We start from the raw sequence: 57,671 nt of genomic DNA, 5'->3' as shown, positions 1-57,671 counted from the left end.
TTAAACGTAAACCCTGACATTTTTTCACCTTTTCATTCACCAACTGGCGTATAGCGCGTATAATTGCAGGTAATTGTCCCTTATTTTAGACACTCTATGCAATTTTCTGAATTTGATCTTGATACTAAACTACTCAACGCCATTGATAAAATGGGCTACGAGACACCAACCAGCATTCAACAACAAGCTATTCCTGAAGCGCTGCAAGGTCGCGATATTTTAGCATCAGCACCTACTGGCACAGGTAAAACGGCGGCATTTTTAATTCCGGCTATTCAATACTTAATGGATTTTCCGCGTCGCGACCCAGGTTTTGCACGTGTGTTAATAATGACCCCAACCCGTGAACTGGCTTATCAAATTCATGAGCAATGTGAACTGCTTGCTAAAGGCACTCACCTTAAAATTGGTGTAGTAACAGGTGGTATAAACTACGGCACCCATAAAGAAATTTTTGAAAACAATAACGATATTTTAATCGCCACACCAGGGCGTTTAATGGAATACCTTGAAACCGAAAATTTCCATGCTGAAAACGTAGAAATGCTTATTCTTGATGAAGCCGACCGCATGTTAGACATGGGCTTTAGAAAAGAAATGCTGCGCATATGTGACGAAGCTAAAAACCGTCGTCAGTGCTTTTTATTCTCTGCGACTCTAGAAGGCGATAGCGTTGAGTTATTTGCAGAGCGTATTTTAAACGACCCAGCTTTACTTGAAGCCGAATCGTCACGCAAAGAAAAAGCTAAAATTCATCAATGGGTTCACCTTGCTGATGATTACCACCACAAGCTTGAGCTGTTGGTTAATACCCTAAACGGCCCAGATGTAAGTAAAGCCATTGTGTTTGTAAAAACCCGTGAGCGCCTAGAAACGCTAATTGGTGAGCTAACTAACAATGGCGTAAAAGCCGCGTGGCTACGTGGCGAAATGCCGCAAGATAAGCGCATGAAAGCGATGGAAAATTTCCACAGTGGCAAAACGCGCATATTAATAGCAACCGATGTTGCGGCCCGCGGTATTGATGTTTCTGACATTAGCCACGTAATTAATTTTGATATGCCGCGCACTGCCGATGTCTATGTGCACCGTATAGGCCGTACTGGCCGTGCGGGTAAAAAAGGGATCGCTATATCATTAGTTGAAGCGCACGACATTGGCATTTTATACAAGGTTGAGCGATACACAGAGCAAAAACTTAAGCGCCGTATAATTAAAGGGCTTGAGCCACAACATAAAGAAGCTAAGCCACCCGCTAAAAAGCGTAAAGATCCGGTAAAAATGAAAGCTAAGAAAAAAGCCAAAGCTAAAATTAAAAAGAAATAGCACACCATAAATAAACAAGCCGGCAGTTGCCGGCTTTTTTGTACCCGTTACAAATGTAACCCAAGCATGTAACTCATTCCCATTAAAATGTAATTATTGCCCACCTGAATTCTCACTTAATAAAATAACCTTATATTTCAACAAATTAAAACTGGCATCGAAATTGTAACTGAGAAAGTAACTCAGCTAAGAATAGCTGCACGATTAACCGTAATGTAAGGATGAAGTTATGAACCGCTTTAAGTTAACTATCGCTTTAGTATCATTTTGTTGTTTATTTTTATTAGCTTGCGCTACAAAAGTAAGTGCAGCAACTAACTTAGCCGTAGTAAGCAGTGTGGCTACTCAACCTAACTTACAACAAACAATCACCAATACGTTACGTACTAACCCAAACTTAGCATTAAGCGATATTCGCGTGCAGGTTGAAGACGGCGAAGTTGACCTATACGGTGAAGCGCAAACAGGTTTTCAGCGTGCACTTGCGCAAAAGTTTTTAGAAAATATGGATGGCGTTAAAATTATCCGTAATAAAATTAGTGTTATCTGATACCGCATTACAATATTTGTTTATATAACTTATTCCTCTGCGTGGCTTGTTTCTCCAACACAAGCCGCGCTTTTTTATACTTAATAGCACACTTTAGTATCTAAACTTCTAGCTTTAGCTCCCCTATGAAAAGCAGAGCAAACACTTAGCCGTCCTTTCCCACTCTTTTAAATTAGTGACTTACTACAGCTTTGATAAAAGAATGCTATAACAAGGCTGTAAAGTTCATATAATCAGCGCATTTTTAATACCGTTGGCAACCTATTACTACTCACTAATTAACCACACCATAAATAACAGATAATATATGACTTAATGCATGCAAATGCCCCATAACTTACACAAGGAAGCTAATACATGAAACGGTTTATTTACTACTGCTAATCCCTCTTATTGGCCATGCAGAGGAAGCTACTTTTGGCTTTGCTGCAGATGTGTCTGTATCCGGCTTTTTAGCCCAGAAATTAGTGAACGAGATATTATAAAAGTCTTTGCTGATTTGGCAGAATTAAAAGTAGGCGACAAGGTAATAGAGTTAGATAGCTGCGCTATTCCAGATTGCCCTGCTAAAGTTGCAAAAACTTGATGACAGGGAAAAACACATAAGTATTAATTTAAAATAAATTTATTAAAAGTATAGTTTAATTTAACCCGACTTAGCGCTTTGAAATTACTAGCAGCGCACTTTTTATGTAAAAATGCGCTGCTAGTGGGTAACTATTACTGGGCTAGTTTAAAGCAGTATTAGTCGCTCATTCGCTTTGATTTGAACCCGTATTACTGTCACCTTGTTGTTTGGGTGACTGTTGGTTTATTTTATCGCTTATCATGGCATCGAGCTTTTCACCGCCTTTAATGCCAAAATCTAACGTACGTATTGGGAATGGAATACTTATATCTGCAGCATCAAGCGCTTGTTTAACAGCGACTACGCCTTTATGGCGTACTGTCATAAAGTCTGGCTCGCCTGGGTATTTTATCCAAAACCACACCAGTAAATTAATACTACTGTCGCCAAAACCTTCTGCGTATACAGCGGTTTCATCTTTACGTATTACAAAGTCAAACTCGTTAATTTTATCAACGATAACTTCTTTGGCTTTTTCAATGTCGTCGCCGTATGAAATACCCACCGGTACTTCTATTCGTCTAACGCCTAACGTGGTGTAGTTTTTTAACACATTTCTAAATAATACCTTGTTAGGTACCAGTATTAACTGCCCGTAAAAGCTCTCTATTAGCGTGTTACGCAGGTTTATAGAATGTACAGAGCCAAATACATCGTCGGTTTCAATTACATCACCCGCTTTAAATGGCTTGCGTATTCCCATAGCAATACCGGCAATTAAGTTCTCGGTCATGTCTTGAAAAGCAAAGCCAATGGCTAAACCTACAATACCCGCACCCGCTAGTAACGATGTGACTGTGCCTTTTAACCCCATAAAATCTAAAGCGATAAATAGGCCCACACATAACACAATAACCTTAAAAATAGACGCCATTAAATCAGCAATTTGCTTAGAGTCGAGTGAGCGCCTTAATAGGTTTTTCATTAGCTGGCCGGCAAAGCGCGCTATTATTGAAAATACAATGGCTATTACCACTGCCACAATAAAGTTTGGGATGTGGCTTATTACTACATCAAACCACCCTCCGAGTTTTTCTTCGATGAGTTTTTCGGCTTCGGCTACTGAAGGTATGCTGATCATATTTTTACACCTATCTATTTTTTATCTCATTAATAGTAGGTGAAGTTAGCAAGTTTAGCGCCAGCATAAAAAAAGCCATGCAATGCATGGCTTTTTAACTCATTGTTTGCTGAGTATAAATGCTTAGTTTTGCTCGTCGCGCATAAATACTGGCTCAAGCTCTTTTGCTGTTGCTTCAGGGCTAAAGTAATAACCCGCCACAGTAAACTCTTTTAATTGGCTAAGCTGTGTTACCTGGTTTTCTATAATGTAACGGGCCATCATGCCGCGCGCTTTTTTAGCGTAAAAGCTAATTACCTTATATTGACCATTTTTGCAGTCTTTAAAATGCGGGGTAATAATTTGCGCATTGAGTGCTTTCTTATCTACTGCTTTAAAGTACTCGTTTGAAGCAAGATTAACGAGGTATTGTGCGTCTTGCGCTTTTAATTCCTCGTTTAATTTATTAGCAATAATGCTGCCCCAAAATTCATACAAATTTTTCCCGCGAGGGTTATCAAGCTTAGTGCCCATTTCTAGGCGGTAAGCTTGCATTAAATCAAGCGGCTTTAATAAGCCGTATAAACCCGAAAGTATTCGTAAATGGCTTTGCGCATAATCGAGGTTAGCGGCAGTGAGTGTTGCGGCATCTAAACCACCGTACACATCGCCGTTAAAGGCTAGTACCGCTTGTTTAGCATTACTTTGCGTAAATGGTTGCGACCATTCGCTAAAGCGCGCAGCGTTAAGCCCTGCAAGCTTATCGCTAATTTTCATTAGACTGCCAATTTGCGCTGGAGTTAGTTCACGGCATACTTTCATGAGCTCTTCGCTGTGCTCTAGTAATTCAGGTTGAGTGAACTTATCTGTTGCGGGTGGCGTTTCGTAATCAAGATTTTTTGCTGGTGAAATAACAGTGATCATAGTTAGCTATTGACTTGTAATTTATTTAATGTCAATTTCAACATTAAATGAGACGAAAAGCACGTTTTGTTTATAAAATACCATTGAAAATTAATCGCAATGGCCTAAATCCTACCTTAATAAATCATGCATCGTCGTTTTTCTATTGATAAGGACATAAGACCTATCAAGCATTGTCACACTGTTGCAGTATTGAATACTTATATTAAGGTAGTTTAGATTTTCTTTTAACTTGCTTGGAATGAGGAAGGCAAATGACTAGCGCTCTACAAAGGCTAAAACAACATTCATCTATCGTAGCCGACACTGGCGATATTGAAGCGATCAAAAAGCATCAACCAGAAGATGCAACCACAAACCCGTCGCTTTTATTAAAAGCGAGCGAGATTGAAGCTTACAAGCCTTATTTAGATAAAGCTTGGAGCTATGCAAAAGAAACAGAACAAGATGCAGCTAAACAGCTTGAACTTGCATGTGACTACTTTGCCGTATTAATTGGTAAAGAAATTAGCGAAATTGTACCTGGTTATATTTCTACTGAAGTAGATGCTCGTTTATCATTCGACACCCAAGCAACTATTGATAAAGCACATACCCTGCTTAGCCTTTATGAAAAAGAAGGTGTAAGCAAAGACAAAATTTTAATTAAAGTTGCGTCTACATGGGAAGGCATTAAAGCGGCCGAACAGCTAGAAAAAGAAGGGACTAAATGTAACCTAACTTTATTATTTAGCGATGCTCAAGCACGTGCATGTGCCGATGCAAATGTATTTTTAATCTCACCATTTGTTGGCCGTATTTTAGATTGGCACGTAGCAAATGGTATGGAAAAACCAACCGATCCGCTACAAGATCCAGGTGTTCAATCTGTACGTAGCATTTTTGAGTTTTATAAACGCCATGATTACAAAACCGTTGTTATGGGCGCAAGCTTCCGTAACACTGGCGAAATTATTGCGCTTACAGGTTGTGACAAGCTAACGATTAGCCCTAACCTATTAGAAGACTTAGGCAATTTAGAAGGCGCAGAAGAATACTTACTACAAAGTGATATTCCTAAAGAGCCAAAGCCTGCTCCACTTACTGAGTCGCAGTTCCGTTGGTTACATAACCAAGATGCAATGGCAACTGAAAAACTCGCTGAAGGTATCCGCTCATTCGCAGATGCACAAGAGCAGCTAGAAGCACGTTTTAAAGCAATGTAATACGCGCTAGTTATGTATTAAACGCCGCACCTGCGGCGTTTTTTTATGCCCTTAATATAATCCGCACCGCTTTATACTAACCTGCCACAGCAAGCACAGCTAAATAGCTCACTTTTAATATTTTTTTCTTTATTTTTTCTATCTAAAAATAGCGCGGCTCAATAAAGCTAGTTAGTATTAAACTTCATCAATGAATCACATACTTGTAACAAATTCGTCACTTTTTTATTCTATTTTAGCTAGGCCTGTGGTATAGGTATTCTCGAGGTTCACTAAAATCAATAGGAGATAGTCATGGATAGCCTAAACGATATATTAGAGATATTAGAAGGTCCTGATACAACAAGAAAAACCTCTCAAAAGAATAAAAAAAGAAAGTGGCGCGAGATTGAGGCCATAAAAGACAAACAACGGTTACGTAAAGAACTACAGGAGTTAGACTTTTTTACAGACAGCATTGAAATTGATGAGCTAGATTTTTAATTTCAAACAAATTGCGCTCAATTAGGCAATTTATTTTGCGGCAGGAAAACCGTATCGATAGTAAAGCTAACGCCAGGTTTTACCCCTTCAAAATAATTGATAATTATTGCGCATGGGCATTAATACTCAATAACTAAGCAAAAGGCTTTCATAATACGAAAGCCTTTTTTAATATATCAATTAAACCTGCCAGTTAATGGGCGTATCGCCTTGGGCTTGTAACAATTCATTTGTTTGTGAAAAGTGCTTACAGCCAAAAAAACCACGATGCGCAGAAAGCGGCGATGGGTGCGGCCCTTTTAAAATATGATGGCGAGCGCTGTTAATATTTTTACCTTTTTTTTGCGCATGAGCGCCCCATAAAATAAACACCACTCCTTTGCAGTGTGCATTTATATGGGCTATCACGTTATCGGTAAATTGCTCCCACCCTAAATGTTTATGCGAGTGCGCTTGGCCTTGCTCAACCGTGAGTACTGTATTGAGTAAAAACACGCCCTGCTCTGCCCAGCTTTGTAAGTAGCCATGGTCTGGTATTTCAAAACCGGGAATATCCGTTGCCAATTCTTTGTACATATTTTTTAACGACGGCGGTAACTTTTTAACCTCTGGCAACACAGAAAAACATAAGCCATGGGCTTGGCCTTCTCCGTGGTATGGGTCTTGGCCTAAAATAACCACGCGAATATTGTTAAGGGCTGTCGCTTCAAAGGCGCTAAATACTTGCTCTTTGGGTGGGTACACAGCAACACCTTCGACACGGCGTTTTGCTACATAATCTAATGTTTGCTGCATATAAGGTTGCTGTAATTCATACTCTAAAAAGGCTGGCCAATCGCTCATTGTATACTCTTAATTTGTTTGCGTGATGCATCTATTTTATCACACATATTTGCCAGTCCATCTAGCATGCGCGGTGTAAAACGATGTAATAAATCGGCATTTACACGTATAAATTGGTTATGTTTTACAGCGGGGACTTCTGGCCATTTTTGCCAATTAATTTTCGGTTGCGGCTTATCGGCCTGTTCATCAGGAATAATAATAATCTGTGGTTTTTTAATCACCACGTTTTCAATACTTATTTGCGGGTAGTCGGTTGGGCTATGTGCAAATACATTGCTTACATGACATGTTTCAATAAGCTGGTTTATCCATGTATTTTCACTTACCGTCATCATTGGCTCTGGCCATAATTGATAAAAACCAGTTAATATTTTTTTGCTTTGCTGCTGCTTTTTAATATTTTTGAGCTTTGTAATAAATGCGTTTGCTACTTGCTTACTTTGCTCAATACGCCCTGTAAATTTTCCAAAAGCAATCAGCTCGTTTGCAACTTCTTCTATTTTTTTGGGAGCACTTAAATGTATTTTTATACCAAGGCGTTTAATTTGTTCTAAATCTTCACTTTGGTTACCGCTTTTCCAACCAATCACTAAATCGGGTTTTAGCGCTAATAATTTTTCAAGGGAAATACCATAGTAACCACCAATGCGTTCAATACTTTTAGCTTCATTTGGGTAATCAGCGTAATCAACAGTGCCAACAATATTACTTCCCGCACCTATAGCAAATAGGTTTTCTACTATATGCGGTGCAAGTGCTACAACGCGCAGTTTATCTGGCGCAGCTGTATCACGGGCCACGGCACTGCCCCCTGAACTCAATAACAGCAGTGCAGTAAAAAACGCTTTATACATTAGTAATCAAACCCTTCTAGTGCTTTTATACCCGAGTCGAAGGCGTGTTTAACATTGCGCACTTCGCTTACTGTATCGGCAAGGTCTGTTAACGTGCGGTGCGCTGCGCGACCTGTAATAATAACCGATTGCATGGGAGGGCGATTATTTAGCGCGTTTACTACCTCATCTAAATTAATATAACCGTAAGTCACCATGTAGGTAAGCTCATCAAGTAATACTAAATCAATACTGCTATCTGCAAGCATACGCTTTGACTCTTGCCATGTTGCTTGCGCGGCTGCGGTGTCGGCTTCTTTGTTTTGCGTATCCCATGTGAAACCGGTATTCATAACGGCAAATTCAACCCCTGCGCCTTGTAATAAGTTACGCTCTCCACACTCCCATGTGCCTTTAATGAACTGACAAACAGCGGCTTTTTTACCATGCCCTACGCAGCGAGCAACCACACCAAAGCCTGAGGTGGATTTACCTTTACCATTACCCGTAATTACCTGAAATATCCCTTTAACATCTTGTGCAGCAGCCACGCGTGCATCTACCTGCTCTTTTACTTTTTGTTGGCGCTGCTGGTGCTTATCGTTATTTGTATCCGTCATTATTATCTCCTTCATAAATCGATATAATGTGTTGTATGTTCAAATGCGCCTCGCACATAGTGGCCAAGCGCTCAAGTTGTTGCTCGCGGTGCGCTACAATACTCACAGGTTGTATGGTTGCATCGCTTTTTACCCACTTTAAAATTTGCAGTGTGGCAGCGGGTTCATCAAACAAGCCATGCAAATAAGTACCAGCAATGGCATTATCATCACTAATAAAGCCATCGTTTTCAAACCCATAAGGGTGCGCGTTAAACGTTAAAAATGGCTTATCAAGTGCTGCGCCTTCACTAATGCCGGCATGAATTTCGTAGCCGCTACACGGTGTTTGCAAATCATTTAACTGCATAGCCGCCGTTACTTTAGTGAGTACTTTTTGGGTGCTTAGAGTGGTATCAAAGTCACTTAATGCAAGGCCTTTAACACGATTTAATGACGATTCAACCCCCATCGGATCAGCAATGCTATTTCCCAACATTTGCATACCACCACAGATACCCAATACTTTGCCACCATAGCGTAAGTGCCGCTTTATTTGCGTATCCCAGCCTTCATTTTTTACAAAACTTAAATCACCCAGCACGTTTTTACTGCCGGGAATAATAATCAGATCAACCGGTGGGATCGCGTGTGTGTGGCGTACATAATTTATATTAATATTTGGGTGCAGCCGCAATGCATCAAAATCGGTATGGTTACTAATATGCGGCAATAAAAGCACGGCTATATTAATGGTGGCAGTCGTCACCGTGTTATCTATTGCTACAGCATCTTCGGCATCAAGTGCTAAATCATGCAAATAAGGCAGCACTCCAAGCACTGGTTTTTTTGTGTAGCGCTCAAGCCAATCTAGCCCACTTTGTAGCAAGCTTATATCGCCTCTAAAGCGGTTTATAACAAAGCCTTTTACGCGCGCTTGCTCGGATTCGCTTAATAGCGCAAGTGTGCCCACTAAATGCGCAAACACACCGCCTTTGTCTATATCGGCAATAATAATGACGGGGCAATCTACCGCTTCTGCGTAACCCATATTGGCAATGTCGTTCTCGCGTAGGTTTATTTCTGCGGGGCTGCCTGCGCCCTCAACCAATAATAAATCAAACTGCTTTGCTAGGCGTTTATGCGAGGCAAGCACTGCATCCATCGCAACCTGTTTATAGTTATGATACGCCCCTGCCTCCATATTACTAATGGCTTTTCCATGTATAATGACTTGTGCGCCCGTATCACTATTTGGTTTGAGCAATATGGGGTTAAAGTCGTTTTGAGGCTCTACTTTAGCGGCTATGGATTGCAAAGCTTGCGCACGGCCTATTTCGCCCCCCTCTTTTGTAACCGCGCTATTAAGCGCCATATTTTGCGGTTTAAAAGGCGCGACCTTTATACCTCGCTTTGCAAACACTCTGCAAAGCGCAGCGACTAAGGTGCTTTTTCCGGCATCCGACGTAGTGCCCTGAATCATTAAGGTTTTCATCAGCACTATGCCTTTGTTTTTCTAAAAAAGAGTAAGCTTAAAAAAAATACGCTACCCATAGCTGCTGTGATCACCCCTACAGGGAGCTCTTGATTTTTAAGTAATGAGCGCGAAAGCACGTCAACCCACACCATAAACGTGCCGCCCACTAAGCTGGTAATTAGTAAGCCAGCAGTACTGCCCTGAGATATAAAAAAGCGCACTATGTGCGGCACCATTAAACCTACAAAACCAATACCGCCACATAGGGCCACCAGCACGGCCGTTATTAACGAGCTCAATACCAGCATTAAAATTCTAAAACGGTGCACACGGACCCCAAGCGTTATCGCGCTTTCATCGCCAAGAAGCAGCGCATTTAACTGCCTTTTAAAGCTCAGCATAAAGCTAATACACACCACTATAACCACGCATGGCAACCATAACGTGGCCCATTGTGCGCGGGCAAAGCTGCCTAACGTCCAAAACAAAATACCAGCCACTGCTTGCGGGTCACTCCAATACAGCAATAAACTTGTAAATGCGCTAAATAAAAATGACAGCGCTACCCCCGCTAGCAACATAGACTCTACTTGCGACCTTTTTTGCCGCCCAGCAATAAGTATCAATAAGCCCATTGCTAAAAAGCTCCCTAATAAGGCAGCAGCCGATAACATAAACCCTGCACTAATACTCGCAACGGCCATAAGCAGTACTACCCCAAACGACGCGCCTGACGATATGCCAAATAAATACGGATCAGCGAGCGGGTTACGAGTAACCGTTTGTAAAATAAGCCCTGCAATAGCCAAACCTGCGCCCGCCATAAAGGCAAGTAAGGTACGAGGTAACCTAAGCTCATAAATAATACGCGCGTTAAACGAGCCCTCTCCTGCAGATAAAACCCCTGTGAGCACATCACTTAACGGCGTATCTGCGGCGCCAAAACTCAGTGCGCTAAAAAGGCTGCTCAGTGCAATTAACACGGCTGCTATAAATATTGTCCACTGGTTTATTTTTGTTATATCCATTTAATTAATAGCCATAAAAGTAAGTAATATGAGGAATAGTTTGGCCATTATCTGTGCGCTGAGGGTGGCTAGTTACGCGCGCACATACCCCAAAAACATCCGCTAGCATGTCCTCACTAAGTACCTGCTCAGGCGAACCTGTATGTGTTATTTTACCTTTATTAATAACCACCAGCTCATCGCACATAGCGGCTGCTAAATTTAAATCATGAAATGAGGCAAACACAGTGACCCCTAGCGATTTTGCCAGTTCCATCACTTGTATTTGATATTTAACATCTAAATGGCTAGTTGGCTCATCCATGATGAGTAATTGCGGTTGCTGCACTATAGCGCGGGCAATCAATGCACGTTGCTTTTCGCCCCCCGAAAGCGATTCAAAACTTTGCTTACACTGTTGCTCAAGCCCTACGGTTTTTATTGCCTGTGTAATTTTTTGTTTGTCGCTGTGGGTGGTGGCGCTAAATAATGACTTATGAGGTGTAAGCCCAAGGGCAACCACATCAAATAATGTTAGGTTAAATTGCGCAGGCGTTTCTTGTAGAACTACAGCAACATATTTTGCGTAGTCTTCACTTTTAAGCTGCCAAATATCCTGCTGATTAAAGGTAACGTTACCAGCGGTCGGTTTATTAAAGCGATACAAACAGCGCAGTAAGCTCGACTTACCCGCCCCATTTGGGCCAATTAACCCAATAAACTTACCCTTAGCTATGTGTAAATTAATATTGTTTAAAATGGCGTGATCATCGACTTCCCACGACACATTTTGAACGTTTAATAAGGGTGTATTTGGCGCTAATGTAGTTTGCAAAAGTGAGTCCTTGGAAAGCGTGCACTCACTAACACACAGCTAAAAGACTAGTGCATCAATAAAAATGAGTTTACCCGCTCGTTAAAAAAGTATACCAATCTAGAACTTCTCATGCTGATTGATATGTCTCATTTGTATCTGACTTAAAGCGTGGTGCTAATTACAGTTACGGGAATAGTTGAGGAATTTCACCCCATTCCAAATGAGGGTCTATTATGGGCGGGTAAGTAAATAATTTAAAGCAAAAAAAACCGCGCTCATTAGAGCGCGGTTAATAAAGGGAGTGTTTAAGCAACGCTTAAAACTTGTATTCCATACCTAGGCCAACGTAGTCTTGGTCAACATTGTTGTCCATATCAAAGCTTGAGTAAAAACCAAATACTTTAATGTTTTTATTAAACTTATGATCAACACCTACAGAAACTGCCGTTTTGTCGTCGCTGTCATCAAAGTCCATTGCTTGGTATTGCACTTTAAACGTGTTTTTGCCCATGCTGTAGGCTGCGTTTAATAAATAGCCGTCAGCTTCTGCGCTACCGTCTACTTTTTCTTGAGTTTGGTACATAGCGCCTAATTTAAAGCTCTCTACTTTACCTTGAATTGACGCACGCACTACATCGTAGCCATTTACTTCGCTATCGGCTGCAACCGAGGCGTATACCGCACTCTTTTTAAGTGCAGAGTCACCGTAGGTAACCGCCATTGAATAGCCGTTATCTGCATCTACGTCATCTTCGGCAACAAATGTAGCAAGTACTTTAAAGCCTTCGTAGCTTTTAGATGTATAAGTGATTGAATCACCTAGGCGGTTTTCACCTTTAAAGACATTTTTAATATCGCCTTCAAGGTCATTAAATAAATCTAACTTACCTTGCGATTGTTTAAGCGCTGTATCGTTACGACCCACAACAACTTGACCATATGCACCTTTTAAACCTACATACTGGTTACGTGCAGAAATATTGTCGTCGTTATCACCTTTAGAGTCAGCATCAGATACATCAACTTGAAACTCAAACTTATAAACCGCTTCTAATCCATCAGTAATCTTTTCAGACCCTTTTAGTCCAAAGCGAGATGCATTACTTTTAATTTCAGTGAAAGACCCTTCGCCATCATCAGACGATTGCACAGTAACATTCGCTTTACCGTATACATCAACCTCTGCAAACGCGCTAAAAGATAAACCACTTACTAGTGCAACACATAAGCTCGATTTTACAAAATTCATGTTATTTCCTCGATAATCACAAGACTAATTTTTAAAACAGCTGCAGTTTGTCACCGTTAAATGACAGATATATTACAAAGGAAACATTTTTGTCTTTTTATTTTAATAAAAGTGTCTAAATTCTGAAAACAAACCGACATGAATATTTAATAAACAAAATTGTACCTATTCAACCTCATTAAAAATCATAGTCGGTATTTAGTGTTCATCAACAGGCTGATAAGCATTTATTTTAGGTAATAAGTTAATCAGGGTTTCTATTAGCTCTTTTTGTTCGTTGTCTCTGTGGTAGGCCACAAAAATATCACGCGAAGTATGTTCTACGTCTTTTACATGAAACAGCTCACCCTTTTCTAGGTGAGATTCAACAAGTACCTCGGGGATAAACGCACTGCCGCCACACTGAAGAATTAAATCAAGGGCAATACGTCCCGTACTGGTTCTAAAATAAGGCGGCGTTTTACCGGTAAATTGGCGCGCATGCCATAGTGAAAACGTAGTACCCCAATCAACATATACATATTGGTTATCAAAAAAGTTCTCGTTAGTGGCCGTGTCATAGCCACTAACCGGAATAATTGGCAGCTCGCAAATTCGCTCAACCACAAGCTCGTCTACTTTAGGGGGGTCAAATAAAATGGCTAAATCAAGCGTACGCTCTAATAATAACCGCGTGCTTTCTTGTTGGGCTTTAACCTCTGCGACCAACGAGACCCCAGGCATAGCCGACACAATATTAGTAATGCCAAATTGTAAAAACGCATCCCATATATTAGGTGTACCCGCTAAACTTATTTGCTTGTGCATGTTATCGGCAAGTGCTACATCGACTTTGGCACGCTGCATGCCGGTGATGATCATTTTAGCGTGCGGAAGCAATCGCTCTCCTGGCGCCGTTAATTGAATATTGTTACGCTGGCGAATAAACAAGTTTACACCCAACCCCTGCTCTAATTGGCGAATTCGAAAGCTTACTGCCGATTGAGTGATATACAGGTTTTCGGCCGCTTTACCAAAGTGACGCGTGCGCACAACCTCTACAAATGTTTTTAATAAATCTATATCCAATTTTTTATCCTCACGATAAAAATAACTTGTTTAATAAATTGTCAAACTTGCATCATACTCCAGCAATAAACAGGGTATGAGGATACAGTTATGAGCAACGATATTTCACTACTTCGCCAAGCGTTTGTTAGCCAACGTCAATTTTATGATGATCAAAACTTTCCTCGCGGGTTTAGCCGCAGCGGAAACTTCACCTTATTAGAAGCCAGCATATTAGAGCAACACGGCGTTGTACTAAAAGGGCTTTATAATAAAACTTTAGCACCCCAAAATACGCTACAAGAGCAATTTGTTGACGTAGTTTGTGGCAGTAAAGAACCTACAAACCCAATCGAAAAAGCCTGGGTTAAATATTTAAAACTAACAACCTGTAAAACCAAGTTTCATACACTTTTTGGCCGTTCAAAAATGTCAGGGCCGGTACCAATAAGCCAAGACGATTATAGCGAATCAGATAGCGTATAAGCCTCTAAGATATTTGCTTTTTTGCGTTTTAACAGTTACAACTTGTATAAGCAAATACTTTTGCAAAATATCAAACAAGGTTGTTACGTGACGCGAAAAATACTCATAGTTGAAGATACGCCTACTATAGCGCGTGTGCAAAAGCATATCGCGCTTAAAGCAGGTTACGAAGTAGATATAGCCGAGTCTTTAGCGGCAACAAAAGAGCTAATAAAACACAATAGCTACTTTTGCGCTGTTGTTGATTTTATCCTTCCCGATGCTCCTGCCGGTGAGGCGATTCCGTATACTATTAATGCCGACATTCCCACCATAGTAATGACAGGCAACATAGATAAACAAACTCGCGACACGGTAGAAAAATACCCAATAATTGATTACATAATCAAAGAAAACAAACAGGCTTACCAATACCTAGAAAAACAACTAAGCCGTTTACCACGTAACGAGAACGTAAAAGTGTTGGTCGTCGACGACTCAACCTCTACCCGTAGATACATTTGCAGTTTACTAAAGCGCCATAAGTATCAAATACTCGAAGCAAAGGACGGCAAAGATGCGCTAGAGGTACTTGAAAGCCAAAAAGACGTGTCTGTTATTATTACCGATAACGAAATGCCAAACATGAATGGTGATGAGCTATGCGCCGAAATTCGCCGGCTTTACAGTAATGATGAAAAAGCCATTATCGGTATTTCAGGTGCTGACTCGTCAGCATTATCGAGCCTATTTTTAAAAAATGGTGCCAACGACTACCTCCATAAACCCTTTAACAGCGAAGAGTTTTACTGCCGACTAAGTCAAAACGTCGACATGCTTGAGCAAATCGCAACAATTAGACGCCAAGCAAATACTGACTACTTAACGAATCTGCCTAATCGACGCTACTTTTTTGAAGAGTCGAGCAAATCACTCAAGTATTTAAAAAAATCGAATCAAGATGGTGCACTCGCCATGCTTGATATAGACCATTTTAAATCGATTAACGATACATACGGTCACGATTCAGGCGATGAGGTTCTCAAAGGGTTGGCGGTGTGTTTTAAAAAGTACTTTGAAAAGCAGCTAGTCGCTCGCTTAGGCGGTGAAGAATTTGCCGTTTACTTTACTGATGCAACCACAGCGCAAGCGCTAAAACGCCTTGAAGGGTTTAGGCAATTTATAGAGCTTAATAGCCAAGAGTTTAGCCAAGAAAAAATTAAATTTACAATTTCTATTGGTTTTGCAAGCGGCCCTATTTACCAAATAGATGAGTTACTTAAACAGGCCGATTTAAAGCTGTATGATGCAAAAGAAACCGGCCGTAATAAAGTAATAAGCTAAACCTTAACGCTGCTTTATAGCAACTTGCTTAAACTATTATTGCGCATAGGTATTAAACTTCGGCGGCGGTAACAGCCGCTTTTTTACGCTTACGCGATTGATGATAAGAGTCCCAGGTAAATATAGCCAGCGCACTCCAAATACAGGCAAAGGTAATCACCCGCTCTGCATCAAATACTTCATCGTAAAACACCACAGCAAGCATAAACATTAAACTTGGCCCTATGTACTGAAAAAAGCCCAATGTTGTGTACTGCAAACGCTTGGCCGCTCCGGTAAAGCAAAGCAGCGGCAACGTAGTAATAATACCGGCACTAATTAACAGCGCATTGGTATGCCAATCGTTTAGGGCTAAATCGGAAGTAGGCGTTGGTGCCATTACCCACCAGTAAATTAATGCAACAGGCAGTAAAATTAGGGCTTCGAGTAAAATGCCTGGCAGCGCTTCAACTGGTAACTTTTTACGCAGTAAGCCATAAATAGCAAAAGACGTGGCAAGCGAAAACGCCACCACCGGAAACGAGCCAAAACTGACCAATTGCAATACTACGCCCGCAAAGGCTAAAAATACTGCAAACCCTTGTAACTTTCGCAGCCGCTCGCCTAAAAATAGCATGCCCAACAGTACATTAAGTAATGGGTTTATGTAATACCCTAAACTGGCATCGAGCATATGGTTATTATTAACCGCCCAAATAAACAGCCCCCAATTAAAGCCCAATATAGAAGAGGTAAGTACTAACATTAAAATAATTTTTGGCTGGGCAACTATGCGCTTAACCTTATCCCAGTATTTAAGCACACTGACCACAAGCACTAAAAAAACCACAGACCAGACAACACGGTGAGTTAAAATTTCAAAAGCAGAAACATGCTGTATTTGTTTGAAATAAATAGGCGCTAAGCCCCACATTAAAAAAGCTAAACAGGCAAAAATACCGCCTTTACGCTGCTCGTTTGCAATCGACATACATACTACTTATTCATACTAAAAGGCCGACAGTTTATACCAATTCGCGCTATTAAGTGATTTATTTTGCGGTAACTAAAGCTCAGCGCAAGGCAAAGCTTTTTATTTTAGCCGTACGTAATTAGCAGCTTTAACCTACTAAATACGTACCTGTACCAAAGGCGATTTGGATTGCCTTTTCATTGTGTAGCTCCATTCTACATACACACACTTTATTACCAGAGCGGATCAAAGTAGCACTGGCTGTAAATGCTTCCCCTTTGCCAGGGCGCAAATAATCTGTGCGCAAATCAATAGTGCCTAAGGTAGCCAGCTTTTGCTGTACGCTAGGGATATCGAGGTCGGTTAATTTATCAATAACACTGGCTGCTGCAAGCATGCCGCCCACATTATCGAGCACCGCCGATATAATACCGCCATGAAGAATTTTTTGTGCAGGATTGCCTATAAATACATCCTGCCAAGGAAAGGTAATTTTAGCTTGCTCAGGGCTGAGCGACTCTACCGAGATATTTAAAAACTGATTAAATGGCATGCCATTTACAAACAATGCGCCAACTTGTTCAATTAACATTTCTTTATTCATTATTATTCTCTATGTTTAAATTAACACTGGTACGATGAGTTAAGCATACCTGAAGCAAAACCACGAGGCACTAATTAAATCATTTACCTCTAAGCTAAAGACATCCTATTAAAAAAACACTAAAATAGCCGCCGATGAATACTCTACCCCCTACACCTAGCACATTGGTCCGCAAGCCCGACACGGTTCTTAAACAAGTGTTTGGCTACAGCGAGTTTCGTGATGGCCAAAAAGCGGTGATCGACGCGGCCATTAATGGCCAAGACTCTTTGGTACTTCTGCCTACAGGCGGCGGTAAATCAGTGTGTTACCAAGTACCAGCGTTAGTGCTCGAAGGGGTTACTGTGGTAATTTCACCGCTTATCTCGCTCATGCAAGACCAAGTAACGCAACTGCAAGCATTAGGTGTTAAAGCCGCTTACATTAATAATAGCCTGGCTCGCGAAGAGCAACAATTAGTGTACCAACAATTGCACCAAGGGCTAATAAAATTACTGTATGTTGCCCCTGAAAAAGTGCTTCAGCATGAATTTACTGAGCGACTCAGCCACTTAAATATCAGCTTATTTGCAATTGACGAAGCACATTGTGTATCGCATTGGGGGCATGACTTTAGACCTCATTACTTTAGATTAAATGAGCTTAAGCAGCGCTTTTCCCATGTACCTATGATGGCACTGACCGCCACGGCCGATAAAGCGACCCGCTTTGATATAGTTGAGCAATTAAAATTACAACAGCCCTATATACATACCGGCAGCTTCGACAGACCGAATATTCGTTACACCATCGAAGAAAAGTTCAAGCCCATGGCGCAACTACTGCGCTATTTAAAAGAGCAAAAAAATCAAAGTGGCATTATTTACTGCACTAGCCGTAAACGCGTTGATGACATTGCCGAAAAACTCGCTGATGCAGGTTTAAATGCCGCCGCGTACCATGCCGGCATGAGCAACGAGCAACGCCAATTTGTGCAAACCGGATTTGCCCGTGACGACATTCAAATAGTCGTTGCGACCGTTGCCTTTGGTATGGGCATAAATAAACCAAATGTGCGTTTTGTTCTGCATTACGATATTCCAAAAAGTATTGAAGCCTACTATCAAGAAACTGGCCGCGCTGGGCGTGATGGCTTAGCCGCAGAAGCCATTATGTATTTTGATCCCGCCGATATAGGCCGCGTTAGGCGCTTTTTTGAAGACATAGACGATGAACAACGCCGCCGCGTAGAAGAACAACGCTTTAATGCCATGGCCAGCTTTGCCGAGGCGCAAACATGCCGCCGGCAAATACTATTAAACTACTTTAGCGAGTATAAACGCGAGCAATGTGGCAACTGTGATATTTGCATTAACCCACCAAAAAGCTTTGATGGCACATTAGTAGCGCAACAAGCGCTTTCGTGTGTGTACCGAGCTGGGCAGCGTTTTGGCTTAGGCTATATTGTAGAATTATTACGCGGTGCTAATACCAGCCGCATACGCGACAACAACCACCACGAACTCAGCACCTATGGCATAGGCAAAGACAAAAGCAGTGAATTTTGGCTCAGTATATTACGCCAACTTATACACCAAGGCTTGTTAAGCCAAGATATTACCCAAGGTGCCTCGCTGCGCTTAACCGAAGCAGCACGCGCAGTGCTTAAAAGTGAATACGCTCTACAGCTTGCCGAGCCGCGCTTACAAGCTAAACACGTATACCAAGATAAACTGGCGCAGTTTAACTACGATAAAAAACTATTTGCCCGCTTACGGGCTCTGCGTAAAGAACTCGCTGATGCCGACGATGTACCGCCGTACGTTGTATTTAACGATAAAACCTTAGCCGAAATGGCGCAATTAATGCCCACCAACGACAGCGAATTTTTAAAGGTGTCGGGCGTTGGCTTTACCAAACTCAATAAATATGGCGGCGAATTTTTAACGGCCATTCGTAATTACCTTGCTAGCAATTAAGTAAACTATGACCCAAATTGAATACAATCACGCCCATAAATGCATTGTTATAAGCCCGGTAGAAGCCCCACACGATGAAGACTTTGAGCTGTGGAGCACGCTGTTTTTACACGCCGATGAAATAACAATTATTGACTACGCAGGGGGTGCTGACCGTCATCAATTGCGCTTTAGCTATCAACAGCAAACCTTTAATTTAAATTTTGAACACTACAGCGAAAGTATTTGGATTAATGGCGAAGGCCAAGAAGCCGAGCATTTATTAGCAGCCCTTGCTTTTTACTTAGGCTAAAACGCCTCGCATATGCACTAATTAACAAAGGTGCATAACGGTAACAATTAATTAGTTTCAAAATCCATACCTTTTACTTACATTGTAATAACAATGATGTAAGCTGATATTACGACTCATATTTGCAGTAGTATTGAAGAGGTTGAATGGTGAATAGAAAATGGATTGCACACTGTTGTATAAGCTTAGCCCTTGTAAGCTTTAGTGCGCCTAAGGCCTTTGCACAACAACCACCCAATAAAACTAACACCTGCTCCGCTGTGCAAACTCACTCAGACAAAAGCAATAATTTACGCCGTGAGGTTGAAGATAAAACCACACTGATTAATAGTCGCAGCGACGCCCAAATAACCTCAATTACCCTTAAACAACTTAACGTTTTTAATACCGAGCTGGAGGAGGAAAATAACGCGCTTTTTCGTTTTGCCAACCGCGCGCATATTCAAACCGAGCCAGACGTTATTAGTAATATTTTGTTATTTAAACAAGGCGATAATTACAATGCCAGAAAACTCGCTGAGTCAGAGCGTTTATTACGCCAACAAAACTATTTATATGATGCGCAAATAAGCGCGGTTGAAAACTGCGACGGCAACGTAGATGTAACGGTGGTAACTCGCGATTTATGGACTTTACTACCCGAAATAAGCTTTAGCCGCAGCGGTGGCGAAAATAAATCGAGTATTGGCTTTCGCGAATCCAATTTACTGGGTTGGGGCAAGCGCTTGTCGTTTTCACGCACCACCGACAGCGATCGTAATGGTTATTTATTTGTTTATGACGATCCTAATATATTATCTAGCCGGTATCGCGGGCGCTTAGAGTATGCCGACAACAGTGACGGAAAACGCCACTTATTAGAGCTAACCTATCCGTTTTACGCCATAGATACACCTTATAGCTATGGTATTAAAAGCTTTTCTGAACAGCGAGAAGAGTCGTTGTATCGCCGTGGTGATGAATACAGTGAGTTTGATCAAACAACCGATTTTTTTAGCGCTTTTTTAGGCCACTCTAAAGCATTATCTGATAGCTGGACACAGCGCTTAACGCTTGGCTATGTAAACCAAGAAGACAGCTTTGCAGAAATAGAAACAACCTTTGCTCCCTTGGCCAGAAACAGGCAACTAAGTTACCCCTATGTGAGTGGTCATTGGTTTGAAGACAGTTATATAAAAGTGCGTAATTTTGACAGTATTTCGCGCACCGAAGATTTAAATTTAGGGTGGAATATTAAAGCCCTATTAGGCTACTCAGATGAATCACTAAGTAATGATGACAGCAGAGCCGTGTATTCGTTAAAAGCTAAAAAAGCACACTTTACTACCGACAGAACGCTGTGGCGTTTTAGTGCTCAAGTGGATGGTTATTGGAATAAAGAGCAAAAACAACTAGAAAACTTTTTAGCCACCAGCGAAGTGCAGTACTACTTAAATACCAGCGAAAACCAATCCTGGTTTGTTAAAGCCCGTGCTCAGTATGCTAAAAACCTAACCGCCGATAAGCAGCTAACACTTGGCGGCGAAACGGGCCTTCGTGGCTATCCTATGGATTACCAGCACGGCGACCGTAGCTTTTTAGTCAGCCTAGAAAAACGCTATTACTGGGAGTACGATTTACTGCAGCTATTTAAAGTCGGTGCAGCGGGCTTTGTTGATGTTGGCCGCGCTTGGTTTAACGATGAAGACAACGGCGAAAACGATCATGTTTTAAAAAATGTTGGTGTGGGTTTGCGTTTAGCACCTAGCAGAGCAAACTCTGGCACCATGATCCACCTTGATATTGCCGCCCCGCTTGATAGCTACGACGATGTTGATTCGGTGCAGTGGCTCGTGAGTGTTAAAAACACCTTTTAAATAGCGAGCAATAAACGAAAGCGTTACACTAGCGCTTTAAATTTTCCTAAAAACAGTACGGGATCACACTTTGGAGTTGTTTGCGCTTTTAGAGCTAATGGGTACGCAATATAAATTGATTGTTACCCTTATGGCCATTTTACTTTTTCCTCTTTTATTAAAAGTCACTAAAAAGTTGCTCGAAAAAGCCATAAAAGGAAAAGTAGATGTTCATCGTAAATTTAGAGCTGAGCTGTTATTAAAAATAATACTCGCGTTTGTAGTGCTGTGCTTAGTGCTTATATTTTGGGGTATAGAGCTGCGCGGGCTATTAGTTTTGGGCTCATCATTATTTGCTATGCTCGGGGTCGCTTTATTTGCCGCTTGGTCGCTGCTTAGTAACCTTACCGCTTTTTTACTCATGTTTATTCAAAATGGTTTTCATGTGGGAAATTGGGTGCGTATTGTTGATGGCGCAAACCATATAGAAGGGCGCATTGTCGAATTAGGTTTAATGAACGTGCTACTTGAGCATGTGGATGGGCACCGAGTTGTTTACCCTAATAACCTGTTTGTGACACGCCCGGTTATGGTATTAAATAAAGAACCTAAGCCTACAAAGGCACCGGTAATAAAACGGATTATTGGCCCTAAAAAGACATAGTTTTAAAAGTCATATCCGCAAAAAAGCCGCAGTAAGGCAAACCTCACTGCGGCTTTTTACTAGCTAACATAATGCTAATTATTTAGCTCAGCTGTTTTAAGCTCTTCATCTAAATCATTTATTTCGTCAATAAAATGCTCTAATTGCTGCTCTACTAAGCTGTTATCATTTGCAAAGTAAGCAAGGTGGAATACCGCATCCCCTTCGTTTACTAGTGGCATAGTTTGCTGGCCTATCACAATACCGCCCTTAGGCGCTAAAAGCTCAAGCTCGGCATCACCTAATGGGCTACTTATGTACGCCAGCACTTGGCCTTTTTCTACGTGTTCACCTAGCGATACTTGCGCACGCACAATGCCATCTACCTCAGCGCGTATCCAACTTGTAGACCCTGCAATAATAGGATCGGGCAGTTTTTTAGGACGCTTGCCGCGGATCATTTTTAAATGCCGCATCACATAATCCACACCCTGCACACCTGCTGCAATGGCAATAGGGTCAAAGCGTAGGGCTTCACCGGCTTCGTAAGTAATAACCGGTATACCTAAATTGGCGGCTTCACTACGTAATGAGCCATTACGAAGGGATGCATTTATGACCGCTGGCGTACCAAATGCTTTGGCCATATCAGCGGTTGCTTCATCATCTAAGTTAGCACGTATTTGCGGTAAGTTAGTTCGGTGAATAGCCCCCGTATGTAAATCAATAATGTGGGTACAATGTACCGCCACCTGATTAAAAAACATATGTGCCATACGCCCCGCTAGCGATCCACGCTCAGAGCCCGGAAAGCTGCGGTTCATATCACGTCTATCGGGTAAATAACGTGATTTATGAATAAAGCCAAACACATTAACAATCGGCACAGCAATTATGGTTCCGCGCAGTTGGCTTGCATCTATTTTAGAGAGCAGCTGGCGAACAACTTCTACACCATTTAGCTCATCACCATGAATAGCGGCACACACCATCAGCACTGGGCCTTCCATTACACCATTAACCACCTCAATAGGAATATTGAGCGGTGAATGGGTGTAAAGTTTAGCAGCCTCTAAGGCAAGGGTTTTACGCTCGCCCACGCCTACACTTTCACCTAGTAAGGTAAAAGGACGATTAATTTTAACCTTTGCCACGGGTTGCGGTTCCTTTAATAGCAGCATTTTTTTCGATGAAATCAATCACCATACCGGCAATATCTTTACCTGTTGCCACTTCAATCCCTTCAAGGCCTGGAGAAGAGTTTACTTCCATTACCAACGGCCCACGAGATGAGCGAAGTAAATCAACGCCCGCTACATTTAAGCCCATTGCTTTTGCTGCAGCAACGGCGGTTTTACGCTCTTCTGGGGTAATGCGTACCAATGTAGCGCTACCACCACGGTGAAGGTTTGAGCGAAACTCGCCTTCTTGCGCTTGGCGCTTCATGGCCGCTATTACTTTATCGCCAAGTACAAAACAACGAATGTCGGCTCCGCCGGCTTCTTTAATGTATTCTTGAACCATAATATTGGCTTTTAAACCCATAAACGCTTCAATAACACTTTCAGCCGCTTTACGTGTTTCAGCAAGTACAACACCAATGCCTTGTGTGCCTTCAAGTAATTTAATAACAACCGGAGCACCGCCTACCATTTCTAGTAAATCTTTAACGTCATCTGGTTTGCTGGCAAAACCGGTTACCGGCATGCCTACCCCTTTACGTGATAACAGCTGAAGTGAGCGTAATTTATCGCGCGAACGAGAAATAGCCACCGATTCGTTAACAGGATAAACCCCCATCATTTCGAACTGACGTAAAACAGAGCAACCATAAAACGTCACCGATGCACCAATACGCGGAACAATGGCGTCAAAATCTTTTAAATTTTCACCACGGTAGTGAATTTCTGGCTGCTCTGAGTTTATATTCATATAGCAACGAAGCGCATCAATCACCTTTACCTCATGACCGCGTGCCTCTGCCGCTTCAATTAAGCGACGCGTTGAATATAAATTTCTGTTGCGAGATAAAATACCAATTTTCATAGTTAAAACCTTAACTATCTAATAAATGAGATAAAGCCGGATCAACGACTATACGATTTTCCATGGCTGTACGCCCTAGTAACATTCTAAACTTCATTGTTGCTCTACTCGTTAAAGTAACTTCTATTGGCCAGCTGTGCTGCCCTGCATGCAATGTTGTTTCTATAAAGTAGCGCAACTCTTTTTGCCCACTAGAGCTGGTTACGGCCTTAATTTTTTTAACCTTTGCTTTGCAAGTAATGCGTGTTTGCTCATCGTCTTGCAAAGGCTGGGCTATAAATTTCACCCACTTTTCACCGTCTTCTTCGTACTCTTCAATGTTAATTGCATGAATACATGAAGTGCGGGCGCCAGTATCAACTTTTGCTTTTATCTTTTCGATGCCAAGCTCGGGTAAACTTAACCACTCACGCCAACCAACAGTTAACTTTGCTGTCATAAATGTGCCCTTAATAAAAAAGTGACTTATACGCTACGGCGCAAAAAACACCAGCGAAATAAATTTATCTAGTCGATGAGTAAATTAAATTGATCTTTTATAGGAACTAATCACACAATGCGCGCCTTGCTGTTTAGTGCCTTATTTAGCAATTAAAGCCTGCATATAGGTTTTACCTTAACGCTAACTTATTAAAAGTTAAGGTAAGTTTGTAAAGCACTATGCAGATACACTATAGTTAACTGTATTAAAAATACACTATTATATGAGTTTAAAATATGATTAATGGTTTACTGCATGCACTGGTGCTTGATGAAAAAGGCGGCGCGCACGCCATAGAAAACACCCGCGATTTAAATAACTGGCACCCTAGCCAAGGTAAACTGTGGATACATATGGACTACAGCCAAAGCGAGGCAGTAACGTGGCTTAAAAGCCAGGCTCACCTTACCGACTTTGAGCTTGATTCGCTTATTGCTGATGAAACTCGCCCTCGCTTAACACCTAGTACCAATGGCCATATGCTGTTTTTGCGTGGTGTAAATTTAAACCCAGCGCAAAGCCCTGAGGACATGGTGTCAATTCGTTTATTTATTAGCGAATCTGTGGTTATCACAACGCGCAAACGTCGCTTACTTTCGATTCAAGATATATTAGCAGAGCTTAATGCTGGCCACGGCCCATGCTCAATATCAGAGTTGGTCGGCTCTATTACGCAAAAACTGACATCACGCATGCAAAGTGTCATTGATACGCTTGATGAAACCCTGGATGAATTTGAAGAAGAAATAGACGAGCCAAGTAAAAAGTTTGATAACCAAGGTTTATCTCAACTACGCCGTCAAACTATTGCCTTAAAGCGTTACTTAAAACCGCAAAAAGAAGCGTTGAGTTTAATGGTAAATAACCATTACCCCTGGCTTTTAGATGAAGATAAAGCAAAGCTAAACGAAACCACTAACTTACTTATTCGTTATTTAGAAGAGCTAGATAGCGCCATAGAGCGTGCGCAAATTATTCAGCAAACCATTACTAACCAGGTGTCTGAGCAATTAAATCAACGCATGTATGTAATGTCGGTTGTGGCTGCGCTTTTTTTACCACTGGGCTTTTTAACGGGCCTTTTAGGGGTAAATGTAGGTGGCATACCTGGTACCGAAAACCCTTATGCATTTAGTGCATTTGTGATTTTTTTAATTGTGCTTACTGGCGGTATTGGCGTGTACTTTAAAAATAAAAAATGGTTATAAAATAAAGTTTTTTTATTATGGCCACTCAATTGAGTGGCCATAATAAGTCACTAATTAATTAGTTTCGCGCGTATAACTCACATTGGTCATCGTCACTTTTGACTCTGTAATGCCTAAATCCTCAAAACAGTTTTTAAACGAGTTAGAGTTTCCGGCCTCACCACATTTATCTAATGTGTATGGGTCTTGCGATTGCAGGTAGTTACCAAACTTAAAGTATGACTGCGAATCATCCTCTACCGGTATACCGAACGAGTTACCGAATGCCGTAACCTCTACATCGCCGTAGTTATTAACTACCCGCAAGTTAAATGTCTCACCGCTGGTCATTGTACCCAAAGCAAATTTTTCTTCATTACCGCTGGTATTACGTAAACGTACGTACACATCAAAAATTCCGTTGTTCGCTACGCTATCATTAAAGCCCGATTCATCAGTATCCGACACATACACTTTAGATATAGTCCCGGTATCGCTAGCATGGTGCTGCGATATAATTGTTTTTCCGCCATCAGACATCTCAACTTTTACCGTAGCTTCGAACACTTCATAGGTTTGAGTCATAGCAACGCGTAAACTTTCTTTAACCTTATACTCATGACGCCAGCCATTACCATTAGGCGTAATATGTTGTGCCTCTAACGGCACAAACACTAAGGTGCTATCGTCAACGAGAGGATTTGGGTTATCACCTTCTAAATCAAAAATGCTACCACTGGTTATGCTGCTAGGAATTGTTGAACCATTTGAGTTATCGCTGCCGCTATCTGAGCCACCATCATTACTGCCGCTGCCCTCAACCAAGGCAAAATTATCAAACCTTACATCGCTGGTGTTGTTGTAATGTTTAGCAAAAACCTGAAGTGAATTGGTGTTTGCTGAGGTAAATGTTTTTGTTACTTTAGTCCACGAAGAAACATTAAAGGTTTGGTTTTTAAATAAACCATTTAAATCGTTTACACCAATTTGCCCTTTACCCAGCACATAAGCACTTAGGGTGTATTCAGTGTTAGGCTGTATATCTACCACTTGATAAACCCGTGCTGGACTGCCCTGAATTTTTAACGATTTTGAGCCACTGTAAGCATCTGAAGAAATAGCGGCTGGGTCGGTTTCGTTCCAGTTACTAAAGCCACTTTCAAAGCCTGCATTATTAATTGTTGCAGCATGAGATAGCGCTGAACTTGTCGCAATTGCGCTGTAAAAAAACAGTTTTTTATGGTTAATCATTATCTTTATTCCTTTAAACCTGAATATAAAAATAACCTAACTACCTAGTTTTGTGTCAGTCACTAAAACTTAGATCACCCTGTGTAAACAGGTTTCTATTTTTGTGTATGAATAGATTTGGCAAGAACACTCGGGTTACAAAAATCAATCTAAAACCCTTAAATTGGCCTTACCAATATTAATGCCATATGGCGAGATAAAGGCTATATTTTTTGTTACCAATATGTCAACAGAGGATGTAATAGCAAATAAGTATTAGTTTTATTAAATATTGCATTTACAACTTGTAAATAGTTATAACTATTCAACAGGTTATATATTAGGGACAGGTTAGCAATAAATAAAAATATTTTTTCAATTTAATGAATAAGTAGTACGTCGAAATAAGCCCTATTACCAATAGAAATATGAACAAGCTTAACTTTTAATGAATAAATTAAGGAGAATTAAGTTTTTTATATGAAAGATAATAATTGGTTATAACAAAAATAAAATTGGTAACACGAAAAGTATTAAATTTTTGCCGTTAAATAAGGCAAAATAAAGGGGGTATTAATGCGCCACTACACTAAAAATGAATTAATATCTGAAAATAGGCTGCGATTTAAAGAGTCATGTTTACTCTGTGCACAAAAAAAGCGAGCATATATAAATGCTCGCCTTTATCAACTAGCTAACGCCTTACTCTTGAAAGTAAGTGCCCCAACCGTCGTATTCAACGTCACACTCAACAGCTAGCGCTGCAAGTTTATCAACGTCTTCCATTATAACTTCAACGTCTAGCTCAGCTTCGACTACAATATCAAAGCTCCAAATTTTGCTGCCATCTTCTAGCTCAAGCTCTGCCGGTTCTTCAACATCGTAGCCTAATTTAAAGGCAGCCAGTGCCGCTTGCTCTAATTTGCTAAAATCTTCGCATACAAAATGATGCTCAACTTCATAAAGTATTTCAGGATCAGAGCCATCTTCAAGTAGTGAACTTACGATGTCTTCACTTATTTCACGCCAGTTTTCCATTATTTATCTCTCGCTTGAGCATCTAATTCAGTTATTTTAGCAGCCATAATACTATGCACTTGGGTGGCCTGTTCACGGGCACTCACTTTTTTATCAAGTGATATAGGCGCTAACATTTCAATGTAAATTGTACCATTATCCCAGCGGTTTAGCTTAATAGTTTTATCAGTTGTGCTCATACATACCGGCACTATGGGTACATCTGCGCTTAAAGCGGTGTGAAATGCACCGGTTTTAAATGGCAGTAAACCTCGGCCATAGCTTCTTGTACCTTCGGGAAATACCCAAATAGATAGGCCTTTTTGTTTAATTTTTTCAGCGGCTTTTGAAATTGTACCTGCCGCTTTTGAGCGATTAGCTCTATCAATCAATATGTTGCCCGACAACCAGTAAAGTTGTCCAAAAAATGGGATCCACTTTAAGCTTTTTTTGCCTAAGCTAACGCAGTTTTTAGGCACCATAGCCGATACAGTAAATAAATCGTAATTGTTTTGATGGTTTGATAGGTAAACCGCAGGGCCAGTATTGAGCGCATCAGGGTGGCGTTTAAGGACAAGTTTAACCCCTAACATTTTAGCCATTGAGCCAAACCAGCCGGCTATCACATGCACATTATTAGGGTGAAACGGTCTCACAATCGACAATAACAACCCAAACACGCAGCTGAAAAATATAAACAGCACCATAATTAAAATACGTATAACAGCTAACAAACTTCTCTCCAAAATGTGTGTGCAATGCGCTATAAGCCGCGCATATTTCACTATTATAACGTGATTTTATGACGATCACGAGACAATAGCGAACAGCTGTAAGCTGAAAAATACAGGATAAACAAAAACGGCCTGCAAAAGCAGGCCGTTAGAGGTTTATATTTCGGGTTTATTCTTCGGCTAATGTGTCATCATTTTGCTCATCTGCCGGCGTAAACTCCACCACTGCTTCATCAACACGCTGTAGGCCTCGCGGTAACTTATTACCTCTACGCCCGCGCTCACCATGATAATGCTCCAGGTCACTCGGTTTAAGCGTTAGCTTTCGTTTACCAGCATGAAGGGTAACGCTACTGCCTTGTGGTACCACCGCAAGCACTTTGACAAACTCTTCACGTGCTTGCACTTTAGCCCCTGGTATAGAGATAATTTTATTGCCTTTACCTTTACCCAGTTTTGGTAAGTCGCGCAGTGGGAACAACAGCATGCGTCCTTCGTTCGAAATGGCCATGCAGTAATCGGTTGCTACATCATTTACTCTGATTGGTGAGAGTAAAATTCCGCCCTTAGGCACGCTCACCAAGGCTTTACCGTTTTTATTTTTACTTACTAGGTCTTTAAAGTCAGTAATAAAACCATAACCCGCGTCAGAGGCCATAAGTAGCACTTGATTATCTTCACCCATTACCACGTGCTCAAAATTAGCCCCTGTGGTGAGGTTAAAGCGCCCAGTCATTGGCTCGCCTTGGCTACGTGCCGATGGCAAGCTGTGTGCATCGGTTGCAAATGCACGCCCTGCTGAGTCTAAAAATACCGCAGGCTGATTACTCTTACCCTTAGCGGAGGCTTTGTATTCATCGCCAGCACGGTAATTAAGCCCTTCTACGTCAATGTCATGGCCTTTACCAACACGTGCCCAGCCTTTATCAGAAAGCACGACTGTTACCGACTCTGAAGGAATTAAATCTTTTTCACTCAGTGCTTTAGCTTCTACGCGCTCAATAACAGGTGAGCGGCGATCGTCGCCATACATGTCGGCCGCTTCTTGAATTTCTTTTTTAAGAAGCGTTGACATACGACGGTCTGAGCCAAGCGTTTGCTCTAACTTGTCACGTTCTTTGGCCAGCTCATCTTGCTCGCCACGTATTTTAAATTCTTCTAGTTTTGCTAAATGACGAAGTTTTAATTCTAAAATGGCTTCGGCTTGAGTATCGGTTAAATCAAAGCGCTCCATCAACACAGGTTTTGGTTTATCTTCTGTGCGAATAATTTCAATTACTTCATCAATATTTAAAAAGGCAGCAAGTAAACCTTCTAAAATATGCAATCGTGCCAGTACTTTATCTAAACGGTGCTGTAAGCGCCTACGTACTGTTTCGCGTCTAAACGTTAGCCACTCAGATAAAATACTGCGTAGGTCTTTTACTTGCGGGCGGCCATCAAGGCCTAGCATGTTTAAGTTTACACGGTAGTTTTTTTCAAGGTCGGTGGTGGCAAATAAGTGCGCCATTAACGGCTCAGCTTTAATGCGGTTTGAACGCGGTACAATCACAATACGGGTTGGATTTTCGTGATCAGACTCATCTCGTAAATCAGCGACCATTGGCAGCTTTTTAGCATTCATTTGCGCCGCGATTTGCTCAAGTACCTTAGCCCCTGAACACTGATGCGGTAGCGCCGTAATAACAATATCGCCATGCTCTTCAGTATACACCGCGCGCATTTTAATTGAGCCTCGGCCGGTTTTGTATATTTTATGAATATCGGCTTTTGGGGTAATTATTTCAGCGTCGGTTGGATAATCAGGTGCGTGTACAAGCTCAAGTAACTCATCAAGCTCGGTTTTAGGCTTATCAAGTAATAAACAACAGGCACTGGCTACTTCACGCACATTATGTGGTGGAATATCGGTTGCCATACCTACTGCAATACCCGTTACGCCATTTAACAAAATATGCGGTAAGCGCGCCGGTAACACTAATGGCTCGTCCATGGTGCCGTCAAAGTTTGGCGTCCAATCAACGGTGCCTTGCCCTAGCTCTTTAAGTAATACCTCAGAGAACTTTGATAAGCGTGCTTCGGTATAACGCATTGCTGCAAACGATTTAGGGTCATCTGCTGCCCCCCAGTTACCTTGCCCATCGACTAATGGGTAACGGTAAGAAAACGGCTGTGCCATTAATACCATAGCCTCGTAACAGGCACTGTCGCCATGCGGGTGGTATTTACCTAATACATCACCTACCGTACGAGCCGATTTTTTATATTTAGCAGCGGCCGATAAACCCAGCTCGCTCATAGCATAAATAATACGACGTTGAACCGGTTTTAAACCATCACCAACATGCGGTAATGCACGGTCCATAATTACGTACATAGAGTAATTTAAGTAGGCGTCTTCAGTAAAACGCCCCATTGTTTGTTGTTCAATTCCTTGCATTAGCAAGGTATCTGTATCACTCATTAAAGCTTACCTAGTTTTTCTTATAGCTTACGCGGTAGATCACGTTTGCGTAATCGTCGCTTATTAGCAGACTGCCGTCATTTAATTGTGCAAATGCAACTGGGCGTCCAAAGGTTGTTTCGTTATGCATAAAGCCGGTAATAAATGGCGTGTATTTAGTAATACGCCCTTGCTCTACATTGGCTACAGCCACTTTATAACCTGATTTTTTAGTACGATTCCACGAGCCATGTTCAGCAACAAATAGCTGCTCTTTGTAAGAGCCCGGGAACTGTTTACCGGTATAAAAATGAATGCCAAGTGGCGCAACGTGAGCTCCTAGCGCAAGCGCTGGCGGGCTGTAGTCGCTAATGTTTTTACCTTTACCAAACTCAGGATCTACAATGGCACCGGCGTGAACATAAGGAAAACCAAAATGCTCGTTTTCTTTACTTACGCGGTTAATTTCATCAGGTGGAATATCATCACCCATCATGTCGCGGCCATTATCACTAAACCATAATGCTTGCGTGCTTGGATGAAAGTCAAACCCCACTGAGTTGCGTACCCCTTGGGCTATTGTTTTAATTTGTTTGGTTTCTACATCAAGTGCAAAAATACGCCCGTAACGCTCATCTTCGGCGCATATATTACACGGAACACCAACCGGAATAATAAGCTCTCCGGTGGGTGCAAAGCGTAAAAACTTCCACCCGTGGTGACGATCCGATGGCAACGCGTTGTAAACCACGTCAAATTTAGGGTCTTTTAACTGCGTGTCTACGTTTTTAAAGCGAATAATACGGTGTACTTCACCTACGTATAAGTCGCCATCTTTAATTGCTAAACCAGAGGGCATGTTTAGCCCCTCAGCAATCACCATTTTTTTATCTGCTACGCCATCACTGTTATGATCGATTAACGCATACACATTTCCTGCTTTGCGCGAACCTGCGTAAACAATGCCTTTTTTTGATACTGCTATTTGGCGTGCATTTTCAACATCATCAGCAAATAAGCTTACCTCAAACCCAGGTGCTACGGTGAGTTTGTCTAGTATGTCTTTTGCCATTGCTGGGGCTGTTGTTAAGCCAAGCAATAATAAACTTCCTAGTATTTTATTCATTTGCCTCTCCAAGTGTTAAACACAAGCCTATTATACCTGTGCTTTATTACCGTGATCTTCTAGCCACTGGCGTCTGTCTGACGAGCGCTTTTTAGCAAGTAGCATATCCATCATTTCTAATGTTTGCTCTTCTTCATCTAGCGTAAGTTGCACTAAGCGGCGAGTATTTGGGTCCATTGTCGTTTCGCGCAGCTGCAGCGGGTTCATTTCGCCCAGCCCTTTAAATCGTTGCACGTTTACTTTACCGCGCTTTTTCTCTGCTTCTATGCGGGCCAAAATACCTGTTTTTTCATCTTCATCGAGGGCGTAATACACCTCTTTACCAATGTCGATTCTAAACAGCGGTGGCATAGCTACGTATACATGTCCTGTTTTAACCAGTTGCGGAAAATGACGCACAAACAAAGCACACAATAAGGTGGCAATGTGTAGTCCATCCGAGTCAGCATCGGCCAATATACAAATTTTATTATAACGCAGGCCGGTTAAATCAGTTGAGTCTGGGTCAATACCCAGCGCCACCGAAATATCATGCACCTCTTGCGAGGCTAATATTTGCCCTGATTCAACTTCCCACGTATTCAAAATTTTACCGCGCAGTGGCATTATTGCCTGAAACTCACGATCGCGTGCCTGCTTAGCCGAGCCACCTGCTGAGTCACCCTCTACCAAAAATAGTTCTGTACGGTCGTTATCGGCTGCACTGCAGTCGGTTAGTTTACCGGGTAACGCAGGGCCTGAGGTAACGCGTTTACGCACTACTTTTTTAGCCGCTCGCAATCGGCGCTGTGCATTTGAAATACACAGTTCAGCAAGCAATTCTGCAGTGTCTGTGTGCTCGTTTAACCATAAGCTAAATGAGTCTTTAACCACACCCGATACAAACGCTGCACATGAGCGAGAAGAAAGCTTTTCTTTAGTTTGACCAGCAAATTGTGGGTCTTGCATTTTTACCGATAACACATAGCTACAGCGCTCCCAAATATCATCTGGGGTAAGCTTTACGCCACGCGGTAATAAGTTTCTAAATTCACAAAATTCGCGCATTGCTTCAAGTAAGCCTTGGCGCAAACCATTTACGTGTGTACCACCTTGTGCGGTAGGAATAAGGTTTACATAGCTCTCAGCAATCGACTCACCGCCCTCAGGTTGCCATACAACAGCCCAATCAGCCCCTTCAATCGAGCTTGAAAACTCGCCTACAAATGGGTCTTTTGGCAGTACTTCAAAGCCTTTAACAGCTTCAATTAAGTAATCCTTTAAGCCTGTTTCGTAAAACCATTCTTGAGTTTCTTTAGTTTGCTTATTAACAAACTTAATGCGCAAGCCTGGGCATAAAACCGCTTTAGCTTTTAATAGGTGGTTTAATTTAGTAATTGAAAAGTTAGCTGAGTCAAAGTAACTCGCGTCGGGCCAAAATCGAACGGTTGTACCAGTGTTGCGCTTACCAACAGTGCCAATGACATTTAAGTCTTCAACTTTATCGCCATTTTCAAAGGCCATTCTAAATTGTTGAGCGTCGCGCCTTACCGTTACTTCAACACGGTGCGATAACGCATTTACAACCGAAATACCTACCCCGTGTAAACCGCCCGAAAACTGATAGTTTTTGTTAGAGAATTTACCACCTGCATGCAGCTTGGTAAAAATCAGCTCCACCCCAGGAATACCTTCCTCAGGGTGAATATCTATAGGCATACCACGGCCATCGTCTATAACTTCAAGAGAGTTATCTTCGTGTAAGATCACATCAATTTTAGTGGCATGGCCCGCCATGGCTTCATCGACACTGTTATCGATAACCTCTTGGCCTAAATGGTTTGGACGTACCGTGTCGGTATACATACCAGGGCGGCGTTTTACCGGCTCTAATCCATTGAGAACCTCAATGGCTTCGGCGTTATAATTTTGCTGACTCATAATTTTTATCTTTATATGCGCTTAGGCTAATTTGTTTTAGGTAATTTAAGAAACTCTACAATACTATCTAAGGTGCGTTCAAAACCAACAAAGCTGTGATCGCCACCAAACTCAACTAACTGTTTGCATTGTGAAAAATAATTTACTGCGTGTTGATAATTTAACACTTCATCTCCCGTTTGCTGCAACAAATAGAGCAATTCGGGGGATGTTAATTTAGGCACATACAATGCTTTTAAAGCATCCATGTGGCTGGTATTTAACTCATAATGATAATCTTGATACGGATTATAATTGTGGCCAATAAGCGGCGCTAATAAGTTAAACGGTGCTACTGCTGGGTTTATTAATGCTGCTCGCAGGTTATAACGCTGCGACAAGTAGGTGGCATAAAACCCACCTAGTGAGCTCCCAAGTAACGCGGTATCTGGCGTTAATAAATGCTCAAGCTGTAAAATAGCTTGTAAGGGCTCGTGATTTAAACGCGGTACGCAATAGTCAACGTCATAGTTTGCCATAAGCTCGCCAAAGCGCACAGCTTTATATGATTTTTCAGAACTATTAAAGCCATGAATATAAATTACGCGTTTAACCATACAACATCCGTTTTAACTGTTAAAGCATTGTCCTGTGTAGTTAAATGCAACATTCGATAAGCGGGGCCGTGGTTTTCTTGCTGCCATTGCGGGCAATTTTTTGTAAATTGCACCGAACTGGCGGGCGTTGCATAAATACTCAGCTCTCTAAAAGTTTGCGTATAGTGATTATGCACATGACCGTGCAGCAACGCCGCTACATTAGCACTATTAACTAACACGTTTAATAATTGCGGGCCGTTTTCAAGCATGTGTTTATCAAGATAGCCATTAATAGCAAGCGGGTTGTGATGACAAAACACCACATGCTGCGATTGCGAACTTGCTAAACAATCCGCGATTTCATTTAAGTGCTCGCTAGACACCCACCCTGCAGGTGTAGGGCCTTTTGAGTTTATAAGTAGCAGCTCAAATCCTTGTGCGATTATGCGTTTAGCTGACACTATTTGCCCACCACTGATGCGATTAAGCATGGCAATCTCATCATGATTGCCTGGTACCCAAAATACTGGGCAGGTCAAATCAGCGTTATTAAGAAGCTCGGCAAATAATAAATAAGAGTCAAAACTATGATCTTGTGTTAAATCACCACCAAATATAACCGCATCTAATGACTGCGTGGCCATGTGCGCTAATGCGTGTGCAAAATGCGCGGCGGTGTTTACGTTAAAGTACTCTGCGTTAGGGTCGGCAAATAAATGGCTATCGGTTATATGCGCAACACGCAGCGATGAGCGGTTAAAGTGATAATGCTCATCAAACCAAGCCATTGTTTATATCCCAGTTTAGTACTGCTCGGCCATGCTCTACACAGGCTACTAACCAGTCATATAAAAATGCATTAAGTTGATACTTTTCATCTTTTTGGTGCATTTTAGGATTTGGATAACCATAAGATGGCTTTATCCGTTGATGGTAATCGTGGTGAATAATTTCAGCCACTTTTGCATCTTGATAAAGCCTTACTGTTAAATACAAAGGAGAAACGCCTTTAACCATCCCTGTTAGCTGTTTGATAGAAATATCCAGTGTGTACTTAGCACTATCGTCAATGATAATGGCAAATTCACTATGACCTAATTTAACTTTACGCACACTATTAGCGCTGCGCTCTTTAGGTAATAGTTTTGAAAGACGTACGTAATTATGCTCGCAAAGCGTCATGTACTTTGGGAGGCTCTGAATATATCGTTGGGTTGCTAAAAGTGCTGTCAAAGTACCGCCGTATTAAAAAGTTAAAATTATGTCCACTTACTGCTTATTTTTTCACGATTTAACGCCAACCACTGTAAACAGATTACCGTTGCCGCGTTATCTATTTCACCGTTATTGAGGCGCGAAAGCGCATCATCAAGGCTTAAAATATGGGTTTTAATGTCTTCACCTTCGCTTTCAAGGCCATATACACCACTTTGTACTTGGCTTAAATCTGCCCGTGCTAAGTATAAATGTAAGCGCTCAGTGGTACCGCCCGGACTTGAAAGGTAAGAGAGCATAAATTCAAGGTCAGTAAGCTCAAGCCCAGCCTCTTCATAGGCTTCTTTTTTTACCACCCCTTCGTAATCGGTACTGCCATCGGTCATACCGGCAATACATTCTAGCAGCCAGGGCGAGTGTTTGCTGTTAATAGCGCCAATACGTATTTGCTCTATTAAAAGTACACTTTGCGTAGTTACATCATAAGGTAGAACAGCGATTGCATCGCCCCGCTCTAGTATTTCGCGCTTTATAAGTTGCGATGTACCACCATTAAACAGGCTATGCTCAAACTCATACATATCCACCTTAAAAAAGCCATTATACAGACTTTTAACTGCTTTTAAGCTCACATCTTTATGTGTAAATTGAACCAAGCTTTTATCTGCCATATTATACATCCCGCTTATTTAAACGATTAAAGTTTGTTAATATATTCTGTTACATTTGAACATACAGTTTTACTAATTTCTTTTTTAGTTATTAAGCAAAACACGTTACCATGCTTTTAGTACAAAATTTGTCTAAGGACTGAACCTAACATGAAAAAGAACATCCTTGCAGCGCTCGTTAGTTTGTCGTGCGCATTAGGCACAACCACAGCAAGTGCTGAAGATTTAATGCAAGTTTTTGAAATTGCTACTGCTAACGATCCCACCGTTTTAAAAGCAAAAGCCCAAGCAGATGCGCAATCTTACGAGAGCGATTTAGCAATGAGTGCATTACTGCCGCAAATTGGCGTAAGCATGGGCTATGAAAAAAGCGATTCTACCTCTTTTCAAAGCGTCGGTAATTTAGCTGACCAAGTTAAAATAAACAGCGATACCGACCAATTCACGCGTGGTGTTAGTTTAAGCCAAACCTTATTCGACTTAGGCGCATGGAATACACTCGATATTGCCGAAAAACAAGCGCTGCAAGCCAATGCGCAATACGATAACGCAAAACAAAACTTAATTGTGCGCGTTGCTGAAGGCTATTTCAACGTATTAAGCGCCATTGATAACCTTGAATTTGTGCAAGCCGAAAAGCGTGCCATTGAACGCCAGTTAGAGCAAACAAAACAGCGCTACGCAGTTGGCCTTACAGCGATTACAGATGTTCACGAAGCGCAAGCACAATACGATAACTCAGTAGCACAAGAAATTATTGCCAGTAATGCCGTTGAAACCGCACGCGAGCAACTGCGTGAAATAACCGGTAAGTACCACGCAAAACTTGATTTTTTAAACACCGAAACATTTTCAACAGTAAAACCGGTTAAAAAATCGACTGACTTTGTAAAAGTAGCTGAGAACAATAATATCAGCTTACAAGTGGCTAAAGTCACGGTTGATATTGCTAAAGATCAGATCACGCTTGCTAAAGCTGGCCACTACCCAAAGCTAACACTTGATGCCAGCTACGGTGATTCTTTAACTGACCAAAATATAAATGGTTTAAGCTTTAACGACCAACCACGTGCCGACTCAACATCGGTTGCCGTTAATTTAAGTGTTCCTCTGTACACAGGCGGCGCAACCGTAGCTGCAACTAAACAAGCCCGTGCGTTTTATGTTTCAGCCAGCCAAGATTACGAAACAAATTACCGCGCCGTAACGCGTACCGTTATTACCTCATACAACCAGGTTGTATCAGACATCGCGACTTACAAAGCTCTAGAGCAAGCTGTGGTATCAGCCCAAAGTGCGCTTAAAGCAACAGAAGCTGGTTTTGAAGTAGGCACGCGTACTATTGTTGATGTGCTTGTAAGCACGCAAAACTTGTATGATGCAAAACGTAACCTAGCTGATGTACGCTATCGTTACGTGTTATCTACGCTTCGCTTAAAGCAAGCTGCAGGTACACTAACAAGTGCCGATTTACTGGGTATTAACCAAGGCTTAAAAAAAGCCTAATAAGTTAAAAAGTAACGTTTAAAGCCAGCCATTGCTGGCTTTTTGTATTTTATAACACTAAGCGTTAAACTAGCGTTTTTATTTTAGAGAGTATTTTGTGGTCACCTCATCTCCTTTTAAAGCCTCGTTTTTAGGCCCTCGTTATTGGCTAACTTGGATTGGCGTTTTCTTTTTGTATTTGATTTCGTGGTTGCCACAAAAAATTCAGCTTAGCTTAGGTAAGTTATTAGGGCGCTTAGTACATAAATTTATGAAACGTCGTCGCCATATTGCCGAGGTTAATATAAAGCTGTGTTTTCCTGATATGAGCGAAGCCGAGCAACAACAGCTTGTGCTAAAAAACATGGAAAACACCGGTATTGCCATGGTTGAAACTGGCATGGCTTGGTGGTGGCCGCAGTGGCGCGTTAAAAAAGCGTATGGCTCTATTAAAGGATTAGAGCACTTTGAGCGCGTGCAGGCTCAGGGTAAAGGCGTATTGCTATTGGTGCCGCATATTTTGCATTTAGAAATGGCGAGTCGTGTTATGGGCACCAAATGCCAAGGGCTGGGATTTTACCGCCCACACAACAATGCACTCATGGAATACTTTACAACCAATGGCCGCCTTCGTTCTAACGAGTATTTAATTGGACGAAAAGACGTAAAAGGCTTGTTAAAGTCACTAAAAAATAAAAAGGTGTGTTATTACCTACCCGACCAAGACTACGGCCGTAACCGCTGTGAATTTGTGCCTTTTTACGCAGTGCCAGATACAGCCACAACCACAGGTACATTACTTTTTGCAGCAAGTAAACACTGCGAAACCATGAGCCTAATTAGTCGTCGTGATGAGCACGGTAAATACCATTTAGAAATTGTACCTGAGCTAGAAAATTTCCCAAGCGGCGATGATAAAGCAGATGTAACACGTGTAAATCAGCGCGTTGAGCAATCAATTAACGCTGCGCCTGAGCAATACATGTGGCTGCACCGCCGTTTTAAAACACGCCCTGATAAAAATACCCCTTCTTTTTATAAAAAGTAGTGGTATAAATAAATAATGATAATAAATGAGCATGAGTTATGTGGTTTTGGGTTAAGCATTTAATACTAGCAGTTGCATTAATCTTACTAGCTACCTATGTGTTAGTTGGTACGGGTCCATTGTTTGACATAAAAGAGAGTAAAAACGCAGCCGCCGAGGGGCTTTCACGCTTTTATTCGTCTATCCGTAACCAAGTTAAATCCGATAGGGAGCGCGATAAGTTTGTACTACAACTTAAAAAGCCAGAGCAAACACTTGATCGTGTTTTAGCAGAGCGCGGCAGAGCCGTTGACCCTATGCCTGCTAGCTGGACAGGAACAAGTGCACCAAGACGCTTTGAAAACGGCTCAACGTTAAAAGACGTACTTAACCAATACGCTAAAAGCGAAGGTATTCAATTATATTGGTATTTGAGTAAAGACTACGTTGTAAAAGATCATTTTAGGGTTGATAGCAGTTTTACCTCAGCGCTTTATCAAGTTGGCCGCGCAATTAATGATGACTTTGAATACGAAGTGTATACCTACCTTTGCCACAAACAGCGCGCAGCGGTGATCACTGAGCTGCCCTCTGAATTTGTGCGCAGCAATTGTTTAAAGCTTAATACTTAGCAGCGTAAATAAACCAAACCATACATAATAAAAACCCAAGCCTGTGCTTGGGTTTTTAGTGTTTATGTTTCGAGGGCGTGTTGAACTTTGATGGTTGAATTTACAGCAGCATGTTTGGTTTTTAGGCAAGACAGAGCCTATGAAGTGTGGTTATTCCACATAAATAGGCGATAACGCAGCATAAATGCCAAACATGCGCTGCCCTTCGGGTTCTGCCTAGGGGCGATAAACTCTTTGTTGCCTACATGGATGTAGGTAAGGGGCGTGAGCAGGACGCGGAAGCTTTGCTCGGTTTTTACTTATTCTTACAGGGATGTAAGTCATTAGAATAACGCAGGAGCAGTTATCGAGCCCACTAGGTTACACACCTCGCGCCGCGATTTAATCGTCCCTAGATTGAACAAATTTCAATCCGCAAAGATCAGCACGCCCTAGTTCAAATATTGTATTCCAGCATGCCGTTACACTTTCTATATCGGTTTGATACTCCTTGCGCGACACCAAACGACCTTGCTGATTTAGGCTTAAAACGTGGTAACGTGAGCGATAATCAATATACGCCTGGATTAACTGCTGCTTTTGGGTTTTAGTGATACAACCAATCGCGGAAGCGTCTGTGAGTATTCTTACATTATCGGAAAACACCGTTAGCTGGCTAAACTGATTTGCGTTTTTGAGCACTAGGTATTGAGTTATAAATTCAATGTCGGTCATGGCGCCTACATCTTGTTTTAAATCAAATTGCTCAGAGTTTCCCTTAGCTAAGTGCGTGCGCATTTTTTCGCGCATTTTAAGCACATCCTGTTTGAGTGTATCTACATCCCGTGGGGCACATAATATCTCTTTACGAATTTGTGCAAAGCGCGCTCTTAGCTCATCTTGGCCTAATATCACGCGGGCGCGCACAAGCGCTTGGTGCTCCCAAGTCCATGCTTGGGTTTGCTGATAATGATTAAAGCTCTCTAAGTTAATAGCCAATAAACCAGAGGCGCCTTCAGGGCGCAGGCGTGTATCAAGCTCATACAATATGCCCGAGGCGGTACGGGTATTAAATAAGTGCATTAAGCGCTGTGCAAGTTTTAAATAAAACTGTCGTGAGGTAATCGATTTATCGCCATTGGTGCTGCTATTACCGTCGTGATTATGCACAAACACAAGATCTAAGTCGGAGTCGTAGCCTACTTCAAAGCCGCCCGTTTTACCGTACGCAATAACGGCAAAGCCTTTGTGCTCATCATCTGTATTTGGTGGCATGCCAAAGCGCTTAACCGTGTTATACCACGCTATATTAACGGCTTGGTCTACCACAGCCTCGGCAAGAGCCGTTAAGTGATCGCTTACTTTCATAACATCAATCACACCAGTTGCATCGGCAGCCGCAATACGTAATTGATGTGTTTGCTTAAACTGCCTAAGCGCTTCCATTTGTAGCTCTAGGTCGTCGTGTTCTATACGCAAAAAATATTGTCGTATTTCATCTTTATAGGCGCTCAACGGCGTAGGTTTGTAAAGCGCAGCAGGGTCTATTAGCTCATCAAGCAAAATAGGATAACGGGAAATATGCTCCCCTATCCATTTACTATGACAACATAATAAAACAAGCTGCTTTAGCGCACCTTGGTTTTCGTACAGTAATTCAAGGTAAGCGGTACGCGATACAATTTTATTTAAAATTTGGCATACCAAGGTAAATGTTTCACCACTGGCATTAAAGTCACTGAGCTGTTTAAGCAATAAAGGCATTAGTTTGTCGAGAATATCTCGCCCACGATTCCCTATATTTACCTTACTCAAACGTTGTTTAAAATCATGAAGTGGCACTTGCCATTGCTCTTTTATATCGTTTAAAAAGCTAACATCACCATGATCCCAAGCACTTATAAACGCACCTTCGCAGGTATCAAGGGGAACAGTTTCCTCCCCTATCACCAATAAAAATTCATCGTGAATTTTGGCCATAACCTGCTCAATCTCGCTCATGGTATGGTCAAAGCTTTCAGACTCGAGTAAGTAATTTAAGCGCTCTTGATTAAGCTCATCATCGGGCAAGGTTTGTGTTTGTTGATCGTCAAAAATTTGCAAATATTGCTCTACTTTACGTAAGTGTAAGTAGTTGCGCTTTAGCTCATTCGCTTCTTGCTCATCCATCGCTTGGTTTAACGTTAACTGCTCTAAGGCGTACAGTAACGATTGGGTTTGTAAGTTAGCTTCTCGCCCACCACGCACCATTTGCAAAGCTTGTACAATAAATTCAACCTCGCGAATGCCACCAGCACCTAGCTTTATATTGTTGGTCAGGCGTTTTCGGCGAACCTCTTGGGCTATCATAAGCTTCATTTTTCTGAGCGATTCAATCACCGAAAAATCAATATATCGACGATAAACAAAGGGTTTTAAAAGCTGTATAAACTCATCCCAATATTGATTGGGTGTGCCAATTAGCCGCCCTTTTAGCATGGCGTAACGTTCCCAATCGCGCCCTTGCTCTTGGTAGTAATCTTCTATGGCGTGAAAGCTCATCACTAAAGGCCCACTTTCACCAAATGGGCGCAAGCGCATATCAACCCTAAATACTTGGCCATCACCGGTTACTTGATTAAGTGCATTAATCAGTTTTTGTGCTACTTTGGTGTAAAACACTTGGGCTTCAATACGTTTACGCCCACCTTGGGTCGGTACATTGCGCGGATAGGCAAAAATTAAATCTATATCTGATGAATAATTAAGCTCGTGGCCGCCCAATTTACCCATGCCTAAAACCATTAAAGGCAAAGAGTTACCTTGCTCATCTAATGGCTCCCCTGCTGTTTTTGCTGTTTGCGCATGGGCCCATCTATTTGCACTATTAATAAGCATATCAGCTAATAGGCTTATGTATTTAATGCTGTCACTGATTGGGTTATCGCAGCACAAATCGAGGTACGCTACTTTTAACCAGTATTTTTCTCGGTACTGTCTTAAAATCTTATTGCACTGGTTTTCATCTACCTGCTGCAAGTCAAGACCGTCGAATGGCGCGGGCACGTCTCGGCTAAATTGCTCATCGGGGTTTACTAACCAGTCTTTTAATTGAGGTTGCGACTCTAAACTACGAAAAGCAAAGTCGCTCAAAGCACATAATTTTACAACTTCTTCTTGTATAGGTTGCTGCGGATACAGCTGTGCAAAGCGTGTTGAGCCAAGTTTTTGTAATTGAATAGGAAGTTGCATTTTGTTACTCATCAATCCTCTCTTTTATATATGCGCTAACCATACTAGAATAACTAAAACCAAGAAAGGTTATCTCTACTTAGGATCAGCATGTCATATTTATCATTATCTAACACTAGTTTAGTTGCGATTGCCATTAGTTTTGCGGTTATATGCATTACTATTTTTAGTCTTAGAATTGTTGCTCAAATAAAAGCAAAACAGGCACTTAAAGACGAACTAGCGCAGCATGATAATTTTGCAATGGGGATTAGTTTCGCCTCAGAAATTACCGTGGTTATTGCCACTATGGCGTTTTTATTTGATGAAATAAGTATGAGTACGGCACAACATAATCCATTAAAAGTGGTTATTTTAATTGTTCTATTATTTACATTTATAAAAGCCGGACATTTAATTCATAGAAAGTGGATATTACATAGATTTAATGAAGAAGCTGCTATATTAAAGCAAAATGTATGCGCTGCATTGGTTGATTCTGGTATGTTATTAGCCAACTGCATTATTGCACTTGGCTTGTATACCTGGACTCATGCACAAGGGTTTAGTAACTTACTTATTGCTTTTGTTAGCTTTTTTACGCTACAAGGGATGTTTGCGCTAGATAGCAAAATCCGTGAATACCGCTTCGCTAAAGCAAACCAAGGTGCCTCACTGCAAAGTAACTTTAACCTTGAAAACACCTCTATTGGCATTAGATATGCAGGAAAATCAATAGGTTTAGCCCTAGCCGTGTATGCAGGATTATCTAGTGCGGCCTTTCAAAATGGAAAAATGGTCGAAAATATATTTACACTGGTAATGCATTGCGGTGTAATGTGGGTGTTATTATATTGTTTAAGTTTTGTAATAAAAGCAATTTCATTACCCAATATTGATGCCGCTTTAGAGGTCGACCATCAGGACAATATAGGCATAGCATGCATTGAGTTTGCTGTTTTTTGTGCTATAGGCTATTTACTTATTAGCATGTTTTCACTTTAACGCCACGCTATTAAATAAGTCGCCAAGCGCCCCGTATTTAGTTAACTGGCATAACACATTTGCATAAAGCAACGGGGCCCTATGTCATTTGAAGTAACTAACTATTTGTTAATTGATATAGATAACGAATTTAGTCGTACTTTTGCCGAGTATTATTTTAAGCACGCGGCACCCGATACACCCAGCACCTTAATAGTTGCAGGCAGTAACACCCGTAAGCTGGTAAAAATGATGTTTGACGAACTCATTAAAGACTATTGCTATTGCGACCTAGAAAACGAAATTAGCGTATCTGAACTGGCCACTTACCTGCACGAGCACCACGATATTCAGGGCGTATTATTTAATAACACCGACTATCTACTTGCCGACGACAAACAACGTTTTATATATAACTCCCTGCATGAAAAACGCTACGTAGTTAGCTTTGACGACAACGGCTATACATTTAATCGTATTACTGACGAAGGCTTTAAAAATCACTTATCGTGCGATACCGATATTGCCGAAACACCTAAAGATTTAATCGCACTTGCCAAGGCACTTAAACAAAAATAAATAATTGCGTACAACGCCCTGCTTACTTACCATAGCGCTATACACCTTTACGCTATAAAATAAGTGACCCCCATGCGAGTACCTCATATTTATCAGGCATCGAGTATTGCCTTAAACACCCCGGTTTCTTTAAACGACGATGCAGCGGGCCATATTGGCCGCGTATTGCGCATGAAAGTAGGCGAACATGTGTCTATTTTTAATGGCGAAGGCGGTGAATACTTCAGTGAAATTATTGAGGTAACTAAAAAATCAGTTGTTGTTATGCCACAACGTTTTGATGAGCATGATGTCGAATCGCCGCTTAAAATTCATTTAGGGCAATGCGTATCACGTGGCGACAAAATGGACTTTACCATCCAAAAATCTGTTGAGCTTGGTATTAGCGAAATCACCCCTATTTTTAGTCAGCGCTGTGGCGTTAAACTCAGTGGCGACCGATTAGAAAAAAAACACCAACAATGGCAAAAAATTGCAATTTCAGCCGCCGAACAGTCGGGGCGTAACTTTGTGCCAGTTGTTCACACACCGGTTGATTTAAAGCAATGGCTTGAACAACAAACAGACGCCATTAAGCTCACTTTGCACCCTCGTGCCGAGCACAGCATTAAAACAATAACCGTTCCAAGCGCCGGTGTACGCTTTTTAGTAGGCCCTGAAGGCGGCTTTACCGATGAAGAAATGCTGCAAACTAAAGATCAGCACTTTGTTGATATTCGCTTAGGGCCGCGCGTTTTACGAACAGAAACGGCCGCTTTAACGGTCTTAAGTGCATTACAATTACAATTTGGCGATTTAGCTAATTGAAATAGCTCAATGGCACCCTCATATTAAAACTATTAGCACTCTAGTAGTCATTATAATTAGATTAAGGCACAGCGCATGGCGATAAAGTTAGGTATTATTTCTGATCCTATTAGTGGATTTAACATCAAAAAAGACACCGGTTTTGCAATGATGATGCAAGCGCAAAAACGTGGCTACGAAATTTACTACATGGAGATGGATGACTTATCACTTCGCCAAGGTAAATCGTATGCGACCGCAGCAAAAGCGCAGGTATTTAACAACACCGAAAAGTGGTACGAACTTGAAGAAAAAGCCACAATCGCGCTTGCAGACCTAGACGTTATTTTAATGCGAAAAGATCCACCGTTCGATACGGAGTACATCTACGCAACTTATATATTAGAGCGTGCAGAGCAAGAAGGTACGTTAATTATTAATAAACCACAAAGCCTGCGCGATGCTAACGAAAAGCTATTTACAGCGTGGTTTAGCGAGCATACGCCAGATACGCTAGTAACACGCAGCCAAGCTCAAATACGCGCGTTTTTAGCTGAGCATAAAGACATTATTTTAAAACCACTCGATGGCATGGGCGGCGCATCTATTTTTCGTATTAAAGAAGATGATGCAAACATTGGCGTTATTTGCGAAACCTTAACTGAGCATGGTAGTCGCTTTGCCATGGTGCAAAATTACATTCCAGAGATCAAACAAGGTGATAAGCGCGTATTGGTTGTTGATGGTGAAGTTATTCCGTATTGTTTAGCGCGTATTCCACAAAATGGTGAAACCCGCGGTAACTTAGCTGCGGGCGGCCGTGGTGAAGCCCGCCCACTTAGCGAGTCAGACCTTAAAATAGCTCAAGCAGTTGCCCCTACGCTTAAAGAAAAAGGGTTAGTGTTTGTAGGGTTAGATATTATTGGCGACAAGCTCACCGAAATTAACGTAACAGCACCAACCTGCGTACGTGAAATTGAAGCCGCTTACGATATATCTATTACCGGTATTTTGTTTGACGCAATTGAGCGTAAGCTCGCTAAATAAACACCATTTAAAAGTCCATTAATTTAAGTATTTCATACAATTAATGGACTTTTTATACGCTACGTATATATCTATGCCATACTCAAAGTTCAATAAGTATTCATAAACTAAAAGGGTGAAATCTATGCAATCATTAGAAAATCATTTTTTAATCGCTATGCCGTCGATGCAAGACCCTTTTTTTAAACGTGCCGTTACCTATATTTGTGAGCACAATGAAGATGGGGCTATGGGATTGGTGATCAACCAGCCTATTGATGTGACCGTTGGTGAGCTTTTAGATAAAATAGAAATAGACAACGACAAAACCCAACAAGCCGCGCAAGTCTCTGTGTTTGCAGGTGGTCCGGTTAAAACCGACCGAGGTTTTGTACTTCATTCACCTCAGCCAGGCTACTCTGCAAGCCAAAAGCTTAGCAGTGATATAATGATCACCACATCAAAAGACGTACTTGCCAACCTAACCACCGCCCATGCACCTGAGCAATTTATTATTACGCTTGGTTATTCGGGATGGGAGCAAGGACAACTTGAGAAAGAGCTTTTAGATAACAGTTGGTTGATCATTAAAGCCGATCCGAAGATCATTTTTGATACACCGGTAGAAAAACGCTGGGAAAAAGCAGTTTCGATGCTGGGCTTTGATGTTAGCCAACTTTGCAGCGAAGCTGGACACGCTTAAAGAACGATAATGACGAAAAAAAACCTTAAGCCGCAAGGCCAGCGCACCGTAATGGGCTTTGACTTTGGCACCAAAAGCATTGGTATTGCCATAGGACAAGAACTAACAGGCAGTGCGTCTAGCCTAAAAGCGGTAAAAGCCCAAGATGGTATTCCTAATTGGGATCATATTGCGGTTCAAGTTAAAGAGTGGCAACCCGACTTAATGGTCGTCGGGTTACCCCTTAATATGGATGGTACTTCGCAAGAGGTAACCTTTAAGGCTAAAAAGTTTGCTAACCGCTTGCACAATCATTACGGCATACCGGTGCAAACACAAGATGAGCGACTCACAACCGCCGATGCAAAAGCGCGTTTATTTGAGCACGGTGGCTATAAAAATTTAGGGAAAGGAAATGTCGATAATATGTCGGCAGTGATTATTTTAGAGAGTTTTTTTGAAGCCAGTTATGGTGAATAAATAATGCCGACTCCTTTAATTACGTAGTCTATTTTAAAGGTCGAAAAACACCGCTGTGGTATAAAACGTTATAAGTAATTTTATCCATAAAAAAAGCGCCCAGCGGCGCTTTTTTATGGATAAAATACAGTGTTAATTGCTGTTTTTATCATCTAGCCCATCAATGGTTACACCTTGTAAAAATCCTGCACCTTGTTGCTCGTTATTGCGCAGCTTAATCATTAAGCGTAAATCGTTTGGCGAATCAGCATGATGCAATGCATCGGCGTAATTAATACGTTGCTGTTTGTATAGCTCAAATAAGGCTTGGTCAAAGGTTTGCATACCCATTTCTTTAGATTTAGACATGGCCTCTTTTATGCCACCAATATCCCCATTTTTAATTAGCTCTGCCACCATAGGTGAGTTTAATAATATTTCAATCGCGGCTACACGCCCTTCCCCATCAGAAGTGGGAATAAGTTGCTGTGCAACAATGGCGCGTAAATTTAGCGCTAAGTCGTACTTAAGCTTGTCGTGTTTTTCTTTAGGCACTAAGTGCATAATACGGTCAATGGCTTGGTTGGCATTATTAGCATGCAATGTAGCCACACATAAGTGACCCGTTTCGGCAAAGCTCAGTGCGTATTCCATGGTTTCTTGCGAGCGTATTTCACCAATTAAAATAACATCGGGTGCTTGGCGTAAAGAGCTTTTAAGTGCCGACTCAAAGCTGTCAGTATCAAGCCCTACTTCGCGCTGAGTAATAATACTTTTACGGTGCTCGTGTACAAACTCAATCGGATCTTCAATGGTGAGTATATGGCCGCGCTGGTTGCGGTTTCTGTAGCCAATTAAGGCAGCCAGTGAAGTTGATTTACCCGTGCCAGTACCACCAACAAACAGCACTAGCCCGCGCTTTGACATAATCACATCAGTAAGTGTAGAGGGCAGCCCTAAATCACTTATATCAGGTATTTGCGTTACAATGCGGCGAATAACCATACCCGCTCTATCGCGCTGCCAAAAAGCCGATATACGAAAACGCCCTTCGTCTGTTGCTATCGCAAAGTTACACTCTTTAGTGGTATGAAACTCGTTTTTTTGTTTATCGCTCATTGCTGACTCTACAAGCGCAAGCGATTGCTCATCACTTAACTTATCGTCGCTAAGAGCGATAAGCTCACCATTAATTTTTGCACTGACGGGTAATTGGCTAGAGACAAATAAATCCGAGCCTTTTTTATCAATCATTATGTGTAAAAAGTGATTTAAAGATAAATTCATAATATGTCCTTAGCCACCAAACTGGGTTTTATCTTGGGCTTTTTCTTTTGCGGCTGCGGTTGTCACAATACCGTGATTAACTAAATTATTTAAACATTGATCCATAGTTTGCATGCCGTGTGATGCACCCGTTTGAATAGATGAATACATTTGTGCAATTTTATCTTCACGAATTAAGTTACGAATCGCCGGTACACCAATCATAATTTCGTGCGCGGCCACGCGTCCACCGCCAATTTTTTTAAGTAGTGTTTGCGAAATAACGGCGCGCAGTGACTCAGAAAGCATTGAGCGCACCATATCTTTTTCTTCACCTGGGAATACATCAATAATACGGTCAATCGTTTTTGGTGCCGAGGTGGTATGTAGCGTACCAAACACTAAGTGGCCGGTTTCTGCGGCGGTCATCGCAAGGCGAATGGTTTCTAAGTCACGTAGCTCACCAACGAGTATTACATCCGGGTCTTCACGCAGCGCGCTGCGCAGTGCATTAGAGAAGCTGTGCGTATCTCGGTGCACTTCACGTTGGTTAATAAGACTGAGTTTATTATCGTGTACAAATTCGATAGGATCTTCAATGGTGAGGATATGGTGATGTTTTGTTTGATTTATATAATCGACCATAGCCGCAAGCGTTGTTGATTTACCCGAACCTGTTGGGCCGGTAACCAATACTAAACCACGCGGGTTATCTGATATTGTTTTAAAAATATCTGGCGCACCTAAATCTTCAAGCGTCAGTACATCGCTAGGGATGGTACGAAACACCGCTGCAGGGCCGCGGTTTGAGTTAAATGCGTTAACACGAAATCGTGCAAGGTTAGGCACTTCAAACGAAAAATCCACTTCTAGATTTTGTTCGTAGTCCTTGCGCTGATTATCGTTCATAATGTCGTAAACAAGGCTGTTTACATCTTTGTCTGCAAGTGCAGGTATATTAATGCGGCGAACATCACCATCTACGCGTATCATAGGTGAAACACCTGACGATAAGTGTAAATCAGATGCTTTGTGTTGCACACTAAACGCTAATAATTCGGTAATATCCATTTATGACTCCACAACTAACTGATAAATATATGGTTACAATAGCAGAACGACTCACATCCGCCTACGCCAGAATTGCCAACGCGGCTAAAAATGCTAAACGTAGTAGCGACGCTATTACGCTGCTAGCAGTATCAAAAACAAAACCAAGCGACGATATTATTGCTGCCTACGAGCATGGCCAGCGCCAATTTGGTGAGTCTTATGTTCAAGAGGCTGTAGATAAAATAGCTCAACTACACACATTTAGCGACATCATTTGGCATTTCATTGGCCCTATTCAATCAAATAAAAGCGCCCTTGTTGCTGCACATTTTGATTGGGTACAAAGCGTAGATAGAATAAAAATAGCTAAGCGTTTAAACAGTCAACGTCCAGAAAACCTAGCGCCTTTAAATGTGCTTATTCAAGTAAATATAAGCGCCGAGGAGGCTAAATCGGGCTGCAGCGTAGAGCAAATCCCCGAACTAGCTGAGTTTATTGATCAATGTGAGCAACTCACTTTGCGTGGTTTAATGGCTATTCCGGCTAAAAGCGACGATCCGAGTGAGCAAAGTCAATCTTTTGAGCAATTACAAACTTGCTTTGATAAACTAAAGGCCCAATATCCTCATATAGATACGTTGTCGATGGGGATGAGCAATGATGTTGAAGCCGCCATTAGCGCAGGTTCAACCATGGTGAGGATCGGCACAGATATTTTTGGAACTCGAACTTAAAAGGTGATAACAGACATATGTCAGATAAAACAATCGCATTTATAGGCACAGGTAACATGAGCTACGCCATTATTGGTGGCATGGTAAAAAACGGTTTTAATGCAAACAACATCATTGCTACAAACCGCAACCAAGAAAAGCTTGCCAAGGTAGCAGACGATTTCAAGGTGAAAACCACCAGCGACAATAACGAAGCCTTACGCGATGCTGATGTCATTGTATTGTCTGTTAAACCACAAATGATGGGCGATTTATGTAAATCGTTCCAAGAATCGGGGATCGACTTTAGTGATAAACTGTTTATTTCGGTAGCGGCAGGCTTAACCGTTAAGCGTTTACGCGAAATGCTTGGCCAAAACGTTAAAATGGTACGTTGTATGCCAAACACGCCATCGCTACTAGGGCGTGGTGTATCGGGTTTATTTGGCGCAGATGAAACAGCCGAAGAGCACGACTTTGTACAACAAGTATTTGAGTGCACAGGTATTGTTGTGTGGGTAGAGCAAGAGTCGCAAATTAACGATGTCATTGCTGTGACAGGCTCATCGCCCGCTTACTTTTTCTTATTTATGGAAGCCATTGAAGAAAAAGCGAAAGCACTTGGCTTTAACGATGAAGATGCGCGCCGCTTAGTACAGCAAACTGCGCTAGGTGCAGCCGAAATGGCATTGAGCCAACCAGAGATAAGCATTTCGCAATTACGCGCTAATGTAACTTCTAAAGGCGGCACCACCCATGCTGCGGTTGAGCATTTAAAAGACGAAGGCCTAGTGCAAACAGTTAGCGATGCAATGGATGCGTGTATTGCGCGTGCAATGCAAATGGAAAAAGAACTTTAAAATTACTTTTTATTGAAGGTTACACTATGAATGCCATGCAATTTTTGATCAGTACCCTGTTTGATTTGTTTTTAATGGTGGTACTACTGCGTTTTTGGCTACAGTGGGCAAAAGCCGACTTTTACAACCCAATGAGCCAATTTGTGGTTAAAGCAACGTCGTTTGCAGTTAATCCGTTACGTAAAATTATACCCGGGTTAGGTGGGCTCGATTTAGCCTCTCTGTTGCTGGCATTTATTGTAGCCGTTGCCAAAATTAGTACTTTAATGCTAGTGATATACGGCGCATGGGCTGCGCAACCTGTGTTTATACAAGCACTTATTACCGTACTTAAAGAAGGCCTAAACCTTGTATTTTGGGTATTGATTATTCGCGCTATTTTAAGCTGGGTAAGTCAAGGTTATAACCCAATAGAAGCGGTTTTCCATCAGCTTACTGAGCCAATGCTCAAGCCACTTCGTAAAATTATTCCACCAATGGGTGGCTTAGATTTATCGGTGCTTGTACTAATTATTGGTATTCAGTTTTTACAAATGCTGCTAATGGACTTTTTAGCCTAAATTTTTTGTTATAAGCAAAAGAGGCCCTTTGGCCTCTTTTTTATATAGGACATCATAATGAACCGTTTAATTAAGTTTTGCTTTATTAGTTTTTTAGCCTTTGCTTTTAATGCCCACAGTGAAGACATGCAAGGCGCACAGTACAAAGAGCTGGGCCCTTGGCAAGTGCATTACATTGCTTTTCCATCTACCTTTATTCAGCCGCAAATAGCTAAAACATATGGCCTTGAGCGTAGTGGTTATAAAGGCATTGTTAATATTTCAGTACTGAAAAACAATAGCGATAAAACCGCGCAAACCGCTCAGCTCAGCGGCACCGCAAAAAACCTACTCGGCAATAAGCAAGCCCTTACTTTTAAAGAAGTAAAAGAAGGTGAATCAATTTATTACCTTGCGCAAGTAGACTACACCAACGAAGAGATTTTACGTTTTGAGATAAACATCCAGCAAGGTAGTCAGTCTCAAAAACTCACGTTTCAGCAAAAATTTTACGTAGATTAAAAACATGACCAAAACATTAGTGCTCGCCACAGGCAACCCTGGCAAAGTTAACGAGCTGGCCAATATGCTTAGCCCGCTTAATATAAATGTGCTTCCGCAAAGCGATTTTATCGTAGGCGAAGTGGCCGAAACCGGCACCACCTTTGTAGAGAACGCGATAATTAAAGCCCGCCATGCTGCTAAAATTACCGGCATGCCAGCCATTGCAGATGACTCAGGCTTAGAGGTAGATGGCTTAAATGGTGCGCCGGGTGTTTACTCAGCTCGTTTTGCCGGTGAAAGCGCCAGCGATCAAGACAACATAGATAAACTACTTAACGAATTAGCCGATAACCCAAATCGTAAAGCCCGCTTTTGGTGTGTACTGGTATTAATGCGCCACGCCGATGACCCTACCCCACTTATTTGCAGCGCAAGCTGGGAAGGCGAAATTACACAAACCCAAAATGGCGAAGGCGGCTTTGGTTATGACCCAGTATTTTTTGTAGCAGAGCAAAACTGTACCAGTGCCGAGCTCACCAAAGAGCAAAAAAATGCGGTGAGTCATCGCGGCCAAGCACTTAAAAAGTTATTACTAGAGCTACAAAGCAAAGGCGGCCTGTGAACCTTCCACCACTGAGCTTATATGTGCACGTACCTTGGTGCGTGCAAAAATGCCCCTATTGCGATTTTAATAGCCATGGGCAAAAAGGCGACATTCCTGAAGCTGAATATGTTCAGCATTTAATTGACGACTTAAAAGCCGATTTGCACTTGGTGCAAGGGCGTAAAATTCACAGTATTTTTATTGGCGGCGGTACACCAAGCTTATTAACTGGCGATGCATATACCCGCTTATTAAGCGAAGTCGATAACCTAATTGGCCTAAGCGACAACTGCGAAATAACCCTTGAGGCAAATCCTGGTACCGTAGAAACCGGGCGCTTTAAAGAGTACGTTAAAGCGGGTATTAACCGTATTTCTATTGGCGTGCAAAGCATGCAAAACGACAAGTTAAAAGCACTTGGCCGTATTCATGGTGCCGATGAAGCGCACTACGCTGCAGAGCAAGCTAAGCAAGCCGGGTTAAATAGCTTTAACCTTGATTTAATGCATGGCTTACCGGGGCAAAGCCTTGACGATGCGCTGAGCGATTTAAAAAAAATAATTGCTTTAAACCCGCCACATATTTCCTGGTATCAGCTCACTATTGAGCCTAATACACAATTTGCATCCAAGCCGCCAACTTTGCCACAAGATGAAACCCTATGGGATATTCAAGAGCAAGGCCAAGCACTACTTGCTCAAGCCGGTTACATACAATACGAAATATCGGGCTATGCAAAGCCAGGCTTTCAATGCCAACATAACTTGAATTATTGGCGTTTTGGCGATTATCTCGGTATTGGCTGTGGCGCTCATGGTAAGGTGACTGATGCAAAAACCGGCATTATTACCCGTACTGAAAAAATTAAGCATCCGCGCGGTTACATGGATATGCTTAAACCGTACTTGTATAAAAGCTGGCAAGTAGAGCAAGAAGATTTAGCCTTTGAATTTTTTATGAATCGCTTTCGCTTAGTCGAGCCTTGCCCTATTGATGATTACAGTGCGTTGACTAATCAGCCATTGCAAAGCCAACAAGCAGCGTTAACTAAAGCAATAAATGCAGGTTTGTTAATACAAGAAAACGGCCATTGGCAAGTTAGCCTCAAAGGGCATCGTTTTTTAAATGACCTGCTAGAATTGTTCGTGTAGTGGTTTTAACCACGCGCGATAAACATAAAATACAAGCAAATAAATATAATACACCCTAATGGGTTTCTAACAACAAAGGGAAAACAATGCGTAAACTTACCTTTATTGCAGCAGCCGTGAGCGTTGCTATTTTAGCCGGCTGCCAGCAGGCACCACAACAAACAACCCCGGCGCCTGCAGTGCAAGCGCAACCTGTGCAAAGCGAAATCGACAAAGCGAATGCGTTTTTTGAAGATACCTTTAACCGCGATGTAATGAGCAGCCCGGTTTATCAAACTTACATGGGTATTAAAAAAGATTACGATAAATGGGATGACGGCAGCGAAGAGCAAAAACTAAAAGACCTTGCGCAAGCAAAAGAAGACTTAGTTACTTTGAATGCTATCAACCGCGACCTGCTTGATGATGCCACTAAAGTAAGTTACGACTTAAAAAAACAAGACCTAGAAAGCTCGATTGCTGATTTTAAATGGCGTTACCATAACTACCCAGTTAACCAAATGTTTGGTACGCACTCTATGGTGCCTGCGTTTTTAATTAACCAACATTCAATTAGTAATGTTAAAGAAGCTAAAGATTATATTGCGCGTTTAAACGGTGTACCTACTGTATTTGAACAGCTAATTACTGATTTAGAAACCCGTGCTGATAAAGGCATTATCGCGCCTAAATTTGTGTTCCCACATGTTATAGATTCGAGCAAAAACATCATTCATGGTGCGCCGTTTGATAAAGGTGAAGACTCAACACTATTAGCCGACTTTAAACGTAAAGTAAGCGCTCTTGAAATTAGCCAAAATGAAAAAGATGCCTTAATTAGCGATGCAACTGATGCATTAAAATCAGCCGTTAAGCCTTCTTACTCTAAGTTAATTAATTACTTAGCACAGTTAGAAAAACGTGCAGATAACCGCGATGGCGCATGGAAACTGCCTGACGGCGAAGCATTTTACAATAACGCACTTAAGCGCACCACAACAACTGACTTAACCGCTAAAGAAATTCATGCCATTGGCCTTGCTGAAGTAAAACGTATTCATGATGAAATGCGTGAAATTAAAGACAAAGTAGGCTTTAAAGGTGATTTAAAAGCGTTTATGCAGTTTATGAAAACGGATAAACAATTTTATTATGCCAATGACGAGCAAGGTAAACAGCGTTATTTAGATGAAGCCACAGGCCTAATCAACACCATGAAAACTCGTCTAGATGAGTTATTTATTGTTAAGCCAAAGGCTGATCTTAAAGTTAAAGCCGTTGAAGCATTCCGCGAAAAAGCAGCAGGTAAAGCATTTTACCAACAACCTGCGCCAGATGGCTCACGCCCTGGTATTTACTACGCAAACCTTTACGACATGGAAGCAATGCCAACGTACCAAATGGAAGCATTAGCGTACCATGAGGGTATTCCGGGTCACCACATGCAAATTGCTATCTCACAAGAGCTTGAAGGTGTACCTAAGTTCCGTAAGTTTGGTGGCTACACCGCTTACATTGAAGGTTGGGGCTTATACTCAGAGTACATTCCTAAAGAAATGGGCCTTTACTCAGACCCATACTCAGACTTTGGTCGCCTTTCTATGGAATTATGGCGTGCGTGTCGCTTAGTCGTTGATACCGGTATTCACGCAATGAAATGGACTCGCCAAGAAGGTATTGATTACTACGTAAATAATACGCCTAACGCCACATCTGACGGTGTTAAAATGGTTGAGCGTCACATTGTAATGCCATCGCAAGCGACAGCTTATAAAGTGGGTATGCTTAAAATTTTAGAGCTGCGTGAAGAGGCTAAAAAGCAACTAGGCGATAAGTTTGATATTCGTCAGTTCCACGACGTTATACTTAAAAATGGCCCTGTACCACTTAACGTACTAGAGAACTTTGTAAACGAGTGGGTAGCAAGTAAAAAAGCTTAATACTTGGTTATAAATAGAAAAAGGTCGCTGATGCGGCCTTTTTTGTTTTATAGTAATAAAAACGCTCAGAGGTAGGGTTAAGAATGGATTTAAGCATACAATTACTTAATGCGCGCATTGCTAAGCATCAGCTAGACGAGCTCGATAACGACTTTAAACAGTTAAGCCCGGCTCAGCAAACATTACAGCTAAACCACCTTTACGAAAGTGCTTTGCGGATGAGTATTAAATACGACTTTATGCAAAATGTGGCAACACGTATTTTAACAACCAACACCCCACCAGCACCTTTTATAAACCAATTAACAACAACTGATGCATTAACGTTTTTTACACCTGCATTAAAAGAAAATAACGGCTTTTTAGCACAAGACGGCCAAGGAAATAATGTACTGCACAATGTATTTAAACACGCCAATGCTCAAAAGCTGGCGTTTAACTATGTGCGCTCATTAATGCTATTTGAATCTAACGATAATTTAGTAAAAGCCCTTGCACAAACAAATGCTCGCGGCCTTACCCCTGTTGCCTGTTATATCGCCTATGCTGATAAACCTAGCACACCAATAAAGCATGAATTTTCAGCATTATTAGCGCTTATGGAAATAGAGCAAAAACAAAATCCAACCGCTAAACAGCAACTGGCAAATATATTAAAAGGCGCTGATATAAACGAAACCAGCATTTTACTTAGCGCTGCTTACCTACAGCGCTCAACCGCGCAAATTGCCCACTTAGTTAGAGCAATTTAGTCACTTAAGTAATATTCAACACTGGTGACCACCCTCACCTTTTTGATATGTGGCGTGTTTGAATCGCGATTGCTAATGCTAAATTGTCCTTGGCGAGCGGATTTTATTTTACCAAGCGTTGAGTTCGAATCTTTAGCAAATTTGTTGGCAACTTCACGGGCTTTTTCTGTAGCCTCTTGCACCATGGCTGGTTTTATATCGTTAAGGCCGGTAAATAAATACTCAACTTTGGTTTCGTAACTATTTTGCACAATGGCAATGCCCTGTTTAGCTAATTGACTCACTTTACTCAGCGCATTTTGTACTTTGTCGGGCGCGTTCGAATACACAATAATATTAGCGCGTACCAAGTAACGAAACTTTTGATTATCGTTAGCGTATTCACGGGCTTGCTTATCAATTATCGACTGGCTACCCGTGCTTATTTCGTCATCATCAAAGCCATGTAGCTTTAAAAATGCAATAACAGCATCGTTTTTTTGCTCAACTCGACTAACCAGTTTTTCTAAGTCGTTGTCTGCATCACTGTATTGCAGCGGCCAAATTACCGTATCAGCGCTAACTTCACGCTCTGCTAACCCTTTAACCTGCACACTACGTTCCATGCTTTTTACATCTACTGCGGCACTTTTAATAATAAAGCCTAATAAAATTAAGCCTATACTTAGG

The 57,671-nt window shown here is 41.6% G+C and carries 58 protein-coding genes and 1 riboswitch (2 of these 59 only partly in view); of the genes, 28 read left to right on the top strand and 30 right to left on the bottom strand.

Annotated features, from left to right (window positions below; all coding sequences use genetic code 11):
- Positions 1-20: the 5' end (the start) of a tRNA1(Val) (adenine(37)-N6)-methyltransferase gene (locus PSH41_RS09745; protein ID WP_273588918.1), read on the bottom strand. Its footprint begins 679 nt before the window's first position; 20 of the gene's 699 nt are visible here — the first part of the coding sequence; the start codon lies at positions 18-20; the stop codon falls past the left edge of the window.
- Between the two features lie 76 nt (positions 21-96).
- Between PSH41_RS09745 and srmB the strand changes: the two genes are divergently transcribed.
- Entirely contained in the window at positions 97-1,326 is a 1,230-nt protein-coding gene (srmB, locus tag PSH41_RS09740) for an ATP-dependent RNA helicase SrmB (protein ID WP_004587997.1), read from the top strand.
- Between the two features lie 229 nt (positions 1,327-1,555).
- Positions 1,556-1,876 (top strand): BON domain-containing protein, encoded by a 321-nt coding sequence (locus PSH41_RS09735; RefSeq protein ID WP_004587996.1) that lies wholly within the window; start codon positions 1,556-1,558, stop codon positions 1,874-1,876.
- Positions 1,877-2,628: 752 nt separating this feature from the next.
- Here PSH41_RS09735 and PSH41_RS09730 read toward each other — a convergent pair.
- Together PSH41_RS09730 and yaaA are read right to left on the bottom strand one after the other, a co-directional pair.
- The gene (locus PSH41_RS09730) at positions 2,629-3,585 is read right to left on the bottom strand and encodes a mechanosensitive ion channel family protein (protein WP_024031573.1); all 957 of its coding nucleotides are present in this window, start codon (positions 3,583-3,585) and stop codon (positions 2,629-2,631) included.
- 123 nt (positions 3,586-3,708) lie between these two features.
- Positions 3,709-4,488 (bottom strand): peroxide stress protein YaaA, encoded by a 780-nt coding sequence (yaaA, locus tag PSH41_RS09725; RefSeq protein ID WP_024031572.1) that lies wholly within the window; start codon positions 4,486-4,488, stop codon positions 3,709-3,711.
- Between the two features lie 254 nt (positions 4,489-4,742).
- Here yaaA and tal point away from each other — a divergent pair, with 254 nt between their 5' ends.
- Together tal and PSH41_RS09715 are read left to right on the top strand one after the other, a co-directional pair.
- Positions 4,743-5,693, top strand: a complete 951-nt coding sequence (tal, locus tag PSH41_RS09720) for a transaldolase (RefSeq protein ID WP_054983753.1) — start codon at positions 4,743-4,745, stop codon at positions 5,691-5,693.
- A 294-nt stretch (positions 5,694-5,987) separates the two neighbouring features.
- Positions 5,988-6,176, top strand: a complete 189-nt coding sequence (locus PSH41_RS09715) for a DUF3545 family protein (RefSeq protein ID WP_004587992.1) — start codon at positions 5,988-5,990, stop codon at positions 6,174-6,176.
- A 180-nt stretch (positions 6,177-6,356) separates the two neighbouring features.
- Here PSH41_RS09715 and ung read toward each other — a convergent pair whose 3' ends face one another.
- From ung to PSH41_RS09675, 8 genes are all read right to left on the bottom strand, one after another.
- Entirely contained in the window at positions 6,357-7,019 is a 663-nt protein-coding gene (gene ung / locus PSH41_RS09710; protein WP_055254846.1) for a uracil-DNA glycosylase, read from the bottom strand.
- On the bottom strand, positions 7,016-7,876 hold the full coding sequence (locus PSH41_RS09705) for a cobalamin-binding protein (protein ID WP_273588917.1): 861 nt from the start codon (positions 7,874-7,876) through the stop codon (positions 7,016-7,018). Before PSH41_RS09705 ends, ung begins: the two co-directional genes overlap by 4 nt.
- The gene (gene cobO, locus PSH41_RS09700; protein ID WP_273588916.1) at positions 7,876-8,475 is read right to left on the bottom strand and encodes a cob(I)yrinic acid a,c-diamide adenosyltransferase; all 600 of its coding nucleotides are present in this window, start codon (positions 8,473-8,475) and stop codon (positions 7,876-7,878) included. Before cobO ends, PSH41_RS09705 begins: the two co-directional genes overlap by 1 nt.
- Positions 8,459-9,949, bottom strand: coding sequence for a cobyric acid synthase (locus tag PSH41_RS09695; protein ID WP_273588915.1), 1,491 nt, complete (start codon positions 9,947-9,949; stop codon positions 8,459-8,461). The genes cobO and PSH41_RS09695 overlap by 17 nt, the downstream gene beginning before the upstream one ends.
- 5 nt (positions 9,950-9,954) lie before the next feature.
- The gene (locus PSH41_RS09690) at positions 9,955-10,959 is read right to left on the bottom strand and encodes a FecCD family ABC transporter permease (protein WP_273588914.1); all 1,005 of its coding nucleotides are present in this window, start codon (positions 10,957-10,959) and stop codon (positions 9,955-9,957) included.
- A gap of 4 nt (positions 10,960-10,963) precedes the next feature.
- Entirely contained in the window at positions 10,964-11,773 is an 810-nt protein-coding gene (locus PSH41_RS09685; protein ID WP_273588913.1) for an ABC transporter ATP-binding protein, read from the bottom strand.
- Positions 11,774-11,841: 68 nt separating this feature from the next.
- Positions 11,842-11,973: riboswitch (cobalamin riboswitch) on the bottom strand.
- 98 nt (positions 11,974-12,071) lie between these two features.
- Positions 12,072-13,004, bottom strand: coding sequence for a porin (locus PSH41_RS09680; RefSeq protein WP_273588912.1), 933 nt, complete (start codon positions 13,002-13,004; stop codon positions 12,072-12,074).
- A 198-nt stretch (positions 13,005-13,202) separates the two neighbouring features.
- Positions 13,203-14,072: a LysR family transcriptional regulator gene (locus PSH41_RS09675; protein WP_004587984.1), complete on the bottom strand. Its 870-nt coding sequence runs from the start codon at positions 14,070-14,072 to the stop codon at positions 13,203-13,205.
- A gap of 90 nt (positions 14,073-14,162) precedes the next feature.
- Here PSH41_RS09675 and PSH41_RS09670 point away from each other — a divergent pair, with 90 nt between their 5' ends.
- Entirely contained in the window at positions 14,163-14,537 is a 375-nt protein-coding gene (locus tag PSH41_RS09670; protein WP_004587983.1) for a DUF413 domain-containing protein, read from the top strand.
- 87 nt (positions 14,538-14,624) lie between these two features.
- The gene (locus PSH41_RS09665; RefSeq protein WP_264390060.1) at positions 14,625-15,860 is read left to right on the top strand and encodes a response regulator; all 1,236 of its coding nucleotides are present in this window, start codon (positions 14,625-14,627) and stop codon (positions 15,858-15,860) included.
- 52 nt (positions 15,861-15,912) lie between these two features.
- Here the strand turns inward: PSH41_RS09665 and rarD are convergent, their stop codons facing one another.
- Together rarD and PSH41_RS09655 are read right to left on the bottom strand one after the other, a co-directional pair.
- Positions 15,913-16,830 (bottom strand): EamA family transporter RarD, encoded by a 918-nt coding sequence (gene rarD, locus PSH41_RS09660; protein ID WP_004587981.1) that lies wholly within the window; start codon positions 16,828-16,830, stop codon positions 15,913-15,915.
- 130 nt (positions 16,831-16,960) lie between these two features.
- Complete coding sequence (locus tag PSH41_RS09655; protein WP_024031562.1) at positions 16,961-17,416, bottom strand: thioesterase family protein; 456 nt, start codon at positions 17,414-17,416, stop codon at positions 16,961-16,963.
- Positions 17,417-17,550: 134 nt separating this feature from the next.
- Here PSH41_RS09655 and recQ point away from each other — a divergent pair, with 134 nt between their 5' ends.
- The 4 genes from recQ (at position 17,551) to PSH41_RS09635 (ending at position 22,165) form a co-directional block, all read left to right on the top strand.
- Positions 17,551-19,374 carry a DNA helicase RecQ gene (recQ, locus tag PSH41_RS09650; RefSeq protein ID WP_273588911.1) on the top strand — a complete coding sequence of 608 codons (1,824 nt, stop codon included), beginning with the start codon at positions 17,551-17,553 and terminating at the stop codon, positions 19,372-19,374.
- A gap of 7 nt (positions 19,375-19,381) precedes the next feature.
- Positions 19,382-19,666: a DUF3630 family protein gene (locus PSH41_RS09645; RefSeq protein WP_126005944.1), complete on the top strand. Its 285-nt coding sequence runs from the start codon at positions 19,382-19,384 to the stop codon at positions 19,664-19,666.
- 146 nt (positions 19,667-19,812) lie between these two features.
- A complete protein-coding gene (locus tag PSH41_RS09640) occupies positions 19,813-21,522 on the top strand; it encodes a POTRA domain-containing protein (protein WP_273588910.1) in 1,710 nt (569 codons plus the stop codon).
- A 70-nt stretch (positions 21,523-21,592) separates the two neighbouring features.
- Positions 21,593-22,165: a mechanosensitive ion channel domain-containing protein gene (locus PSH41_RS09635; protein ID WP_029772372.1), complete on the top strand. Its 573-nt coding sequence runs from the start codon at positions 21,593-21,595 to the stop codon at positions 22,163-22,165.
- A gap of 74 nt (positions 22,166-22,239) precedes the next feature.
- Here PSH41_RS09635 and PSH41_RS09630 read toward each other — a convergent pair whose 3' ends face one another.
- The 3 genes from PSH41_RS09630 to PSH41_RS09620 are packed head-to-tail and all read right to left on the bottom strand — an operon-like array spanning position 22,240 to position 24,629.
- A complete protein-coding gene (locus PSH41_RS09630) occupies positions 22,240-23,298 on the bottom strand; it encodes a succinylglutamate desuccinylase/aspartoacylase family protein (RefSeq protein WP_024031557.1) in 1,059 nt (352 codons plus the stop codon).
- Positions 23,285-24,190, bottom strand: a complete 906-nt coding sequence (gene rimK / locus PSH41_RS09625; protein WP_004587974.1) for a 30S ribosomal protein S6--L-glutamate ligase — start codon at positions 24,188-24,190, stop codon at positions 23,285-23,287. Before rimK ends, PSH41_RS09630 begins: the two co-directional genes overlap by 14 nt.
- A 10-nt stretch (positions 24,191-24,200) precedes the next feature.
- Positions 24,201-24,629 (bottom strand): ATP-dependent zinc protease family protein, encoded by a 429-nt coding sequence (locus PSH41_RS09620; protein ID WP_248442692.1) that lies wholly within the window; start codon positions 24,627-24,629, stop codon positions 24,201-24,203.
- A 278-nt stretch (positions 24,630-24,907) separates the two neighbouring features.
- On the opposite strand from PSH41_RS09620, the gene PSH41_RS09615 reads away from it, so the two are divergent.
- Positions 24,908-25,879, top strand: coding sequence for a zinc transporter ZntB (locus tag PSH41_RS09615; RefSeq protein ID WP_029772374.1), 972 nt, complete (start codon positions 24,908-24,910; stop codon positions 25,877-25,879).
- Positions 25,880-25,933: 54 nt separating this feature from the next.
- On the opposite strand, the gene PSH41_RS09610 is transcribed toward PSH41_RS09615, so the two are convergent.
- The 10 genes from PSH41_RS09610 to PSH41_RS09565 all read right to left on the bottom strand — a co-directional run bounded on the left by PSH41_RS09610 (position 25,934) and on the right by PSH41_RS09565 (position 36,792).
- Positions 25,934-27,109, bottom strand: a complete 1,176-nt coding sequence (locus PSH41_RS09610) for a polysaccharide lyase family 7 protein (RefSeq protein ID WP_273588909.1) — start codon at positions 27,107-27,109, stop codon at positions 25,934-25,936.
- 681 nt (positions 27,110-27,790) lie between these two features.
- A complete protein-coding gene (gene rraB, locus PSH41_RS09605; protein WP_004587970.1) occupies positions 27,791-28,126 on the bottom strand; it encodes a ribonuclease E inhibitor RraB in 336 nt (111 codons plus the stop codon).
- Positions 28,126-28,839: a 1-acylglycerol-3-phosphate O-acyltransferase gene (locus PSH41_RS09600; RefSeq protein WP_273588908.1), complete on the bottom strand. Its 714-nt coding sequence runs from the start codon at positions 28,837-28,839 to the stop codon at positions 28,126-28,128. Before PSH41_RS09600 ends, rraB begins: the two co-directional genes overlap by 1 nt.
- 169 nt (positions 28,840-29,008) lie before the next feature.
- On the bottom strand, positions 29,009-31,303 hold the full coding sequence (parC, locus tag PSH41_RS09595; RefSeq protein ID WP_248442690.1) for a DNA topoisomerase IV subunit A: 2,295 nt from the start codon (positions 31,301-31,303) through the stop codon (positions 29,009-29,011).
- Between the two features lie 10 nt (positions 31,304-31,313).
- The gene (locus tag PSH41_RS09590) at positions 31,314-32,408 is read right to left on the bottom strand and encodes a PQQ-dependent sugar dehydrogenase (protein ID WP_004587967.1); all 1,095 of its coding nucleotides are present in this window, start codon (positions 32,406-32,408) and stop codon (positions 31,314-31,316) included.
- A gap of 30 nt (positions 32,409-32,438) precedes the next feature.
- Complete coding sequence (parE, locus tag PSH41_RS09585) at positions 32,439-34,328, bottom strand: DNA topoisomerase IV subunit B (protein ID WP_055254871.1); 1,890 nt, start codon at positions 34,326-34,328, stop codon at positions 32,439-32,441.
- A 26-nt stretch (positions 34,329-34,354) separates the two neighbouring features.
- Positions 34,355-34,924, bottom strand: a complete 570-nt coding sequence (locus tag PSH41_RS09580; RefSeq protein WP_004587965.1) for a YqiA/YcfP family alpha/beta fold hydrolase — start codon at positions 34,922-34,924, stop codon at positions 34,355-34,357.
- Complete coding sequence (locus tag PSH41_RS09575; protein WP_273588907.1) at positions 34,909-35,694, bottom strand: metallophosphoesterase; 786 nt, start codon at positions 35,692-35,694, stop codon at positions 34,909-34,911. Before PSH41_RS09575 ends, PSH41_RS09580 begins: the two co-directional genes overlap by 16 nt.
- Positions 35,681-36,139: a DUF1249 domain-containing protein gene (locus PSH41_RS09570; protein WP_024031550.1), complete on the bottom strand. Its 459-nt coding sequence runs from the start codon at positions 36,137-36,139 to the stop codon at positions 35,681-35,683. Before PSH41_RS09570 ends, PSH41_RS09575 begins: the two co-directional genes overlap by 14 nt.
- A 26-nt stretch (positions 36,140-36,165) precedes the next feature.
- Positions 36,166-36,792 (bottom strand): NUDIX domain-containing protein, encoded by a 627-nt coding sequence (locus PSH41_RS09565; protein WP_004587962.1) that lies wholly within the window; start codon positions 36,790-36,792, stop codon positions 36,166-36,168.
- A 150-nt stretch (positions 36,793-36,942) separates the two neighbouring features.
- Here PSH41_RS09565 and tolC point away from each other — a divergent pair, with 150 nt between their 5' ends.
- The 3 genes from tolC to PSH41_RS09550 all read left to right on the top strand — a co-directional run bounded on the left by tolC (position 36,943) and on the right by PSH41_RS09550 (position 39,936).
- Entirely contained in the window at positions 36,943-38,298 is a 1,356-nt protein-coding gene (gene tolC / locus PSH41_RS09560; protein WP_248532584.1) for an outer membrane channel protein TolC, read from the top strand.
- 97 nt (positions 38,299-38,395) lie between these two features.
- Positions 38,396-39,325: an LpxL/LpxP family Kdo(2)-lipid IV(A) lauroyl/palmitoleoyl acyltransferase gene (lpxL, locus tag PSH41_RS09555; protein ID WP_054983765.1), complete on the top strand. Its 930-nt coding sequence runs from the start codon at positions 38,396-38,398 to the stop codon at positions 39,323-39,325.
- 38 nt (positions 39,326-39,363) lie between these two features.
- On the top strand, positions 39,364-39,936 hold the full coding sequence (locus PSH41_RS09550) for a toxin co-regulated pilus biosynthesis Q family protein (RefSeq protein WP_024031547.1): 573 nt from the start codon (positions 39,364-39,366) through the stop codon (positions 39,934-39,936).
- A 381-nt stretch (positions 39,937-40,317) separates the two neighbouring features.
- On the opposite strand, the gene glnE is transcribed toward PSH41_RS09550, so the two are convergent.
- Positions 40,318-43,158, bottom strand: coding sequence for a bifunctional [glutamate--ammonia ligase]-adenylyl-L-tyrosine phosphorylase/[glutamate--ammonia-ligase] adenylyltransferase (gene glnE, locus PSH41_RS09545; RefSeq protein WP_273588906.1), 2,841 nt, complete (start codon positions 43,156-43,158; stop codon positions 40,318-40,320).
- Between the two features lie 78 nt (positions 43,159-43,236).
- On the opposite strand from glnE, the gene PSH41_RS09540 reads away from it, so the two are divergent.
- From PSH41_RS09540 to ruvX, 6 genes are all read left to right on the top strand, one after another.
- Complete coding sequence (locus PSH41_RS09540) at positions 43,237-44,130, top strand: DUF350 domain-containing protein (protein ID WP_024031545.1); 894 nt, start codon at positions 43,237-43,239, stop codon at positions 44,128-44,130.
- Between the two features lie 81 nt (positions 44,131-44,211).
- Positions 44,212-44,688 carry a hypothetical protein gene (locus tag PSH41_RS09535; protein WP_121636996.1) on the top strand — a complete coding sequence of 159 codons (477 nt, stop codon included), beginning with the start codon at positions 44,212-44,214 and terminating at the stop codon, positions 44,686-44,688.
- 72 nt (positions 44,689-44,760) lie between these two features.
- Positions 44,761-45,495 (top strand): 16S rRNA (uracil(1498)-N(3))-methyltransferase, encoded by a 735-nt coding sequence (rsmE, locus tag PSH41_RS09530; RefSeq protein WP_024031543.1) that lies wholly within the window; start codon positions 44,761-44,763, stop codon positions 45,493-45,495.
- Positions 45,496-45,570: 75 nt separating this feature from the next.
- Positions 45,571-46,521 (top strand): glutathione synthase, encoded by a 951-nt coding sequence (gene gshB / locus PSH41_RS09525; protein ID WP_126005926.1) that lies wholly within the window; start codon positions 45,571-45,573, stop codon positions 46,519-46,521.
- Positions 46,522-46,645: 124 nt separating this feature from the next.
- Positions 46,646-47,203, top strand: a complete 558-nt coding sequence (locus tag PSH41_RS09520) for a YqgE/AlgH family protein (RefSeq protein ID WP_004586843.1) — start codon at positions 46,646-46,648, stop codon at positions 47,201-47,203.
- A gap of 9 nt (positions 47,204-47,212) precedes the next feature.
- On the top strand, positions 47,213-47,662 hold the full coding sequence (gene ruvX / locus PSH41_RS09515) for a Holliday junction resolvase RuvX (protein ID WP_004586842.1): 450 nt from the start codon (positions 47,213-47,215) through the stop codon (positions 47,660-47,662).
- Between the two features lie 132 nt (positions 47,663-47,794).
- On the opposite strand, the gene PSH41_RS09510 is transcribed toward ruvX, so the two are convergent.
- Positions 47,795-48,928 (bottom strand): PilT/PilU family type 4a pilus ATPase, encoded by a 1,134-nt coding sequence (locus PSH41_RS09510; protein WP_054983574.1) that lies wholly within the window; start codon positions 48,926-48,928, stop codon positions 47,795-47,797.
- 9 nt (positions 48,929-48,937) lie between these two features.
- Positions 48,938-49,978: a type IV pilus twitching motility protein PilT gene (locus PSH41_RS09505; RefSeq protein ID WP_004586840.1), complete on the bottom strand. Its 1,041-nt coding sequence runs from the start codon at positions 49,976-49,978 to the stop codon at positions 48,938-48,940.
- A gap of 2 nt (positions 49,979-49,980) precedes the next feature.
- On the opposite strand from PSH41_RS09505, the gene PSH41_RS09500 reads away from it, so the two are divergent.
- The 8 genes from PSH41_RS09500 (at position 49,981) to PSH41_RS09465 (ending at position 57,002) form a co-directional block, all read left to right on the top strand.
- Positions 49,981-50,694 carry a YggS family pyridoxal phosphate-dependent enzyme gene (locus tag PSH41_RS09500; protein ID WP_273588905.1) on the top strand — a complete coding sequence of 238 codons (714 nt, stop codon included), beginning with the start codon at positions 49,981-49,983 and terminating at the stop codon, positions 50,692-50,694.
- Between the two features lie 17 nt (positions 50,695-50,711).
- Positions 50,712-51,533 (top strand): pyrroline-5-carboxylate reductase, encoded by an 822-nt coding sequence (gene proC, locus PSH41_RS09495; RefSeq protein WP_054983572.1) that lies wholly within the window; start codon positions 50,712-50,714, stop codon positions 51,531-51,533.
- A gap of 26 nt (positions 51,534-51,559) precedes the next feature.
- Positions 51,560-52,093, top strand: coding sequence for a YggT family protein (locus tag PSH41_RS09490; RefSeq protein WP_004586837.1), 534 nt, complete (start codon positions 51,560-51,562; stop codon positions 52,091-52,093).
- Between the two features lie 57 nt (positions 52,094-52,150).
- Positions 52,151-52,594 (top strand): DUF4426 domain-containing protein, encoded by a 444-nt coding sequence (locus PSH41_RS09485; protein WP_004586836.1) that lies wholly within the window; start codon positions 52,151-52,153, stop codon positions 52,592-52,594.
- 4 nt (positions 52,595-52,598) lie between these two features.
- Positions 52,599-53,198, top strand: a complete 600-nt coding sequence (locus tag PSH41_RS09480; RefSeq protein WP_273588904.1) for an XTP/dITP diphosphatase — start codon at positions 52,599-52,601, stop codon at positions 53,196-53,198.
- Positions 53,195-54,331, top strand: a complete 1,137-nt coding sequence (gene hemW / locus PSH41_RS09475; protein ID WP_273588903.1) for a radical SAM family heme chaperone HemW — start codon at positions 53,195-53,197, stop codon at positions 54,329-54,331. Before PSH41_RS09480 ends, hemW begins: the two co-directional genes overlap by 4 nt.
- Before the next feature lie 86 nt (positions 54,332-54,417).
- Positions 54,418-56,250, top strand: coding sequence for a DUF885 domain-containing protein (locus PSH41_RS09470; protein WP_273588902.1), 1,833 nt, complete (start codon positions 54,418-54,420; stop codon positions 56,248-56,250).
- An 83-nt stretch (positions 56,251-56,333) separates the two neighbouring features.
- The gene (locus PSH41_RS09465; protein ID WP_029772393.1) at positions 56,334-57,002 is read left to right on the top strand and encodes a hypothetical protein; all 669 of its coding nucleotides are present in this window, start codon (positions 56,334-56,336) and stop codon (positions 57,000-57,002) included.
- Here PSH41_RS09465 and PSH41_RS09460 read toward each other — a convergent pair.
- Positions 56,999-57,671, bottom strand: the 3' portion of a protein-coding gene (locus tag PSH41_RS09460; RefSeq protein ID WP_004586831.1) for an SIMPL domain-containing protein. The gene runs 44 nt beyond the window's last position; only the last 673 of its 717 coding nucleotides appear in the window; its start codon lies beyond the right edge, outside the window; it ends in the stop codon at positions 56,999-57,001. The two genes, PSH41_RS09465 and PSH41_RS09460, sit on opposite strands and share 4 nt — an antisense overlap.

The organism is Pseudoalteromonas sp. CST2, assembly GCF_028599385.1.
Classification (GTDB): Bacteria; Pseudomonadota; Gammaproteobacteria; order Enterobacterales; family Alteromonadaceae; genus Pseudoalteromonas; species Pseudoalteromonas atlantica.
Note: the sequence above shows the minus strand (reverse complement) of the source record. Positions and strands in the feature narration are given on the sequence as shown.

Bases quoted from the DNA above. Each gene is read 5' to 3' on its own strand.
- srmB (WP_004587997.1), top strand. From the start codon at position 97: ATGCAATTTTCTGAATTTGATCTTGATACTAAACTACTCAACGCCATT.
- PSH41_RS09735 (WP_004587996.1), top strand. From the start codon at position 1,556: ATGAACCGCTTTAAGTTAACTATCGCTTTAGTATCATTTTGTTGTTTA.
- PSH41_RS09730 (WP_024031573.1), bottom strand. From the start codon at position 3,585: ATGATCAGCATACCTTCAGTAGCCGAAGCCGAAAAACTCATCGAAGAA.
- yaaA (WP_024031572.1), bottom strand. From the start codon at position 4,488: ATGATCACTGTTATTTCACCAGCAAAAAATCTTGATTACGAAACGCCA.
- tal (WP_054983753.1), top strand. From the start codon at position 4,743: ATGACTAGCGCTCTACAAAGGCTAAAACAACATTCATCTATCGTAGCC.
- PSH41_RS09715 (WP_004587992.1), top strand. From the start codon at position 5,988: ATGGATAGCCTAAACGATATATTAGAGATATTAGAAGGTCCTGATACA.
- ung (WP_055254846.1), bottom strand. From the start codon at position 7,019: ATGAGCGATTGGCCAGCCTTTTTAGAGTATGAATTACAGCAACCTTAT.
- PSH41_RS09705 (WP_273588917.1), bottom strand. From the start codon at position 7,876: ATGTATAAAGCGTTTTTTACTGCACTGCTGTTATTGAGTTCAGGGGGC.
- cobO (WP_273588916.1), bottom strand. From the start codon at position 8,475: ATGACGGATACAAATAACGATAAGCACCAGCAGCGCCAACAAAAAGTA.
- PSH41_RS09695 (WP_273588915.1), bottom strand. From the start codon at position 9,949: ATGAAAACCTTAATGATTCAGGGCACTACGTCGGATGCCGGAAAAAGC.
- PSH41_RS09690 (WP_273588914.1), bottom strand. From the start codon at position 10,959: ATGGATATAACAAAAATAAACCAGTGGACAATATTTATAGCAGCCGTG.
- PSH41_RS09680 (WP_273588912.1), bottom strand. From the start codon at position 13,004: ATGAATTTTGTAAAATCGAGCTTATGTGTTGCACTAGTAAGTGGTTTA.
- PSH41_RS09670 (WP_004587983.1), top strand. From the start codon at position 14,163: ATGAGCAACGATATTTCACTACTTCGCCAAGCGTTTGTTAGCCAACGT.
- rarD (WP_004587981.1), bottom strand. From the start codon at position 16,830: ATGTCGATTGCAAACGAGCAGCGTAAAGGCGGTATTTTTGCCTGTTTA.
- PSH41_RS09655 (WP_024031562.1), bottom strand. From the start codon at position 17,416: ATGAATAAAGAAATGTTAATTGAACAAGTTGGCGCATTGTTTGTAAAT.
- recQ (WP_273588911.1), top strand. From the start codon at position 17,551: ATGAATACTCTACCCCCTACACCTAGCACATTGGTCCGCAAGCCCGAC.
- PSH41_RS09645 (WP_126005944.1), top strand. From the start codon at position 19,382: ATGACCCAAATTGAATACAATCACGCCCATAAATGCATTGTTATAAGC.
- PSH41_RS09640 (WP_273588910.1), top strand. From the start codon at position 19,813: ATGGTGAATAGAAAATGGATTGCACACTGTTGTATAAGCTTAGCCCTT.
- rimK (WP_004587974.1), bottom strand. From the start codon at position 24,190: ATGAAAATTGGTATTTTATCTCGCAACAGAAATTTATATTCAACGCGT.
- PSH41_RS09620 (WP_248442692.1), bottom strand. From the start codon at position 24,629: ATGACAGCAAAGTTAACTGTTGGTTGGCGTGAGTGGTTAAGTTTACCC.
- PSH41_RS09615 (WP_029772374.1), top strand. From the start codon at position 24,908: ATGATTAATGGTTTACTGCATGCACTGGTGCTTGATGAAAAAGGCGGC.
- PSH41_RS09610 (WP_273588909.1), bottom strand. From the start codon at position 27,109: ATGATTAACCATAAAAAACTGTTTTTTTACAGCGCAATTGCGACAAGT.
- rraB (WP_004587970.1), bottom strand. From the start codon at position 28,126: ATGGAAAACTGGCGTGAAATAAGTGAAGACATCGTAAGTTCACTACTT.
- parC (WP_248442690.1), bottom strand. From the start codon at position 31,303: ATGAGTGATACAGATACCTTGCTAATGCAAGGAATTGAACAACAAACA.
- PSH41_RS09590 (WP_004587967.1), bottom strand. From the start codon at position 32,408: ATGAATAAAATACTAGGAAGTTTATTATTGCTTGGCTTAACAACAGCC.
- parE (WP_055254871.1), bottom strand. From the start codon at position 34,328: ATGAGTCAGCAAAATTATAACGCCGAAGCCATTGAGGTTCTCAATGGA.
- PSH41_RS09580 (WP_004587965.1), bottom strand. From the start codon at position 34,924: ATGGTTAAACGCGTAATTTATATTCATGGCTTTAATAGTTCTGAAAAA.
- PSH41_RS09575 (WP_273588907.1), bottom strand. From the start codon at position 35,694: ATGGCTTGGTTTGATGAGCATTATCACTTTAACCGCTCATCGCTGCGT.
- PSH41_RS09565 (WP_004587962.1), bottom strand. From the start codon at position 36,792: ATGGCAGATAAAAGCTTGGTTCAATTTACACATAAAGATGTGAGCTTA.
- tolC (WP_248532584.1), top strand. From the start codon at position 36,943: ATGAAAAAGAACATCCTTGCAGCGCTCGTTAGTTTGTCGTGCGCATTA.
- PSH41_RS09550 (WP_024031547.1), top strand. From the start codon at position 39,364: ATGTGGTTTTGGGTTAAGCATTTAATACTAGCAGTTGCATTAATCTTA.
- glnE (WP_273588906.1), bottom strand. From the start codon at position 43,158: ATGAGTAACAAAATGCAACTTCCTATTCAATTACAAAAACTTGGCTCA.
- PSH41_RS09540 (WP_024031545.1), top strand. From the start codon at position 43,237: ATGTCATATTTATCATTATCTAACACTAGTTTAGTTGCGATTGCCATT.
- PSH41_RS09535 (WP_121636996.1), top strand. From the start codon at position 44,212: ATGTCATTTGAAGTAACTAACTATTTGTTAATTGATATAGATAACGAA.
- rsmE (WP_024031543.1), top strand. From the start codon at position 44,761: ATGCGAGTACCTCATATTTATCAGGCATCGAGTATTGCCTTAAACACC.
- gshB (WP_126005926.1), top strand. From the start codon at position 45,571: ATGGCGATAAAGTTAGGTATTATTTCTGATCCTATTAGTGGATTTAAC.
- PSH41_RS09520 (WP_004586843.1), top strand. From the start codon at position 46,646: ATGCAATCATTAGAAAATCATTTTTTAATCGCTATGCCGTCGATGCAA.
- ruvX (WP_004586842.1), top strand. From the start codon at position 47,213: ATGACGAAAAAAAACCTTAAGCCGCAAGGCCAGCGCACCGTAATGGGC.
- PSH41_RS09510 (WP_054983574.1), bottom strand. From the start codon at position 48,928: ATGAATTTATCTTTAAATCACTTTTTACACATAATGATTGATAAAAAA.
- PSH41_RS09505 (WP_004586840.1), bottom strand. From the start codon at position 49,978: ATGGATATTACCGAATTATTAGCGTTTAGTGTGCAACACAAAGCATCT.
- PSH41_RS09500 (WP_273588905.1), top strand. From the start codon at position 49,981: ATGACTCCACAACTAACTGATAAATATATGGTTACAATAGCAGAACGA.
- proC (WP_054983572.1), top strand. From the start codon at position 50,712: ATGTCAGATAAAACAATCGCATTTATAGGCACAGGTAACATGAGCTAC.
- PSH41_RS09490 (WP_004586837.1), top strand. From the start codon at position 51,560: ATGAATGCCATGCAATTTTTGATCAGTACCCTGTTTGATTTGTTTTTA.
- PSH41_RS09485 (WP_004586836.1), top strand. From the start codon at position 52,151: ATGAACCGTTTAATTAAGTTTTGCTTTATTAGTTTTTTAGCCTTTGCT.
- PSH41_RS09480 (WP_273588904.1), top strand. From the start codon at position 52,599: ATGACCAAAACATTAGTGCTCGCCACAGGCAACCCTGGCAAAGTTAAC.
- PSH41_RS09470 (WP_273588902.1), top strand. From the start codon at position 54,418: ATGCGTAAACTTACCTTTATTGCAGCAGCCGTGAGCGTTGCTATTTTA.
- PSH41_RS09465 (WP_029772393.1), top strand. From the start codon at position 56,334: ATGGATTTAAGCATACAATTACTTAATGCGCGCATTGCTAAGCATCAG.